Origin of the sequence: Neorhizobium huautlense (assembly GCF_002968575.1) — a bacterium.
Classification (GTDB): Bacteria; Pseudomonadota; Alphaproteobacteria; order Rhizobiales; family Rhizobiaceae; genus Neorhizobium; species Neorhizobium huautlense.
The window spans coordinates 1-57,671 of the sequence record NZ_PVBM01000004.1 but is presented as its reverse complement, the minus strand read 5'-3'; the positions used below and the strand labels follow the sequence as shown (position 1 = coordinate 57,671).

The 57,671-nt window shown below is 59.9% G+C and carries 54 protein-coding genes and 2 pseudogenes (1 of these 56 running past the window's edge); 51 read left to right on the top strand and 5 right to left on the bottom strand.

Translation table 11 applies throughout. The annotated features are described in order from the left end of the window. The 5 genes in view from pcaD to C5L12_RS05915 are tightly spaced (at most 24 nt apart) and all read left to right on the top strand, a layout consistent with a single transcriptional unit that may run on beyond the window. Positions 1-134: the 3' portion of a 3-oxoadipate enol-lactonase gene (gene pcaD, locus C5L12_RS05935; RefSeq protein ID WP_105371106.1), read on the top strand. 664 nt of this gene lie to the left of the window's left edge; the window shows 134 of its 798 coding nt (coding positions 665-798); its start codon lies beyond the left edge, outside the window; the stop codon is at positions 132-134. A gap of 2 nt (positions 135-136) precedes the next feature. Further along, positions 137-553 (top strand): 4-carboxymuconolactone decarboxylase, encoded by a 417-nt coding sequence (gene pcaC / locus C5L12_RS05930; RefSeq protein ID WP_105371105.1) that lies wholly within the window; start codon positions 137-139, stop codon positions 551-553. After that, a complete protein-coding gene (pcaH, locus tag C5L12_RS05925) occupies positions 550-1,290 on the top strand; it encodes a protocatechuate 3,4-dioxygenase subunit beta (protein WP_105371104.1) in 741 nt (246 codons plus the stop codon). The genes pcaC and pcaH overlap by 4 nt, the downstream gene beginning before the upstream one ends. 3 nt (positions 1,291-1,293) lie before the next feature. Beyond that, positions 1,294-1,911: a protocatechuate 3,4-dioxygenase subunit alpha gene (gene pcaG / locus C5L12_RS05920; protein ID WP_105371103.1), complete on the top strand. Its 618-nt coding sequence runs from the start codon at positions 1,294-1,296 to the stop codon at positions 1,909-1,911. Between the two features lie 24 nt (positions 1,912-1,935). Next, complete coding sequence (locus C5L12_RS05915) at positions 1,936-2,988, top strand: 3-carboxy-cis,cis-muconate cycloisomerase (RefSeq protein ID WP_105371102.1); 1,053 nt, start codon at positions 1,936-1,938, stop codon at positions 2,986-2,988. Positions 2,989-3,002: 14 nt separating this feature from the next. Here the strand turns inward: C5L12_RS05915 and C5L12_RS05910 are convergent, their stop codons facing one another. Then, a complete protein-coding gene (locus C5L12_RS05910) occupies positions 3,003-3,494 on the bottom strand; it encodes a MarR family winged helix-turn-helix transcriptional regulator (RefSeq protein ID WP_105371101.1) in 492 nt (163 codons plus the stop codon). A gap of 517 nt (positions 3,495-4,011) precedes the next feature. Between C5L12_RS05910 and modA the strand changes: the two genes are divergently transcribed. The 19 genes and pseudogenes from modA (at position 4,012) to C5L12_RS05820 (ending at position 20,420) form a co-directional block, all read left to right on the top strand. Next, positions 4,012-4,734 (top strand): molybdate ABC transporter substrate-binding protein, encoded by a 723-nt coding sequence (modA, locus tag C5L12_RS05905; RefSeq protein ID WP_245422793.1) that lies wholly within the window; start codon positions 4,012-4,014, stop codon positions 4,732-4,734. Between the two features lie 255 nt (positions 4,735-4,989). Continuing rightward, positions 4,990-5,220 carry a hypothetical protein gene (locus C5L12_RS05900; RefSeq protein ID WP_105371099.1) on the top strand — a complete coding sequence of 77 codons (231 nt, stop codon included), beginning with the start codon at positions 4,990-4,992 and terminating at the stop codon, positions 5,218-5,220. A gap of 101 nt (positions 5,221-5,321) precedes the next feature. Then, a complete protein-coding gene (locus C5L12_RS05895) occupies positions 5,322-5,537 on the top strand; it encodes a hypothetical protein (RefSeq protein ID WP_105371098.1) in 216 nt (71 codons plus the stop codon). 204 nt (positions 5,538-5,741) lie between these two features. Further along, positions 5,742-6,443: a molybdate ABC transporter permease subunit gene (gene modB / locus C5L12_RS05890; RefSeq protein ID WP_105371097.1), complete on the top strand. Its 702-nt coding sequence runs from the start codon at positions 5,742-5,744 to the stop codon at positions 6,441-6,443. After that, positions 6,440-7,510 carry a molybdenum ABC transporter ATP-binding protein gene (modC, locus tag C5L12_RS05885; RefSeq protein ID WP_105371096.1) on the top strand — a complete coding sequence of 357 codons (1,071 nt, stop codon included), beginning with the start codon at positions 6,440-6,442 and terminating at the stop codon, positions 7,508-7,510. Before modB ends, modC begins: the two co-directional genes overlap by 4 nt. 179 nt (positions 7,511-7,689) lie before the next feature. Then, positions 7,690-9,036, top strand: coding sequence for an extracellular solute-binding protein (locus C5L12_RS05880; protein ID WP_105371095.1), 1,347 nt, complete (start codon positions 7,690-7,692; stop codon positions 9,034-9,036). A gap of 64 nt (positions 9,037-9,100) precedes the next feature. Next, the gene (locus tag C5L12_RS05875) at positions 9,101-10,402 is read left to right on the top strand and encodes a carbohydrate ABC transporter permease (RefSeq protein ID WP_105371094.1); all 1,302 of its coding nucleotides are present in this window, start codon (positions 9,101-9,103) and stop codon (positions 10,400-10,402) included. A gap of 2 nt (positions 10,403-10,404) precedes the next feature. Next, positions 10,405-11,247, top strand: coding sequence for a carbohydrate ABC transporter permease (locus C5L12_RS05870; protein ID WP_105371093.1), 843 nt, complete (start codon positions 10,405-10,407; stop codon positions 11,245-11,247). Then, complete coding sequence (locus C5L12_RS05865) at positions 11,247-12,302, top strand: ABC transporter ATP-binding protein (RefSeq protein WP_105371092.1); 1,056 nt, start codon at positions 11,247-11,249, stop codon at positions 12,300-12,302. Before C5L12_RS05870 ends, C5L12_RS05865 begins: the two co-directional genes overlap by 1 nt. Beyond that, positions 12,303-13,034 (top strand): annotated as a pseudogene (locus C5L12_RS28560) (glycerophosphodiester phosphodiesterase); the annotation flags it as partial. It lies immediately after the preceding gene. Then, on the top strand, positions 13,029-14,042 hold the full coding sequence (locus C5L12_RS05860; RefSeq protein ID WP_105371309.1) for a LacI family DNA-binding transcriptional regulator: 1,014 nt from the start codon (positions 13,029-13,031) through the stop codon (positions 14,040-14,042). The pseudogene C5L12_RS28560 and the gene C5L12_RS05860, both read left to right, overlap by 6 nt. Continuing rightward, positions 14,043-14,879, top strand: a complete 837-nt coding sequence (locus C5L12_RS05855) for an inositol monophosphatase family protein (RefSeq protein WP_105371091.1) — start codon at positions 14,043-14,045, stop codon at positions 14,877-14,879. Positions 14,880-14,977: 98 nt separating this feature from the next. Then, positions 14,978-16,012: a LacI family DNA-binding transcriptional regulator gene (locus tag C5L12_RS05850; protein WP_105371308.1), complete on the top strand. Its 1,035-nt coding sequence runs from the start codon at positions 14,978-14,980 to the stop codon at positions 16,010-16,012. 107 nt (positions 16,013-16,119) lie between these two features. Then, positions 16,120-16,788 (top strand): amino acid ABC transporter permease, encoded by a 669-nt coding sequence (locus C5L12_RS05845; RefSeq protein WP_105371090.1) that lies wholly within the window; start codon positions 16,120-16,122, stop codon positions 16,786-16,788. Between the two features lie 13 nt (positions 16,789-16,801). After that, the gene (locus C5L12_RS05840; protein ID WP_105371307.1) at positions 16,802-17,458 is read left to right on the top strand and encodes an amino acid ABC transporter permease; all 657 of its coding nucleotides are present in this window, start codon (positions 16,802-16,804) and stop codon (positions 17,456-17,458) included. Between the two features lie 51 nt (positions 17,459-17,509). Beyond that, the gene (locus C5L12_RS05835; protein WP_105371089.1) at positions 17,510-18,313 is read left to right on the top strand and encodes a transporter substrate-binding domain-containing protein; all 804 of its coding nucleotides are present in this window, start codon (positions 17,510-17,512) and stop codon (positions 18,311-18,313) included. 21 nt (positions 18,314-18,334) lie between these two features. Continuing rightward, positions 18,335-19,114: an amino acid ABC transporter ATP-binding protein gene (locus C5L12_RS05830; RefSeq protein WP_105371088.1), complete on the top strand. Its 780-nt coding sequence runs from the start codon at positions 18,335-18,337 to the stop codon at positions 19,112-19,114. 62 nt (positions 19,115-19,176) lie between these two features. Beyond that, the gene (locus C5L12_RS05825; protein WP_105371306.1) at positions 19,177-20,082 is read left to right on the top strand and encodes a 2-hydroxyacid dehydrogenase; all 906 of its coding nucleotides are present in this window, start codon (positions 19,177-19,179) and stop codon (positions 20,080-20,082) included. 14 nt (positions 20,083-20,096) lie between these two features. Continuing rightward, positions 20,097-20,420, top strand: a complete 324-nt coding sequence (locus C5L12_RS05820) for a hypothetical protein (protein ID WP_105371087.1) — start codon at positions 20,097-20,099, stop codon at positions 20,418-20,420. Here C5L12_RS05820 and C5L12_RS05815 read toward each other — a convergent pair whose 3' ends face one another. Continuing rightward, positions 20,421-21,230: an AraC family transcriptional regulator gene (locus tag C5L12_RS05815; protein WP_105371086.1), complete on the bottom strand. Its 810-nt coding sequence runs from the start codon at positions 21,228-21,230 to the stop codon at positions 20,421-20,423. It lies immediately after the preceding gene. 23 nt (positions 21,231-21,253) lie between these two features. Beyond that, positions 21,254-22,093, bottom strand: coding sequence for a tryptophan 2,3-dioxygenase (gene kynA, locus C5L12_RS05810; RefSeq protein ID WP_105371085.1), 840 nt, complete (start codon positions 22,091-22,093; stop codon positions 21,254-21,256). A gap of 182 nt (positions 22,094-22,275) precedes the next feature. Between kynA and C5L12_RS05805 the strand changes: the two genes are divergently transcribed. From C5L12_RS05805 to C5L12_RS05715, 18 genes and pseudogenes are all read left to right on the top strand, one after another. Continuing rightward, positions 22,276-22,761 (top strand): GNAT family N-acetyltransferase, encoded by a 486-nt coding sequence (locus C5L12_RS05805; protein ID WP_105371084.1) that lies wholly within the window; start codon positions 22,276-22,278, stop codon positions 22,759-22,761. Positions 22,762-22,783: 22 nt separating this feature from the next. Beyond that, positions 22,784-23,806 carry a glycoside hydrolase family 3 N-terminal domain-containing protein gene (locus C5L12_RS05800; RefSeq protein ID WP_105371083.1) on the top strand — a complete coding sequence of 341 codons (1,023 nt, stop codon included), beginning with the start codon at positions 22,784-22,786 and terminating at the stop codon, positions 23,804-23,806. A gap of 38 nt (positions 23,807-23,844) precedes the next feature. Beyond that, complete coding sequence (locus tag C5L12_RS05795; protein ID WP_105371305.1) at positions 23,845-25,494, top strand: ABC transporter substrate-binding protein; 1,650 nt, start codon at positions 23,845-23,847, stop codon at positions 25,492-25,494. A gap of 60 nt (positions 25,495-25,554) precedes the next feature. Then, complete coding sequence (locus C5L12_RS05790; protein WP_105371082.1) at positions 25,555-26,535, top strand: ABC transporter permease; 981 nt, start codon at positions 25,555-25,557, stop codon at positions 26,533-26,535. A gap of 1 nt (position 26,536) precedes the next feature. Beyond that, entirely contained in the window at positions 26,537-27,427 is an 891-nt protein-coding gene (locus C5L12_RS05785; protein ID WP_105371081.1) for an ABC transporter permease, read from the top strand. Continuing rightward, positions 27,424-28,227: an ABC transporter ATP-binding protein gene (locus tag C5L12_RS05780; protein ID WP_105371080.1), complete on the top strand. Its 804-nt coding sequence runs from the start codon at positions 27,424-27,426 to the stop codon at positions 28,225-28,227. Before C5L12_RS05785 ends, C5L12_RS05780 begins: the two co-directional genes overlap by 4 nt. After that, the gene (locus C5L12_RS05775) at positions 28,224-29,138 is read left to right on the top strand and encodes an ABC transporter ATP-binding protein (RefSeq protein ID WP_105371079.1); all 915 of its coding nucleotides are present in this window, start codon (positions 28,224-28,226) and stop codon (positions 29,136-29,138) included. Before C5L12_RS05780 ends, C5L12_RS05775 begins: the two co-directional genes overlap by 4 nt. Before the next feature lie 311 nt (positions 29,139-29,449). Next, a pseudogene (locus tag C5L12_RS05770) lies at positions 29,450-30,772 on the top strand (sensor histidine kinase); the annotation flags it as partial. A 253-nt stretch (positions 30,773-31,025) separates the two neighbouring features. Beyond that, positions 31,026-32,858 (top strand): TRAP transporter large permease, encoded by a 1,833-nt coding sequence (locus C5L12_RS05760; RefSeq protein ID WP_105371076.1) that lies wholly within the window; start codon positions 31,026-31,028, stop codon positions 32,856-32,858. Between the two features lie 102 nt (positions 32,859-32,960). Further along, the gene (locus tag C5L12_RS05755) at positions 32,961-36,308 is read left to right on the top strand and encodes an ExeM/NucH family extracellular endonuclease (RefSeq protein WP_170109055.1); all 3,348 of its coding nucleotides are present in this window, start codon (positions 32,961-32,963) and stop codon (positions 36,306-36,308) included. Between the two features lie 418 nt (positions 36,309-36,726). Further along, positions 36,727-37,665, top strand: coding sequence for a LysR family transcriptional regulator (locus tag C5L12_RS05750; RefSeq protein WP_105371074.1), 939 nt, complete (start codon positions 36,727-36,729; stop codon positions 37,663-37,665). Positions 37,666-37,864: 199 nt separating this feature from the next. Beyond that, positions 37,865-38,665, top strand: coding sequence for a shikimate dehydrogenase family protein (locus C5L12_RS05745; RefSeq protein WP_342588626.1), 801 nt, complete (start codon positions 37,865-37,867; stop codon positions 38,663-38,665). 120 nt (positions 38,666-38,785) lie between these two features. After that, positions 38,786-39,922, top strand: a complete 1,137-nt coding sequence (locus C5L12_RS05740; protein WP_105371073.1) for an ABC transporter substrate-binding protein — start codon at positions 38,786-38,788, stop codon at positions 39,920-39,922. Positions 39,923-39,981: 59 nt separating this feature from the next. Continuing rightward, on the top strand, positions 39,982-40,860 hold the full coding sequence (locus C5L12_RS05735) for a branched-chain amino acid ABC transporter permease (protein ID WP_105371072.1): 879 nt from the start codon (positions 39,982-39,984) through the stop codon (positions 40,858-40,860). Beyond that, positions 40,860-41,840 (top strand): branched-chain amino acid ABC transporter permease, encoded by a 981-nt coding sequence (locus C5L12_RS05730; protein ID WP_105371071.1) that lies wholly within the window; start codon positions 40,860-40,862, stop codon positions 41,838-41,840. The genes C5L12_RS05735 and C5L12_RS05730 overlap by 1 nt, the downstream gene beginning before the upstream one ends. Next, entirely contained in the window at positions 41,837-42,583 is a 747-nt protein-coding gene (locus tag C5L12_RS05725) for an ABC transporter ATP-binding protein (protein ID WP_105371070.1), read from the top strand. The genes C5L12_RS05730 and C5L12_RS05725 overlap by 4 nt, the downstream gene beginning before the upstream one ends. A 2-nt stretch (positions 42,584-42,585) precedes the next feature. After that, a complete protein-coding gene (locus tag C5L12_RS05720; protein WP_105371069.1) occupies positions 42,586-43,314 on the top strand; it encodes an ABC transporter ATP-binding protein in 729 nt (242 codons plus the stop codon). Between the two features lie 52 nt (positions 43,315-43,366). Continuing rightward, the gene (locus tag C5L12_RS05715) at positions 43,367-45,310 is read left to right on the top strand and encodes a bifunctional sugar phosphate isomerase/epimerase/4-hydroxyphenylpyruvate dioxygenase family protein (protein WP_105371068.1); all 1,944 of its coding nucleotides are present in this window, start codon (positions 43,367-43,369) and stop codon (positions 45,308-45,310) included. A gap of 15 nt (positions 45,311-45,325) precedes the next feature. On the opposite strand, the gene C5L12_RS05710 is transcribed toward C5L12_RS05715, so the two are convergent. After that, positions 45,326-46,315 carry a mannonate dehydratase gene (locus C5L12_RS05710; protein WP_105371067.1) on the bottom strand — a complete coding sequence of 330 codons (990 nt, stop codon included), beginning with the start codon at positions 46,313-46,315 and terminating at the stop codon, positions 45,326-45,328. Between the two features lie 349 nt (positions 46,316-46,664). On the opposite strand from C5L12_RS05710, the gene paoA reads away from it, so the two are divergent. From paoA to paoC, 3 genes are read left to right on the top strand one after another with little or no spacing between them, the layout of a single operon-like run. Further along, on the top strand, positions 46,665-47,312 hold the full coding sequence (paoA, locus tag C5L12_RS05705; protein ID WP_105371066.1) for an aldehyde dehydrogenase iron-sulfur subunit PaoA: 648 nt from the start codon (positions 46,665-46,667) through the stop codon (positions 47,310-47,312). Next, on the top strand, positions 47,309-48,259 hold the full coding sequence (locus tag C5L12_RS05700) for an FAD binding domain-containing protein (protein ID WP_105371065.1): 951 nt from the start codon (positions 47,309-47,311) through the stop codon (positions 48,257-48,259). The genes paoA and C5L12_RS05700 overlap by 4 nt, the downstream gene beginning before the upstream one ends. Positions 48,260-48,262: 3 nt before the next feature. Further along, positions 48,263-50,470, top strand: a complete 2,208-nt coding sequence (paoC, locus tag C5L12_RS05695) for an aldehyde oxidoreductase molybdenum-binding subunit PaoC (protein WP_105371064.1) — start codon at positions 48,263-48,265, stop codon at positions 50,468-50,470. A gap of 40 nt (positions 50,471-50,510) precedes the next feature. Here paoC and C5L12_RS05690 read toward each other — a convergent pair whose 3' ends face one another. Further along, positions 50,511-51,401, bottom strand: a complete 891-nt coding sequence (locus tag C5L12_RS05690; RefSeq protein WP_105371063.1) for a helix-turn-helix domain-containing protein — start codon at positions 51,399-51,401, stop codon at positions 50,511-50,513. A gap of 117 nt (positions 51,402-51,518) precedes the next feature. Here C5L12_RS05690 and pobA point away from each other — a divergent pair, with 117 nt between their 5' ends. The 6 genes from pobA (at position 51,519) to C5L12_RS05660 (ending at position 57,394) form a co-directional block, all read left to right on the top strand. Continuing rightward, positions 51,519-52,691, top strand: coding sequence for a 4-hydroxybenzoate 3-monooxygenase (pobA, locus tag C5L12_RS05685; protein ID WP_105371062.1), 1,173 nt, complete (start codon positions 51,519-51,521; stop codon positions 52,689-52,691). A gap of 116 nt (positions 52,692-52,807) precedes the next feature. Beyond that, positions 52,808-53,980 (top strand): ABC transporter substrate-binding protein, encoded by a 1,173-nt coding sequence (locus tag C5L12_RS05680; RefSeq protein ID WP_105371061.1) that lies wholly within the window; start codon positions 52,808-52,810, stop codon positions 53,978-53,980. A gap of 71 nt (positions 53,981-54,051) precedes the next feature. Beyond that, positions 54,052-54,915 carry a branched-chain amino acid ABC transporter permease gene (locus tag C5L12_RS05675; protein WP_105371060.1) on the top strand — a complete coding sequence of 288 codons (864 nt, stop codon included), beginning with the start codon at positions 54,052-54,054 and terminating at the stop codon, positions 54,913-54,915. A 16-nt stretch (positions 54,916-54,931) separates the two neighbouring features. Further along, positions 54,932-55,936 carry a branched-chain amino acid ABC transporter permease gene (locus tag C5L12_RS05670; protein WP_105371059.1) on the top strand — a complete coding sequence of 335 codons (1,005 nt, stop codon included), beginning with the start codon at positions 54,932-54,934 and terminating at the stop codon, positions 55,934-55,936. Continuing rightward, the gene (locus C5L12_RS05665) at positions 55,933-56,697 is read left to right on the top strand and encodes an ABC transporter ATP-binding protein (protein ID WP_105371058.1); all 765 of its coding nucleotides are present in this window, start codon (positions 55,933-55,935) and stop codon (positions 56,695-56,697) included. The genes C5L12_RS05670 and C5L12_RS05665 overlap by 4 nt, the downstream gene beginning before the upstream one ends. Further along, complete coding sequence (locus C5L12_RS05660) at positions 56,678-57,394, top strand: ABC transporter ATP-binding protein (protein ID WP_105371057.1); 717 nt, start codon at positions 56,678-56,680, stop codon at positions 57,392-57,394. Before C5L12_RS05665 ends, C5L12_RS05660 begins: the two co-directional genes overlap by 20 nt. Positions 57,395-57,671: the final 277 nt, after the last annotated feature.

Below are 57,671 nucleotides of genomic sequence, written 5' to 3'. Positions count from 1 at the left end.
AATCTCTTTCCGATCTCATACCCGGCTCGCGTTACGAGGTCATCGAAGGCGCGGCGCATATCCCGTGCGTGGAGGCCCCAGCCGCTTACGCCGCCCTAATCCGTGGCTTCATCGAAGAATTGGAAGAGGAATAGACATGGCCGAAGCTCAAGCGCCATCCGACCGCTATGCCGATGGTCTTAAGGTTCGCCGTTCGGTGCTCGGCGACGCCCATGTGGACCGTGCACAGGCGAACCAGACGCCGTTCGATCAGCCGTTCCAGCAACTCATAACCGAAAGCGCCTGGGGTACGCTCTGGTCCCGCCCGAACTGGACCAGGCGCGAACGTTCCATGGTGACGATCGCGTTGCTTGCCGCGCTTGGCCATTATGAAGAGGTCGCGATGCATATTCGTGCCACCGCCAATACCGGTGCGACGAGAGACGATATCTGCGAGGCCTTGATGCATGTGGCAATCTACGCCGGGGTTCCGGCCGCCAATCATGCGTTCAAGGTGGCCAAGGCGACCTACGCCGAAATGGACGCGGAAAAGGCCGCGGAGGAGGTAAGATGAAAAATATGCCACCCGAAACCACACCCTTCTTTGCTCGCGACAGGGCCTGGCACCCGCCGGCATTCACGCCCGGTTACAAGACTTCGGTGCTCCGCTCGCCGCAGCGCGCGCTGATTTCGCTTGAAGGCACCAAGAGCGAGATCACTGGTCCGGTTTTCGGCCATAATATTCTCGGCGAATTCGACAACGACCTGATCGTCAACTATGCCAAGCCGGGCGAGATGGCGATCGGCGAACGCATCCTCGTCCACGGCCGCGTGCTGGACGAGCGCGGCGTCGGTATCCCGGGAGCGCTGGTGGAGTTCTGGCAGGCCAATGCCGGTGGCCGCTACCGCCATAAGAAGGAAACTTATCTTGCGCCCCTCGACCCGAATTTCGGGGGCTTCGGCCGCGCCATCACCGACGAGAACGGCGGTTATTTCTTCAAGACCATCAAGCCCGGCCCCTATCCGTGGCCGAACGGCGTCAACGATTGGCGCCCGGCGCATATCCACTTCTCGGTCTTCGGTCATGGCTTCGCCCAGCGCCTGATCACCCAGATGTATTTCGAAGGCGATCCCATGGTCTGGATCTGTCCCATCGTCAAAACCATTCCGGACGAGAACGCCATCAAGGGCCTGATTGCCGCTCTCGACATGCAAAACACCATCCCGCACGACATGCGGGCCTATAAATTCGACATCATCTTGCGCGGCCGCCGCTCGACATTTTTCGAGAACCGCAAGGAAGGTAACTGATCCATGGTTCAGCCGCTCACTTACTTCAAGGAATCGGCCTCCCAGACAGCGGGGCCCTATGTCCACATCGGCTGCACGCCGAATTTTTCAGGCATCACCGGCGTTTATCCCGAGGATCTGGGCTCCGGTTCGCTGGTCAACGACAAGACCCGCGGCGAGCGCATCACCATTCGCGGTTTCGTCTATGACGGCGTAGGCACGCCGCTCAAGGACGCGCTGATCGAGATCTGGCAGGCGGACGCGGACGGCTTCTACAACAGCCCCTCGGAAACCCGCGGCAAGGGAGATCCGAACTTCTTCGGCTGGGCTCGCCAGCCCGGTGACATGGCGACCGGCGAATTCGCCTTCGAGACGATCAAGCCGGGAAAGGTGCCCTTCCGGGACGGCCGGCTGATGGCCCCGCATGTCAATTTCTGGATTGTCGCCCGCGGCATCAATCTCGGCCTCAACACCCGCATGTACTTCTCCGACGAGGAAGAGGCCAATGCGGCGGACCCGATCCTGTCGCGCATCGAGCACCGGGTTCGCGTTCCCACCCTGATCGGCAAGCGTGACGGGGCGGTGGTGACGTTCAATATCTATCTTCAAGGCGAAAACGAAACCATCTTCTTCGATATCTGAGAAACGAAGAATTCAGGAGTCGGCATGAGCCTTTCGGCTTTCGAGCACCCCTACCTGTCCGGTCTTGTCGGCGACGAGGAGACCGGACGACTGTTTTCGGCCGAGGCCGAAATCAAGGCTATGCTGGCATTCGAAGATGCCCTGGCCGGCGCGGAAGAAAGCGCGGGTGTCATTCCCGCACACGCGTCGCAAACAATCAGCGCAGCGTGTCAAACATTCGTGCCGGATTTGGGAAGGCTTCGCGCCGGAACCGGGCTTGACGGCGTTGTCGTTCCCGAGCTCGTGCGGCAACTGCGCCAGGCAGTCGGCGGCGAGGCGGCACAATATGTGCATTTCGGTGCCACCAGTCAGGACGTTATCGACACTGCGCTGGTTCTCAGACTGAAGCCACTTTGCGGGCTGTTCAACGATCGACTTTTTTCGATCGAAAAGGCTTTTGAAGAGATGGATCGGGTCTTCGGCGCTCGGTCTCTTATGGGTCACACCCGCATGCAAGCGGCGATCCCCATCTCCGTATCTGATCGTATCCGCGCATGGCGGGAGCCGCTGACGCGCCATCGCGGGCGGCTGGAGAATTTCTCAACCACTGGCCTTGCGGTGCAATTTGGCGGGGCGGCAGGCACGCTGGAAAAACTGGGCGACAAGGCTGAGATCGTGCGCCAGGCCCTTGCCTTCAGGCTTTCGCTTGGCAACGCCGCCCAGTGGCAAAGCCAGCGGGACCGTCTGGTCGAACTGGGCGGCATTTTGGCGATGACTTCCGGATCGCTTGGAAAGTTCGGTCAGGACGTGGCGCTGCTTGCTCAGGTGGGCGGCGATATCGAGCTTGCCGGCGGAGGCGGTTCCTCCGCCATGCCTCACAAGCAGAATCCGGTGGCTGCCGAAGTGTTGGTTGCGCTTGCCCGGTTCAATGCCGTGCAGATTTCCGCCCTGCAGCAATCGATGGTTCACGAGCAGGAGCGGTCGGGTGCTGCATGGACACTGGAATGGCTGGTCCTGCCGCCGCTCGTGATGGCAACAGGGGCCGCCTTGCGTCTTGCGGCGGAGCTTGCGGCCAATATCCGGTCGCTCGGACGGTAGGCGAACGTCGGGCTTCAGCTCAGAACCGCACTGAGCCTGGCAAGCACAGACAGAAAAACCTTCTTGTCTTCACCGGCAATCTCCTCGAGAAGCCTGTCATGCGCATCGGCAATTACCTGGAGCCGTTCCTGCATGCTGCGGCCATCCTCGGTGAGCCTGACACTGTAGCTGCGCTGGTCATCGGGATTTAACTGCCGGTCGATCAAGCCGCGATCGGCAAGGTCCTTCAGGCTCGACGTGAGGGTCGAGCGATCGCGGCCGCAGATACGGCTGAGTTCTGATGGCGTCATGCTGTCGCGCTGAGCCAGCACGGTCAGCAGCGCATACCAGCCGGGCTTCAGATCGGCCCCTCCGGTCGCCTTCGCGAAAGTCTGAAACGACGCCTCTTGCGCCACGCGCAAGTGATAGCCGATGCGGTTTTGGAATATCGAGGATATGAGATCTTGGGTGTCCCTAGACGATGCCCGCGCGTCGTTCGCCCGCTCTACCGATAGCTTCCCTGTCATCGTGCCGTCCTCCCCGCCGCAAAACTAACGTAACGGAACCAGATCGGCAAGATAGTTTGATATCAAACCATATTATCTGAGGCACGAGCAGACAAGGGTCGGTGAAGCGGAACCAACTCTCCGCCACGCCATCTCCAAAGCTTCCCCGCGCAAGGATCATCCGGCGAGGATATTGAAAAAGGAAAAAACGTAGAATCCGATCACGATGAGAGCGGCCAAAGCCAGCAATAAGGCAGGAATGCTGTTCATAATGTCCCTCTCTGTCCCGCCGATTTAACGCACTGGAGGCTTGGACGTATCCATCAAAATTCGTGGGTGACCCGTGGAGGCTAAGAAAGTGTTTCCCATGCCAGTCGCGAAGGGTGCGGCAAGATATCTCAACGGATATAACGCTGGTCAAAAAATTGCGGGACGATATATTCTCTGAGATATCTCGATTAACTCAAGAGGGACATTCATGACCACCGATCGCCGCTCCTGGAAGAATATCTCGTTCGCCTTCGCCCTAGGCGTTTTCATGGCAGTGGTCGGGATGCTCGGCCCGGCACTGGCGCAGGAAAAGGTGACGGTATTTGCAGCTGCCAGCATGAAAAACGCCCTCGACAACGCCAACAAGGCCTTCGGCAAGCCGGTGACCGCTTCCTACGCTGCCAGCTCGGCGCTAGCCAAACAGATCGAGGCCGGCGCTCCCGCCGATATCTTCATTTCGGCCGATATCGACTGGATGAATTATCTTTCCGAACGAAAGCTCGTGAAGCAGGACAGCAGGTTCAACTGGCTCGGCAACCGGATCGTCCTCGTTGCTCCCAGCGACAATGCAAGACCTGTCGATATCAGGCCCGGCTTCGATCTGGCCGGCCTTCTTTCCGGCGGCAGGCTGGCGATGGGGGCGCCGGCGTCCGTGCCGGCCGGAAAATACGGCAAGGCTGCGCTCGAGAAGCTCGGTGTTTGGCCGGCGGTGGAAAAGAGCATTGCAGGTGCTGAAAGTGTACGCGCCGCACTGGCATTCGTCTCGCGTGGGGAAGCCCCCTACGGCATCGTGTATCGGACGGACGCCGCTGCGGATCCGGGGGTAACGGTCGTCGGGACCTTCCCGGAAGATAGTCACCCTCCGATCATCTACCCGATCGCAATCCTTGCAAATGCGAAATCCGCAGAAGCGTTCGCCTATCTTGATTTCCTCAAATCGCCCGAAGCTGCGCCCTTTTTCGAAAAAGAGGGCTTTACCATTTTAAAGTGATTGCCGCCTCGGAAGGACGAACGGAAACGGCTCCTGTTGAGGCCCGTTTCTCGTTCGTCTTCGGCGGTTGCTCGGTGCGTTGACTGCCTGCCCGAGATCGTTTGTTCCCCATTCTCGAACATTGCGTTTGGAAATCACGCCCTACCGGACGAGCGCCGCAACCTCCATTTCCATGACCAGAAGTAGGCGACTGCTTCTTTGAAAGACCAACCCGGAGCCCATTTCTTACGGCTCCGCCCGAAAGAGAATACGACCATGAAAAGCATTATTTCCACCGTCGCTGCAGCCATGATCGCCTCGGCTTCATTTGCTGGCGCTGCTTCTGCTGAAGGCGACTATTACAACGGCACCTCGAAGGCGCAGGTCGCCGCCCGAGCCGACTCCTCGGTCGACGACATCAGGACCAGCAGTGTCGAGCAGTCCCACGGCGACAGCCAAGGCGCTCGTCAGCCGATCTTCGGCCAGACAAGCCGGGACAACCGCTGACGGTACCTGAGACGAGCGCATTTCATTCAAGATACCGAATACCCATCCGCCTGGCAGGTCGCAAACTTAAGCCGCGGATGCACTCTGAAAGGAATAAAGCAATGAAGACGTCATTCTCCGTAATTTCGGCCATGATCGCTGCCACCGCTTTTGCAGGTTCCGCGCTTGCCGAAGGAGATTATTTCGAAGGCACTGCCAAGACCCAGGTTTCTGCAAAGGTCGACAACGTGAGAACCGGCAGCATCGGTGAGATCCGCGTCGACGGTCGCAACCACGGCCAACCGATCTTCGAGAAAACCAACCGCGATAATCGCTAACCGCGTTTGAACTTTCTAAGCCTGCGCGGGCGGCACGACAGGATTGCCCGCGCGCTGATATTTCTGGCGCCGGGAGAGACTTGGCTTGAAGTCAAAAGCTCTTCCGCCGCCGGCATCACAAGAGAAGTTTTCCTGCAGTACCCTAGCCATCCAAGCCGTCCCGATATATCCAAAGTGATATATTGTCCTGGGCAGGATCGACGTTTGGACTGGCTTCAATTGAGCGACGAGGAATGGGCCGCGATCAGGCTGAGCCTGTGGGTTTCCGCCGTCGCGATGACCGTAAGCCTGCCCTTCGGCATCCTGATCGCCTATCTGCTGGCCCGAGGCCGATTTTGGGGAAAATCGATTCTCAATGGCCTGGTGCATCTGCCGCTCATCCTGCCTCCGGTGGTAACCGGTTTCCTCTTGCTTGTCCTTTTCGGTCGACGCGGGGTCATAGGCGCCTTCCTGGACGAATATCTCGGCATTGTCTTTTCGTTTCGATGGACCGGTGCCGCGCTTGCCTGCGGCGTCATGGGGTTCCCGCTGATGGTGCGGTCCATACGCCTGTCGGTCGAAACAGTGGACCGTAAGCTGGAAGAGGCGGCAAGGACGCTCGGCGCCAGCCCGGCCTGGGTATTCATGACTGTCACCCTGCCGCTGATCCTTCCCGGCATTATCGCCGGCATGATCCTTGCTTTCGCCAAGGCCATGGGCGAATTTGGTGCGACGATCACCTTCGTGTCCAACATTCCCGGCGAAACGCAAACCCTATCCGCAGCAATTTACACCTTTACCCAGGTGCCCGGCGGTGACGCTGGCGCCATGCGGCTGACGATCGTGGCGATCGCGATTTCTTCCGCCGCTCTGCTTGCTTCCGAATTCATGGCCTATCTGGTCGGCAAAAGAGTGCAGGTCGAATGACGCTGGTTGTGGATGTGCACCAGACGCTGGGCGGGTTCGTGCTTGACGCCCGCTTCGCATCCAGACGTGGCGTGACGGCGCTGTTTGGGCCGTCGGGATCAGGAAAGACCTCTCTGATCCGGGTGATTGCCGGGCTTTCCAAGCCGCAACGGGGAAGCCTCCGGATCGATGAACAGGTGCTGCTCGATACCGAAAGAGGCATATTCGTGCCGGCGCATCGACGCCATTTCGGCTATGTTTTCCAGGAAGGTCGGCTTTTCCCGCATCTGACCGTCCGCCAGAATCTCAACTATGGATGGTGGTTTGCGCCGAAGTCTGCGCGCGTTCGCGACTTCCGGCACATCATCGATCTTCTCGGTATTGGCGGATTGTTGGATCGCCGGCCTGCAACACTCTCCGGCGGAGAAAAGCAGCGCGTGGCGATTGGGCGGGCTTTGTTTGCCGGACCGCGATTGCTCCTGATGGACGAGCCGCTTGCCTCCCTAGACGACCCACGCAAAGCAGAGATACTTCCCTATCTGGAGAGGTTGCGGGACGAAACGTCGACACCGATTGTCTATGTCAGTCATTCGACCGCGGAAGTGGCGCGCCTGGCCGACCAGGTGGTGATGATGCAAAATGGCCGGGTCGAGGCGGTTGGAACCACTTCGGAGATCTTGGGCGGCTTTTCCTTCCTATCGTCGGACCGTCGGGAAGCCGGAGTGGTACTTTCGGGCGCCGTCGAGACGATCGACGCCGTCCACCACCTGGCGACGATAAGGCTTTCAACTTTTCGGCTGATCGTTCCGACCGCGCAGGTGGAGGTCGCGGCAATGGTCAGGCTGCATATCCCGGAACGGGATGTGATGATTGCGACAAAGCGGCCGGAGGGCCTGAGCGCCCTTAACATCGTCGAGGGTCGCGTCGCTGCGATCGAGGCCGATGGCGAGGGCATGGTGCGCGTGCGTATCCGTTGCGGCGACGATTTTGTACTCGCCCGCATCACCGCGCTTTCGGCCGAACGGCTTTCGTTGAAACTCGAAGAACCAGTCTTTGCGGTGATCAAGACAGTAGCGCTGGAACGCTGATCTGCAGCAGCTGGAGGATCGCCACCAAAATTTTGCACACGCGTGCATTTTGTCATTCGGGTGTTATGGAGGCCCACTAAACCGCTCTCGTTGATCATGAATTCAGCGCTTCCGCCGCACGAGGTCAGTGCCTGCCGGTGTCCGGAAGCAGCCATTTTCGCTCTTCGGGGAGTTAAACCATGACTGTTCTTCCGATATTGAAATCCGCCGCGCTCGCCGCCGTTCTTCTCACCTCGACCGCCGTCTTTGCCTCCGCCAAAGATTTCAGCATTTCCGTCTGGTCGGGTGGTTCCGGCCCGAATGACAACTACCGCGTCGATGCGATCGAAATTGCCGCAGACATTCTCGAGCGCGAAGCCGCAGTCCGCGGCGAACAGCTCAACATCATCGTGCAGAAGACGCCCTATTCCGGCTGGGAAGATTTCAAGCAGGCGCTGACGCTTGCCGCAGAAGCCAAGAAGGCTCCGAACATCGTTGCGACCGGCCATGAGGATATCGGTCCCTGGGCTCAGGCGGGTCTTATCGTTCCGGCCGAGGATTATATCGACCTCGATGCGTGGCCGATCAGCGATATCTACCCAAACCTCATGGAGATCGCCTCCTTCAATGGCACGGTTTACGGCATCCCGCAGGACGCCGAATCCCGCCCCTTCTTCTTCTGGAAGCCTTACATGAAGGCGATCGGCTATACGGATGCTGATCTCGAAGCTCTGCCGGCAAAGGTCGAGAAGGGCGAATATACGCTGAAAAACGTCCTCGAAGATGCCAAGAAGATGCAGGACAAGGGTCTTGTCCAGGCCGGGTACGGCTTCTATCCGCGCACCAATAACGGCCCTGACTATTGGCAGTTCTACACCTCTTTCGGCGGCGTCATGGAAGAAGAAGGCAAGCTTGTCTTCGACAAGGCCGCGATGAAGCGCACCTATCAGTATTTCGCCGACCTCGTTGCAGCAGGCGTCACCAAGAAGAACCATATTGGCATGCCCGGCGACCAGTGGTGGAAGGAAGTCGCCACCGGCAAGGCGGGGATCTGGCACGGCGGCACCTGGCACTATGCACGGCTGGTGAACCAGGAAGGCCTCAAGGACTTCTTCGACAACGTCCAGTTCACACTGATCCCGGCCGGCGAAGGTGGCAAGGCAAATACGCTCACCCATCCGTTGACCTATCTCCTGATGGCGGGTCACGATCAGGAAACGACCCAGATCGCTGCCGATCTCGTCAAGATCGCTTCCGAGCCGCGCATCAATGCGCTGCATGCCATCAAGTCGGCGCATCTCGGCATCTCGCCATCCGAGACCAAGGTCGATCTCTACTCCAGCAACCGCTGGGCCTCGGAGGCAACCGAGCGCCTTCTGCCACATGCCAATGCGATGCCGAACAATGCCGATTTCGGCAAGTATTGGACGATCATGTGGAAGAACATGGAAGCGGCCTGGACCGGCGCTAAAACGGCTGACGCCGCAGTCAACGATGCCGAAGCCGAGCTGAAGTCGACGCTCGGCAGCGCAATCGTCATCCGCTGATCAAGGCCCTCATGACTGCGGGCGGCACCGCTCCGCCGCCTGCCTTTCTTCCTAAGGTTTCCCCATGCGAACGTCGCGAACGCTCGGCATAATCATGATCGCGCCTGCTGCGACCATGATCTTCCTGTTCTACCTGATGCCGGCAATCCTGACGGGCATCTTCGCCATGACCAACATGAGCACGGCGACCGGTATTTCCGGCGGCGTCTATCAGGTCACCCAAAGCGCAGCGAACCGGCTCCAGGATGATATGCCGGAGCTTGCCGCAGGCATAGCAGAGCCGCGTTTTGTCATAGATGACGAAGGATTGGCGGCGCTGGAGGCGTTGAAACTGAAGCCGGGTTACGTCGCGGAACTGCGGGGGCAGCACGTGGGTGCGGTTTTCGCATCTCGGCGGGAAGCAGAACGGGTCATAAAGGCACTCAAGGACCGTCCCTCGACCCGCGAGGTGAAGCAGATCTCCGACCTTTTCAACCGTTCGGTCCTCAACACCCGGTTCGAGACGCGCGACGCGCTGATCGGCAGCCTGGAAAAACTGGGCTTCACGATGACACCAGAGGAGCAGGATAAGGTTGCGCGAGTAACCTATACCGGCTGGGTCTGGACAACAGACAATTTCAGGGTCATCGCCAGCTCGCCGGACATGGCGAAAATTTTTTTCAATACCGCCTTCTATGTCGCGGTAACGCTTATGCTCTTCAACGTGAGCTATGCGCTGTTCCTGGCGGTGACGACCCACTATATGCCGCCTGCGACCGCCTCCGTCTTCCGCGCCGTCTGGCTCCTGCCGCGCATTACGCCGGTGGTGATCTATGTCTTGATGTGGAAGTGGCTCACCTGGGACAATGGTTTTATTTCCATGTTTCTGGGCCAGTTCGGGGTGCCGCCGAAGAACTATCTGCTCGACAATGCCTACAACGCCTGGTTCTTCGTGATCCTGATCAACGGCTTCATCGGTGCGTCGATGGGAATGCTGGTCTTTTCCTCGGCGATCAAGGCGATCCCTCAAACGCATTTTCATGCAAGCGAGGTGGATGGCGCCAGCCGCTGGCAGCAGATCCGCTACATCATCCTGCCGCAACTGCGCTGGCCGATCCTGTTCGTCACCTGCTACCAGACACTTTCGCTGCTTGCCTCCTTCAACGAAATCCTCCTTTCGACCCGCGGCGGGCCGGGGCGGGCGACCGAGGTCTGGTCGCTCGCCGCCTACCATACCGCGCTCAACAACTATACCGGCAATCTGGAATACGGCCTGGGCGCCGCCCTCGCGCTGGTGCTGGTGGTTATCGGGATCGTCCTGTCGCTGATTTACCTGCGCATCTTTCGTTACGACACCCTGATCTCCAAGCCGTTGATCGAGGATTGATGATGGCCGACAAGACTCAGATTTCCGTGAATTTCTCAAGCGTGCCGGTCATCTTCCTGCTGACGCTGGTCAGCCTGCCGCTGGTGTTGATGTATACCTATCTCTTCGTCGATACGATCAGCAATTCGGAGGCGGGTTCGCTCATCCCGAATGAGCTGACGCTCGAACACTGGCGCTTCCTCTGGGAGATCCGGCCGGGCAAAGCCAGCATCTGGCTCGTTACCCTCAACACCTTCATTTTTGCAGCCAGCATCACGGCGGTGATCCTGATCGTCTCCTCTATGGCAGGTTATGTGCTGTCGCGGCTGAATGTGCCTGCGCGCGGCCTATTGCTGGCCGGGGTCATGGTGCTGCATGCCTTTCCCTCGGTGACGCTCATCATCTCGATCTTCATCGTGCTTCAGTATGTCGGCCTCTATAATTCGCTGATCGGGGTCATTCTGGTGAAAGCGGCAATCGACATGCCGCTCGGCATCTGGCTGATGAAGGGCTTCTACGACACCGTGCCATGGGAAATAGAGATGGCAGGTCTTGTCGACGGAGCCTCGCGGTTCACCGTCTGGCGGAGACTCGTCCTGCCGCAGATCAAGCCGGCAATCATGGCGCTCGGCCTCTTCTCATTTCTCACCGGGTGGAGCGAGTTCATTCTGCCGCAGGTGCTTGCGCCCGGGGCACAGGTGCAGGTGCTATCGGTCTACCTGGCGAGCCTGATTGCCGACGACAACAACTTCGATTTCGCCACTTTCAAGGCTGTCGGCGTGTTCTATGTCGTTCCGGTCCTCATTCTCTATGTCTTTTTCCAGAAGCATCTCATGAACATCTACGGCGGAGGCACCAAGGGCTGATGCGTATTCTGCTCGACAAATTCTCGAAAAGTTTCGGAAGCACCAAGGTCATCGAGGCGATGGACCTCGAAGTGGGTTCCGGAGAAATGCTGGCGTTGCTTGGCCCTTCCGGTTGCGGCAAATCCACGACCCTGTTTGCGATTTGCGGCATCCATAGGCCGACTGCGGGCCGCATTCTATTTGGCGACAGGGACGTCACCAACCTGCCGAGCCAGGAGCGCAATGTCGGCGTGGTCTTCCAATCCTATGCGCTTTATCCGCACATGACGGTCGAGGAGAATATCGGATTTCCTCTGACGGTGCGGCGGTTGCCCGCCAGCGACATCAAAAGACGGGTCGCTGAAATTTCCGCACTCGTCCACATCGACAATCTCCTCGGTCGACGGCCCTCCCAGCTTTCCGGCGGTCAACAGCAGCGCGTCGCGCTCGCTCGTGCTCTTATCCGTCGCCCGGACGTGCTGCTGCTCGACGAACCGCTTGCCAATCTGGATGCGAAATTGCGCCTTGAGATGCGTTCGGAAATCCGCCGTCTGCAGAAGGAGACGGGCATTACCGCCATCCTCGTGACGCATGACCAGGTGGAAGCAATGAGCATGTGCGACCGTATCGCCATCATGAAAGAAGGCGAGATCGTCCAGATCGCCACGCCGTCGGAAATGTACAACGATCCACGCTCCGCCTTCGTCGCCGGTTTCCTCGGCAATCCGCCGATCTCTTTCCTGAAGGGCAAGGCACTGGGCGGGGCGTTCGTCTCCGACGATGGTAATTTCAGGCTGCCTCTCGGGTCGCTTCGCGACATTGGTGATGGCAGAGCCCTGACGCTCGGTATCCGGCCCGAGCACTTCGGCCCCGACGGCGACCTCGCCATCGAGGGCAAGGTCGTATTCGCGGAAACACAGGGGCGTGAAAACCTCTATGATGTCGTGCTCGCGGATGGATCCGTATTGCGTTCGATCCAGCCGGTGCGCGATGACGTGAAGCTCGGCGACTGCGTTCGCTGGAACCTTTCCAGCGAGGCGGCCTTCGTCTTCGCGGAAGATGGCCGGAGGCTTTGAATGCATAGCTTCGCTGACTTCTTCAGGAGGTTCGGGTGGCCGGAAAACAGGGGACGGATGCCATTCTGCATCGGCCATCGCGGCGCAAGCGGCCATGAACGGGAAAATACGCTCGCCGCTTTCCGCAGGGCGGCCGAACTCGGCGCCGAGATGTGGGAACTCGACACCCAGATGACCGCCGATGGGGTCGTCGTCATCTCCCACGATGATCACCTGGAACGCGTATTCGCCAAAGACCTATATATTTCCCAGATGAGCTTTGCCGAGCTTCGCGCGATCGTGCCTGACGTGCCGAGCTTCGAGGAAGTGGCTGAGCTTGGCCGCGCCACCGGCTGCGGACTCTATGTGGAACTCAAGCGGCCCGGCACTGGGCCGCTCTGCTGGCAGCATCTGAATGAGATGAACCAGCGCTTTGCCTGCCTCGGCTCGTTCGATGTCCAGCAGGTCCGCGAATTGCGGGAGATGGGCTGCGATTTTCCGTTGTCCGTGCTGATCCGCATTGGTCACGATCCGCATCTGCTGGGAAGAGAATCAGGCGCCGATATCCTGCATCTCTGCTGGGAAAAGGCGAGCGACACCCCGCAGGAATTCGTCACCGAAGAACTCGTCGAAAAGGCCTTTTCCGACGGCAAGGAGATCGTGCTGTGGCACGAGGAGCGGTCGGATGTGTTGAAGGATATCATGACACTGCCGGTTCTCGGCATCTGTACCGATCTGCCTGACCTGATGCGTTCCAGGGAGCCGAACGGGACGACCCGGGAGCAACGTCGCGTCACCTCTTTCGACGTGGCGCGGGCGGCGGGCGTCTCCCGCGCCGCCGTATCCCGTGCCTTTACGCCGGACGCGAGCGTTTCGGAGAAGACCCGCGAGAAAGTTTATCAAGCCGCCAGAGAACTCGGCTATCGGGTCAATTATCTCGCCCGCAGCCTGACGAACAAGCGGTCGGATTTCGTTGGACTCGTCGCGGCAGGTCTCGATAACCCCTTCCGCACCCAGCAGCTCGAACATCTGGCGCGAGCACTGATCGCCCGCAATTATCGGCCGATCCTGCTGCCGACCTCCAAGGAGGCGGATACTTCGACCGTCATCGGGCAGCTGCTGCATTACGCGGTCTCCGGCGTCATCGTCACCTCCGACGCGCCGCCCTCGCATATCTGTGAGGAATGCGCCGCCGAAGGCGTACCGATCGTGCTGATCAACAAGGGTGAAGATTTTCCCTTTGTCGACCGTGTCGTTTCCGATGACCGGATGTCGGGTTATACCGCGGCCGATCATTTGCTGGAGGCCGGCGCAGCAAAGCTGGCAGTCGTGGCCGGGACGGCCGTCTCCTATTCCTCACGCCGTCGTGCGGAAGCTTTTCAGAATCGCTGCACAAGCCTTGGCGTCGAGGCGACGCTGGTTCCTGTTACGATCAACGATTACAGGCACGGTTATGAGGCGGCGGAGAGGCTTCTGAATCTCGGTGTCGACGGCGTCTTTTCGGTCAACGACTACATGGCCTGCGGCGTCCTTGACGGGCTTGCCAGGGCGGGAATGGGCTACGGGTCGGTAAAGGTCATTGGGCATGACGACATTCCCCAGGCAAGCTGGGCAGCCTATGATCTCACCACTTTCGTCCAACCTTGCGAGGTGCAGGCGGAACAGGTGATCGATCTCCTCATCAGCCGCATGGCCGATCCGGATGCGGTCTCGCGGGTGGAGTTCACGCCTGTAACGCTGATCAAGAGAAGAAGCGCATAAATGGCGTTCGCATCCGATATTACTTTCCTGAAAGCCCGCGCCGAAACTGCGATCTCGATCGCCCGCCGTGTCGGAAGGGCGGTCGCGGCCTTTCGCGCCGAAGCTCTGCCGGAGACGCTTAACGTCGAGAACAAGGGCTTGCAAGATTTCGTTACCGTCGCCGACAGGCGAGCCGAACTGGCTATCCGCACGACATTGCTTGAAGAATTCCCGCAGGATTCCTTCATGGGCGAAGAAGGTGGCGGCTATGAAGGGACTGGGGCAGGTGAGGGCGGCATGTGGGTGGTGGATCCGATCGACGGAACGACCAATTTCATTCGCGGCTTTCGTCACTGGGGTGTGTCTATAGCCTTCGTCGCCGGCGGCAGGATCCTGGTCGGCGTGATTTATGACGCAGCGCAAGACATGGTTTTCCATGCGATCCGCGGGCAGGGCGCCTTCAAGGAAGGTGAACCGATCGCTGCCGCCAAAACCAGCGATCCCTCCCATGCTATCGCCATCCTCGGCCATTCCCGACGCACCGACTTTGAGGATTATCTCGCCGTCTCCCGCAAGCTTTATGAGCGCGGTATCGACTACCGCCGCATGGGAGCTGCAGCGATCGGTCTGGTTCGCGTTGCTGAAGGCATATCCGATCTCTATTACGAGCGGCATCTGTCTGCCTGGGACATGCTGGCCGGCATGCTCATCGCCGCTGAAGCGGGCGCCACGGTTTTTATGCCATCATTTGAAAAACTGCTTCGGCATGGCGGACCGGCGGTGGCTTGTTCTCCCGCGCTGGCCGATGAATTCGCATTCCTGTTGGAAATGGAGGACTTGTCCGCCGTCGCGTCTTGACGGCCGGGCGTCGAGATGGATTGACCGGAACCGTTCTCGGGTCGATGTATAAGGAAGGGATCATTGACCTCTTCCCATACCTCTGCCAAGTGACGTTCATGCCCTCACGAGACCAAAAGAAAAGCCGCGTAACGCTCCTTGATGTGGCGCGTCGCGCCAATGTTTCGCGGGCAACCGCTTCGCTGGTCATCCGCAAGAGCCCGCTGGTGGGAAGCGAGACCAGAGCCCGGGTCGAAGAGGTCATGCGCGAGCTCGGTTATGTCTACAACATGGGCGCGGCACGCCTTCGCGCAGAGCGCAGTCACACCGTCGGCGTCATCGTGCCCAATCTTACCAATCCGTTTTTTGCCGAATTGCTCTCCGGAATCGAGGCCATGATCGACGAGGCAGGTCTGGTGGTCATCCTGGCCAATAGCGGCGATCTGCCCGACCGGCAGGACGCGGTGATGCAGCGAATGCGGGAGCACGGCGTCGATGGTGTCATCTTGTGCCCCGCGGCGGGTACCGAACCCACATATTTGCGGCGCGTCGCAGAGTGGAACCTGCCGCTGGTGCAGGCCCTGCGCCAGATTTCCGATGAAGCAGACTATGCCGGCGTGGATTATGCAGGGGGCATGCATCAGGCTGTCGACTATCTGGTGTCGCTTGGTCATCGCCGTATTGCCTTTGCCGTGCATGGCCCGATCCATTCGGCCTACCATGAGCGTATCAGCGGCTTCGGCGAGGCGATGCAGTCTCATGGCCTCGGCGCGGACATGATTATCCGTGTGCCGAACCAGCTTGGTGGGATTGCCAGCTCGGCAAATCTCCTCCTCAATCGCCCTGACCCGCCAACGGCGGTCATCTGCTTCAATGATGTCATAGCGCTCGGTCTTTCCGCCGGGCTCTACGACTGTGGGGTCAAGGTCGGTTCGGATTTTTCATTGATTGGCTTCGACGATGTAACCGACGCGGAGGCGATGCGGCCGCGGTTGACGTCCGTTTCGACGGCACCCGCGACAATCGGAAACAATGCCGCCCGGCTTCTCTTGAACCGGCTGGCTGATCCGCTGCGCCCACCGGAAAGAATCGTGCAGCAAACGCAGCTCCACATTCGTCAATCCTGCGGACCGGCGATGATTGCGGCGGTGTGACACGATTAAATCCGGTTGACGTGCGGCTGAAAAGTTTTTAGATCGATCTAAATGCAGATGTATCGCAGAGGAGCGGTGCACTTTCGGCATCTTTGGGGAGGACCCAAGTGTACAATTTCAACTTCGAGCCCGTGCTCGCAGGGCTGGATCAGCTTTTGATCGGCGCTTGGCTGACGATCCAGCTTTCCTGCGCAGCAATGATCCTGGGGCTGATCGTCTCCGTCCTTTGCGCCGCCGGCAAGACGTCCGGCGTGGTGCCTTTGCGATGGATCATCGACGCCTATATCGAAATCATCCGCAACACGCCTTTCCTGGTGCAGATCTTCTTCATCTTCTTCGGCCTGCCGTCACTCGGCCTGCGCCTCACGCCAAACGGCGCGGCACTCCTGGCGCTGGTTGTCAATTTCGGCGCCTACGGGACCGAAATCATCCGCGCGGGCATCGAGTCGATTCAAAAGGGGCAGGTGGAGGCGGGCACCGCGCTCGGCCTCTCGAAGCTCCAGATTTTCCGCTACATCATCATGAAGCCCGCGCTGCGCACCGTTTATCCGGCGCTGACCAGCCAGTTCATTTACCTGATGCTGACCTCGAGCGTCGTTTCGGCAATCTCGGCCGACGATCTTGCCGCCGCCGGCAACGACCTGCAGTCGGCGACCTTCGCAAGCTTTGAGGTGTATATCGTCATCACGCTCATGTATCTCGCCATGTCGGTCGGCTTCTCGGCGATCTTCTCGATCATAGAGAAGGCCGCCTTCAAGTATCCGTTGAGCCGATAGGAGTGGCGTTATGCTGATCAGACCTTTCGGCTGGAGCGAATTCTGGATCATTGTCATGGCGGCGCAATGGACGATCGCGTTGTCGGCGATCGCGTTTGCCGGCGGCGGCGTAGGTGGCCTCTTCATCGCTCTTGCGCGTGTTTCGGATTCCAGGTGGCCCCGCCTTCTCGCGACCGGTTTCATCCGCATCTTCCAGGGAACGCCGCTGCTGATGCAGCTCTTCCTTGTCTTTTTCGGCATGAACATCCTGGGCTTTGCGATCAATCCCTGGCTCGCAGCCGCGGTCGCTTTGACACTGCATGCCAGCGCCTTCCTCGGCGAAATCTGGCGCGGCTGCATCGAGGCGGTCCCGCCCGGACAACGGGAGGCGGCAACGGCGCTCGGCCTGCGTTATTATAACCGCATGCGCTACATACTTCTGCCGCAGGCGTCCCGCGTCGCCGTGGCACCGACGGTCGGCTTTCTGGTGCAGCTCATCAAGGGTACTTCGCTCGCCGCGATCATCGGCTTCACCGAACTCACCCGCCAGGGTCAGATCATCAACAACGCGACCTTCAGCCCGTTCATGGTCTTCGGAACGGTCGCAGCGGTCTATTTCGTGCTGTGCTGGCCGTTGTCGGTGCTGGCGCGACGCATGGAAACGAGATTTTCCCGGCCAACGGCTCGTTGACGGGACCCGAGCCGGGGGGAGGACCCCGGCACAACAGAAAAGGGTAGGAAAATGAACATTACCAGACGTATGGCAATGGCCGCAATCGGCGCAGGCCTGATGCTCGGGGCGATGGACTCGACGGTCTCGGCGCAGGCGGTCGAAAGCATCAAGTCCGCAGGTGCCGTCAAGATCGGCATGCTGGTCGACTTCCCGCCCTTCGGCATCATGAACACGTCGAACGAACCGGACGGTTATGACGCGGACGTCGCAAAACTGCTCGCCAAGGAATTGGGCGTGAAGGTGCAGATCGTTCCGGTCACCGGCCCGAACCGCATCCCCTATCTCCAGAGCAACCAGGTCGACCTGCTCGTCGCCTCGCTCGGCATTACCGAAGAACGCGCCAAGAGCGTCGACTTCTCGCAGCCCTATGCCGGTATCTCGATCGGCGTCTTCGGGGCGAAGGATACGGCGGTTTCCAAGCCGGAAGACCTCTCCGGCAAGACGATCGGCGTTGCGCGCGCCTCCACCCAGGATACTGGTGTCACCAAGATCGCTCCGAAGGACGCCAAGATCCAGCGCTTCGACGACGATGCCAGCGCGGTTCAGGCTCTCCTCTCCGGTCAGGTCGAATTGATCGGCGTTTCGAACGTCGTCGCCGCGCAGATCGAAAAGGCTGCTCCTGGCCGCTTCGACCAGAAGCTGCAGCTCAGCCAGCAGGTCCAGGGCATTGCGGTCCGCAAGGGTTCGACGGAGCTCCTGGCGGCTGTCAATGCCTTCGTCGAAAAGGTGAAGGCGAATGGCGAGCTCAACAAGATCCACGAGAAGTGGCTTGGAGCGCCGTTGCCGGATTTCGTTGCCGGAGCGAAGAAGTAAGAATAGAAGGGAGTTCCTCGCATGACTGAAGCAAATGCAACCGCATCGGCCACGGCCAGGCGGGGAGCTACCGAACTGGCCGTGCACATGGAAGGCGTCAACAAGTGGTATGGCGAATTCCACGCGCTTAAGAATATCGAACTTTCGGTCAAGCGGGGGGAGCGGATCGTCATCTGCGGTCCCTCAGGCTCCGGAAAATCGACCTTGATCCGCTGTATCAACCAGCTTGAGACGATCAAGACCGGCCGGATCGTGGTTGATGGCCACGATCTCACAGCGGGAGGCAAGAACGTCGATATCGTGCGCCAGGAGACCGGCATGGTCTTCCAGCAGTTCAACCTTTTTCCGCATATGACGGTTTTAGAGAACTGCACACTGGCGCCGATGAAGGTGCGGGGTATTTCCAGGGCCGAGGCAGAAAAGACTGCTCGAAAATTCCTGGAGCGGGTGCGCATCCCCGAGCAGGCGGAAAAATATCCAGCCCAGCTTTCCGGCGGCCAGCAGCAGCGCGTTGCAATCGCCCGCGCGCTTTGCATGAACCCAAAGATCATGCTTTTCGACGAACCCACATCGGCGCTCGATCCGGAAATGGTCAAGGAAGTGCTGGACACGATGATCGACCTTGCGAAGGAAGGCATGACCATGCTCTGCGTCACGCACGAAATGGGCTTCGCCCGCCAGGTTGCCGACCGGGTGATCTTCATGGATCGGGGCGAAATTCTGGAGATGGGGACGCCCGATGAATTTTTCGCTAATCCGAAAAATGAACGGCTGAGGACTTTCCTCGGCCAGATTTCCTGACCGTCATCCACTTAAACCATGGAGTTTCCGACGTGAAACCAGACATCCTTCTCGTGGAACCGATGATGCAGTTTATCGAGGACAAGCTCGACGCTGCCTATACCGTGCACCGGATGTACGACCCGAACCAGAAGACATCGCTCGAAGCTGCCCTGCCGAGAATCAAGGCAGTCGCGACCGGCGGCGGCACCGGCATCACCAACGAATGGATCGAAAGGCTGCCGGCTCTCGGGGTGATTGCCATCAACGGCGTCGGAACCGACAAGGTGGATCTTGGTTTCGCACGCAGCCGCAATATCGACGTCACCACGACGCCCGGCGTGCTGACCGATGACGTGGCGGATACGGGCATTGCCCTGATGCTCGCGGCGCTTCGCCACGTCGCCAGGGGTGACGCCTTTGTGCGCGAAGGCCGCTGGGGCAAAGAGCCGTTTCCGCTTGGCCACAGCCCCAAGGGCAAACGGGTCGGAATCCTGGGCCTCGGCCAGATCGGCAAGGCGTTCGGTCGCCGTGCGGAAGCTTTCGGCATGTCGGTGCGCTACTGGAACCGGTCGCCGGTCAAGGACACCGCCTGGAAGTCCTGCGCTTCGCCTGTGGCGCTTGCGGAAGACAGCGACGTGCTCTGCGTGATCATCGCGGCGACCGCCGAAACCCGTGACATCGTCGATGCCGAAGTGCTGAAGGCGCTCGGGCCGAACGGGCTGCTGATCAATATCGCCCGCGGCACGGTCGTCGACGAGGATGCGTTGCTTGCCGCCCTTAATGGCGGAACGATCGCTGGGGCCGGCCTCGACGTTTTCGTCAATGAACCCAACATCCGGGAAGAGTTCTTCTCTGCGCCAAACACCGTGCTGATGCCCCATCAGGGCAGCGCAACGGTGGAGACGCGCGTAGCTATGGGTGAATTGGTGCTCGCCAATATCGCCGCCCATTTCGCCGGCGAAAAGCCGCCGACCACGGTCAACTGAGTGGGACAAAATCGATGATCGTTCGACAGGCCTTTTTCGAAGGCGCCGTCCATGCCGGCAAGGAAGATTGTTTCAAAGCCTATGTCGCGGAAAAACTGATGCCGATGTGGCTGGCTTTCCCAGGCGTCAAGGAAGTGCGCGTGCTCTACAATATCGAGCGCGATGAGGGCGCGCCACGCTATCCGATGGTGCTTTCCACCATGTATGAAAGCCGCGAAGCGCTCGCAGCGGCACTTCAGTCGCCGGTTCGATACGAAAGCCGCGAGATGACCAAAGGTCTGATGGAGATGTTCGATGGGCATATCCACCACCACGTCTTCGATCTCGCGCCGAGTTGATCAGCGAAGCGCGCGCGCAAACTGGTGAGGAGAGAGGCCGTAGCTTCTCGTGAAGATTCGGGTCATATGGCTCTGATCCGCGAAGCCGCTGGCGAGTGCGGCTTCGGCAAGGCCGGTGCCGGTGGCAATCATCTTGCGGGCGAGCTGAATTCGGCGCTGGATGAGATAGGCATGCGGCGTAAGCCCAGTAGCCCGTCGAAAAGCTCTCAACAACTGGAACTGGCTCATCTCTGCCAGACCCGCAAGCTCGGAGAGTGAGACGGAAGCCGCCGGACAATCATCGATCCGCTCCCGCGCCACCTCGATTTCCTTTGCAACCGACATCGGCTTAATCGGCACATCGACCAAATCAGCCAATAAGGTCAGCAGCAATTCCTGGCTATTCACATCAGCGCCGGTTTCGCGGCTTGTCATTGCCGAAAAGAGCCGCCGCACATTTCCTGCGAGCAGCGGCTTGGAAATGACCGGATCGGAGAATTCGAAACCTCCCTCGCTGCTTTGCCGGATGTCCGCAACAGCGCTCGCGACGACAGCCGGATCGAAATAGAGCATCTGCCAGAAACGGCCGGCATCGCCAATCGGCGCGCCGTCGTGCACTTCACCCGGGTTGACGGTGATGACGTCACCCGGTCCAGCTTCGACAGGGCCGCGGCCACTTGCCGATTTCTGAGCGCCATCCCTGATGATGCCGATTCCGAATTGATCATGGGTGTGGCGGGCAAACTGCCGGTCCGATCGCGCCGCGACCGCCTGCACGCCGACAGTGCGACATTTCAATATCTCGAATTGGTGTCGCCGCTTCGCCTGCATACTCTTCATCCCGGTCCTCTCGATCAAAGAACCGTCCGCACCCGCCAAAGCTCCGGAAAAAGCTCGATCTCGAGCATCTTCTTTAGATATTGCGTGCCGGAGGTACCGCCGGTGCCGCGCTTGAAACCGATGACCCGCTCCACCGTCGTGACGTGATTGAAGCGCCAACGGCGAAAATAGTCTTCGAAGTCGACCAGTTTCTCCGCCAATTCGTAAAGTTCCCAATATCGTTCTGGCGCAAGATATATCTGCTCCCAGGCATCAAGGACCTTCTCGCTCGGCTTGCGGGCCGACCGCCAGTCGCCGCGATTGGCGTCCTCCCCGACATCGAAACCGCGTCGTGCGAGCAGCATCAGAGCCTCGTCATAGAGGCTCGGCTTCGCCAAAATCTCTTCCAGCATGGTCATGATGTCGGCACGATGGGTATGCGGGCCAAGCATCGTTTGATTGCGGTTGCCGGCCAGGAACTCGATGGCGCGATATTGATAGGATTGGAAACCGGAAGATTTGCCGAGTGAGGCACGAAATTCGGTATATTCGCTTGGCGTCATCGTGCGCAGCACATCCCAGGCATTGTTGAGCTGTTCAAAGATGCGAGCCACCCGCGACAGCATCTTGAACGCCGGCTGTGGATTGTCGGCTCGAATAGCAGTCATAGCGGATGCTATTTCATGGATAGCGAGCTTCATCCAAAGCTCCGAAGTCTGATGCTGTATGATGAAAAGGAGCTCATCATGCGCGTCGGAGAGGGGTTTCTGGGCGTTAAGAATCCCTTCGAGATGAAGGTAGTCGGAATAGGACATGCGATCGCCGAAGGACATTTCCGCACCGTCCTCGGCAGGGTTGTATGGTTTCAAGTTCATTGTTCTCTCCACCCATTGCCTCGCCCCGTCATGCTGCCCTCTTCGCGTTAACTTGGGAAGCCCGTCCCTCCGCAGCTGATGCGGTCCTTTAAAATTGACCGTTGACAAGAACCGCAAGATTGCTCCTACTATAACACTAGAGCAATACATATTACATTATAATGTAATATCAGGAGCAACGGGTGCCGGATCTGCTTGTCAGCCTATATTCCAGTAAATTCGATGAGCTTCTATCCCAAGCCGTGGCGCCGCCCGGCGTGACCATTCGCCCACCTCTTGCGCCCGAATTGCATATTGTCCGGGACTGGGTCCTTACGCGGTTCAGCGAGAATTGGGCAAGCGAGGTGGTGGTCGCATTTTCACGCCAGCCCGTCGGCTGCCTGATCGCCGTCGATGACGCCGGTCTCCAGGGGTTTGCCTGTTACGACGTGACGGCCCGTGGCTTTTTCGGTCCGACAGGGGTTGCCCCGGAGGCCCGAGGCAAAGGGATCGGTATTGCGCTTCTCGCCGCCTGCCTGCAGGCCCTGAAGACGCTTGGGCATGCCTATGCGTTTGTCGGCGACGCAGGACCTGTGGACTTCTACGTCCGCAGCGCGGGCGCGATCGTGATCCCTGCATCCGACAAAGGGATCTACGAGGGAATGCTTAGAACCACAACCAAGACATAGAAACCCATCGGGAGGCTCCCACGTGTCCAAAACCCCGCTCGCTCTATTCGTCGGCTTGCCGAACCCGATACTGTCGGACGAGGAATTCGCCCTCTTTCGGGATACCAATCCCCTTGGGCTTTTTGTCGGGCGCCGCAACTTGAAGAGCCCGGATCAGGCCAAGCGTTTGATCGGGCGTTTCCGCGAGGCGGTCGGTCGTGAGGATGCGCCGGTTTTTACCGACCAGGAAGGCGGCCGAGTGCAGCATCTCGATGCGGGGCCATGGCCGCGATTCAGAAGTTTTGCGCAATTTGCGGAGCTTGCCCGCAGGGATCTTGATCGCGGAAAGCGCGCCCTTCGTTTGTCATCCCGTGCCATGGGGGCAATGATGACCGAGCTTGGCCTTTCAAGCGGATGCTCACCTGTTCTCGACCTTGTCTTTCCAACGACGAGCGATGTCATCGGTGAGCGTTCGTTCGGCGCAGATCCCGATCTCGTTGCGGCCCTCGGCCGCGAGGTCGTGGACGGTTTGATGGAAACGGGCTGTCTCCCCGTAATGAAGCATATTCCGGGTCACGGCCGGGCCACGCTGGATTCGCACAAGGAACGGCCCGTGGTGGATGCCTCGGCCGAGACGCTGCAGGCCACCGATTTCAGGCCGTTCGTCGCCTTGAAGGATACGCCCTGGGCCATGGTCGCCCATGTCGTCTTCTCCGCTTACGACAAGGAACTGCCTGCTTCTGTCTCGCCGGTGATGCATGACGTCATCCGCCGGGACATGGGGTACGAGGGCGTATTGATTTCCGACTGCATTTTCATGGAATCGCTGCGCGGCAGCTTGCCCGAGCGGGTCAGGCAGGTGCTCGATGCCGGTTTCGATATCGCCTTGCACAGCCACGGCGACATTCCCGAAAGCGAGGCAGCAGCCAGGGCGGCCCGACCGCTGACGGATGCCGCTCAGACGCGGATCGCCGCCGGCAGAGCCCGTCTCGGCAATCTCAAGATCGATTATCGTGCCGCTCACGCGGAGGTGGAAGAGCTTTTCCAAGGTACATTTGTCGCGTGAACGGCACGTCGAGCCAAAAATCAACAAAGGGGAACGAGATGAATAAAGTTGTTCTTGCCGCCGCAACAGCCCTGGCGCTGGTTTCGGCGCCGGTGATGGCGCAAACCGTGCTGACGGCGAATATCGAACCGGCCACAACCTGGGTGCGCAACTTCAATCCGTTTAATCAGACCTCCGCGCGTCAAAGCACGCTGGATTTCGTCTACGAGCCTCTGGTGGTCTTCAATCGCTTCGACAGCAACAAGCCGATCTTCCGGCTGGCTGAAAGCTTCAAGCTGGCCGACGACCTCAAGAGCATCGATTTCAATCTAAGGCCGAACCTCAAATGGTCGGACGGAAAGCCGCTTACCTCGGCCGACGTCAAATTCACCTATGACTATCTGAAGAAGTTCCCAGCCCTCGATTTCGTCAGCATCTGGACTTTCATTACCGGCGTGGAGATCGTCGATCCGCAAACGGTCCGGTTCACGCTTGCCAATCCCAGTTCCCTTGCAGCCGAGCAGCTTTCTCAGCTTCCCATTGTGCCGGAACATGTGTGGAAGGACATTGCTGATCCCGTAACGTTTGCCAACGAGACCCCTGTCGGCAGCGGCCCGATGACCGAGATCCCTCGATTTACGGGCCAGACCTATGATCAATGCCGCAATCCTCATTATTGGGAGGCGGAGCGCCTCAAGGTAGATTGCCTGCGCTTCCCCCAGCTTGCGGACAACAACCAGATCCTGACGGCGACGGCGGACGGGACGCTTGATTGGGGCGTGTCCTTCATTCCTGATGTCGAAAACGTCTATGTGGCCAAGGATCCTGAACATTACCACTACTGGTATTCCCCAAGCAGCATGGTTGCTTTCCTGTTCAATCTGGAAACCGCCAACGAGAACAACAAGAAGGCCTTCAATGACGTCAAATTCCGCCGCGCGGCCTCCATGGCGCTCGACCGCTCGACGATGATCGACATAGCAGGCTACGGCTATCCGACGCTGAACGAAGACCCTGGTCTGATGGGTGAGCTCTACAAGAGCTGGGCAGACCCGTCCGTCCAGGCCGATTTCGGCAAATATGCCAAATATGACGCCGAAGCCGCCAAGGCTCTGCTCGATGAGGCCGGATACAAGGACAAGGATGGCGACGGTTTCCGGGACAATCCGGACGGTTCGAAGATCTCTTTTTCCATCATCGTTCCCAATTCCTGGACCGACTGGGTTGACACGGTCAACATCGCCATCGAGGGCATGCAGGCGGTCGGCATCGGTGCGAAGATCGAAACACCGGAAGAGGCTGTCTGGACCTCCAGCCTTATCGGCGGCAAGTTCGATGCGGCGATCAACAGCCTCCCGGCCTCCGCCTCGCCCTACTATCCGTACAAGCGCGCATTCAGCGCATCGGACAAGGGCAAGACCCGCTTCACCGCGCAGCGCTGGTTCAATCCCGAGGTAGAGAAGCTCGTCACGGAATTTACCCACACCGCCGATCTTTCAAAACAAAAGGAAGCGATGAACAAGGCGCAGCGGATCGTTGCCGAAAACATGCCAATGATCCCGGTGTTCAACAACCCCAACTGGTATCAGTACAACACCAAGCGCTTCACAGGTTGGTCGACGAAGGAAAAACCGTTCGTCAATCCCTCTATCTCACGCACCAATCCGGCGCGTCTGCTGCATCTGCTGGCGCTGAGGCCGGCCCAATAAAGGTGGGATGATTTTGGCAGGCGGCGTGTTCCGCGCCGCCTCGTCTTAGAGGGAGTTCACATGGCTTTCCTGTTCCGCCGGCTGGGATTTTATCTCGCCGCTTTCGTCGCGGCGGCGACCATAAACTTCTTCCTGCCGCGCCTGATGCCCGGCGACCCCGTGCAGATCATGTTCTCCAGCGCAGGCGCCGAACTGCCGCCGGAGAGCCTGCAGTCGTTGAAATTGACCTTCGGCTTTGTCGATGGACCTCTTTGGCAGCAATATATCACCTATCTCGGCAGCATCTTCACCGGCGACCTTGGCCGCTCGATCAAATATTTCCCCGCACCGGTTACGGCGGTTCTCGGGCAGGCGCTCGTCTGGACCGTGGGCCTGATGGGCATCGCAACGGTCATAAGTTTCACGATCGGCAGCTTGCTTGGCGTTCTCGCCGCCTGGCGGCGCGGCAGCGCCTTCGATGTCATCGTTTCTGTCGGAGCGATCTTCGCAACCTCGGTGCCTGCCGTGGTGACCTCGCTGATCGTAGTCTTCGTCTTCGGGTTCACCCTTGGCTGGTTTCCCAGCGGTTATGCCGCCGATCCTCGTCTCGATCCCGCTTTCAGCCTCCAATATATCGGCAGTGTCCTCTACCACGGCTTTCTCCCCATGGTGACCCTTTGCGCCGTGCTAACCGGCGGGTTTGCCGTAACGATGCGCAACAACATGATCAATCTCCTCGGCGAGGATTATGTGGTGATGGGACGCGCCAAGGGCTTGTCGGATCATCACGTGATGATCTGGTACGCGGCGCGCAACGCGCTTTTGCCGACCGTTTCCTCGTTGGCGATCGCGATCGGCACGATCCTGGGAGGTTCGCTCGTCACGGAGGTCGTCTTCAATTATCCGGGTCTCGGCAACATTCTCTATCAGGCAATCCTGGCGCGCGACTATCCGGTGATCCAGGGACAGCTTCTGATCATGACGGCAACCATGCTGATCGCGAATTTTATCGTCGACGTCAGCTATGTCCTGCTTGATCCGCGGCTCAAGGGAGCTTTGTGACATGCGGGTTCTGCTTGACGGCCTGTTGCGCAACCGCAAGGCGCTTGTTGGCGCGATCATTCTTGTACTCGTCCTGTTGGCGGCGATCGCCGCGCCACTTTTGACCCAATATGACCCCTCCGCTCGCGTGGGGCGGCCGCATCAGCCGCCATCGTGGAACCACCTTATGGGAACCACCCGCATTGGCCAGGATGTTTTTGCGCGGCTGCTTTATGGAGCCCGCACATCGCTTGCCGTGGGCTTCGGTGCGGGTTTGCTGATCACCGCTGTTGGAACGGCGCTCGGCATCATCGCCGGCTATCGTGGCGGCAAAACCGACGAGGTCATCAGTTTTCTGACCAATATGGTCCTGGTGGTGCCAAATCTGCCGCTTTTGCTCGTGCTCGCCGCTTTCATCGGTCAGGCAAGTCCCTTTGTGATTGCTCTCATCCTCGGGCTCACCTCCTGGGCGTGGGGAGCGCGCGTCACGCGGGCGGAAACGCTGTCGCTCAAGCAGAAGGATTTCGTCAAGGCGGCGGAGATGATCGGCGAGCCGCAGTGGCGGATCATGACATTCGAGATTTTCCCGAACCTGATTTCCATCGTCGGGATCAATTTCATCGGCAGCGTCATATTCGCAATCATCACCGAAGCGACGCTGGAGTTTCTGGGTCTGGGCGATCCGAGGGCAATCTCCTGGGGAACGATGCTCTATAACGCCCAGAAGGCATCGGCTCTTTCGGTCGGCGCCTGGTGGGAAATCCTGATCCCTTGCTTTGCGTTGGCTCTTTTAGGTCTCGGCATGTCGCTCCTCAACTTTGCAATCGACGAGGTCGCAAATCCGCGGCTTCGCACGGGAAATTGGCGTGATCGCTGGATCTTGCTTGCCCGGTCCGGGGAGGGACGCCTTTGAACCATCCCCTGCTTTCGGTGAAGAACCTCACCATCGACTATATCGGCGACAGGAAAGACTTCCGCGCAGTCGACGACGTGAGCTTTGATATCGCACCCGGCGAAGTCTTCGGCCTTGCAGGAGAATCCGGATGTGGCAAGAGCACCATAGCCTTTGCCATCAGCCGTCTGCACAAACCCCCGGCCCTGATCCGCCGGCAGAGCAAGATCCTTTTGAACGGACGCGACGTGCTCGATCTGACCCCGCAGGCACTGGCAGCTTTCCGCTGGCGTGAAGTGGCGATGGTCTTTCAGAGCGCCATGAACTCGCTCAATCCCGTATCGCGGATCGGGGACCAGTTCCACGATGTTTTGATGAGCCATACGACGATGACGAAAGCACAGGCGCGTGAGCGAGCCGCCGAAATGCTGCGGCTCGTCGATATTTCCCCTGATCGCCTGCGCGATTATCCACACCAGTTCTCCGGCGGCATGCGCCAGCGCATCGTCATCGCCATCTGCATGGCGCTCGATCCCAAGCTGGTGATCATGGATGAGCCGACCACCGCCCTCGATGTTGTCGTGCAGCGGGAGATTCTTCAAAGGATCAACGATCTTCGGCGCACATTCGGCTTCTCGGTCCTGTTCATCACGCATGACCTCGGCCTGATGGTGCAATTCTGCGACAGGATCGGCATCATGCTGGCGGGCAGGCTGGTGGAGGAAAATGCGGCCGAGGCAATCTTCCAGACACCCGGCCACGACTACACGAAAAAGCTCTGGTCGTCTTTCCCCTCGTTGCATGGAGGTGCGCTGTTGTGAGCCAAGCCATTCTGACCCTCGACGGCGTGACGAAGACCTTTGGACATGGGCCGTCGACCGTTCATGCCACACGCTCGGTTTCCTTCTCTCTGCATGCGGGCCGTGCGCTGGCGCTGGTGGGGGAATCGGGCAGCGGCAAGACGACCTGCGCGCGCATGGCGATGAGGGAATATCAGCCGACCGCCGGACAGATATTGTACAAGGGCAAGTCCATTGCCGAGGCGGGCTCGTCCGACATCACGGACTATCGACGGGCCGTGCAGATGATCTTCCAGGATCCCTTCGCTTCCCTCAATCCTGCACATACCATCGCCTATCATCTGACGCGTCCGCTGAAGCTTCATCGGCCGGAGATCAAGGGCGGAGCGATCCGTGCGGCCGTCGGTGACCTGCTGCGACAGGTGCAGCTGGACCCCGATATCGTTCTTGGCAAATACCCTCACGAGCTTTCGGGAGGGCAGCGCCAACGGGTCAACATAGCGCGGGCGCTGGCGACAAGACCCGAAGTGATCGTCGCGGACGAGCCGACATCCATGCTGGATGTCTCGGTTCGGCTTGGAATTCTCAACCTCCTGAACAAGATGAAACAGGAGATGAAGCTCGCGCTGCTCTACATTACGCACGACATTGCCACGGCTCGCTATATCGCCGAAGACATTGCCGTCATGTATGCCGGGCAGATCGTCGAATGGGGCCCAACCGGGCGGGTGATCGAAAACCCGATCCATCCCTATACGCGGCTGCTGCTGTCCGCCGTACCAGACCCGCAGATACGCTTTGACGACCCGCGTGCGCGCCTGCGATCTCGGGAGGTAGAAAATGTTCGCCGCGGATCGGGCGTGCCTGAGAGCGAAGCGCTGGAATATGAGGCCGGACATTTCGCGCGAAAACTTGCGATGGAACCTGGCTGACCACATTGCGAGCCAATGGCGACATCGCCGGATCCGGAGGGCGGGGTCTCGAAGCGTCCTTTTTGCCGCGATTCTGACGGCAGGTGTCCTGATATTACCGAAGCATTATGAATTTTGTCGGATGCTGCAGGCGATCGGCAATGTGTTGTTGTCCGGTTGGCAGTAAAGCGGCGGCGTGAACTTCGGCCCGTCTCTATGATGCCTATCCAGCCGGCAAGATTTATGGACGGAAACTTTGGCTCATGGAGGTCTGAACTGAACATCATGCAGCAAACTGATGATCGTTGTCAGTTTCGTCGTGCAGATCCGGAGCTTCTCGGCGGGAGGGGCCGTCCGCGATGACCTTTCATGATCTTTCGCCACTGGCGCGGCTTGAAAGCGAACTGGCAGATCAAACGGCGCGGCTCGATGAGGCGATCAACAACATGCCGCACGGATTGTGCATGTTCGACTCCGAGAAGAATCTGATCGTCTGCAACGCCGCTTATGCGGCCATGTACCACTTGCCCCAGGGGTTGACACGGCCTGGCACCCCGCTTGACGCAATACTTGAGCATCGCGAGTTGAGGGGAATTGGTCCTCTCGACAAAGCGGCCTATTTCGACGTGGTGACGGCGGCCAATGTGATTGGCTCGGTCGCCAGCCAGAATATCGTCCTCTCCGATGGCCGGGTGATCAAGATCACCCATAATCCCATGAAAACCGGCGGCTATGTCGCGACGCATGAGGATGTGACCGCTGCGGTTGCGGTTTCTGAGGAATTGATCCGCCAACGCGACATGCTGGAAGCAGCGGTTCAAGCACGAACGGCGGAGATCGAACGGCAGGCTCGGGAGCTGGAACGAATGCTTGCCCAGGAGAGGCAGATCAACGAACTGCAGCGCCAGTTCGTCGCCATGGCCTCGCACGAATTTCGCACTCCGCTGACGATCATCGATGGAGCCGCGCAGCGCTTGTTCCGCCGCCGCGGTCAGCTGGACAGCGAATTCGTGACGGACAAGATTGACCGGATTCGAGGCGCCGTTTCCCGGATCGTCGAGTTGATGGAAAGCATTCTCGCGGTTGGGCGGCTGGACCACGGGTCAGTGGAGATGTCTCATGAGCCTCTTTCCCTGAGGGATTTGATACAGACCTGCTGCGATCGGCAGCAATCGATCGCGGCGGACCACAGGATCCATACGGATCTCGGCCGTCTTCCAGACCAGATCGAAGGGGACCGGAGGGCTCTTGAGCAGGTGTTTACGAACCTCCTTTCCAACGCGGTCAAATACGCGCCTTCCGCTCCGGATGTTCACGTGGCGGGATGGAAGGACGCGGCCGGTATTAAGATCGCAGTGCAGGATGGTGGCCTGGGTATCGATGCAGAGGACCTGCCGCGCATGTTCCAGAAATACTTCCGAGCCCGCACATCGAGCGGTATCGCGGGGACCGGCATCGGGCTCAATCTCATCAAGCAAATCATCGAGCTGCATGGGGGAACCGTCGAGGTGGCCAGCAAGAAGGGCCAGGGCTCGACCTTCACGATTACCTTGCCCTTGGAGATGGAACGAGCTGCCGCCGATACGGCTATCTGGACGGAGCGGAATAGTATCGCTGTCGGCGATCTCCGAGGTGCCGCTGAACTTTGCCGTTGATCATTCCGAAAGAACTGCAGATGGGGTGGGGGACATTTGCGGCGCACCGGGCGCGTCGGTCTTCACCAGGTCCATCAACTTGGTTCTTTCGAGCATTCCGGCACTTGAGGAAGCCATTCGTTTCGGCGAAAAGGTCTTCCGCGTCTCGACGTTTTCCGAAAAAACTCGCAGACACGTCATTTTACGCCGCCGCCGCTGTTCGACCGCGCCCTTCGACGGCCACGAGTGCGTTCGGTTGCAGAGGTAGGAGAGAATGGCGATCAGCCGGTTCTTGTTCATCGACAAGGGGGTCGGACGGGCTCGTGGTCTTTCCGAGCGGCTGTTGAGGTCGATCGAGCAGGTGCTAGGCGCTCTGGCAGGATTCATTCTCGCGGTCCTGTTGGCCATCGTGCTGGTCAGCGTCTGCCTGCGCTACTTCTTCAGTACCGGCTTTATCGGTGCGGAAGATTTCGGCATCTGGCTTCATGTGGCGCTGATCTCGCTCGGCGCCCCTCTCAGTCTCAGCAGCGCGCTTTCCATGCGGCTCGATGTCTTCGTGCGATTGCTGCCCGACCGCCTCTCCCCGGTCGCCGAGGTCCTGAGCGACGTAGTCACGGTGCTGGCTGCCTTGATCCTTCTCTTCGGCGGCAGCCAGATCATGAGCATGCTCGGCGGGATCTCGCCAGTGCTCGGCGTTCCCGAATGGATCCGCTTCGGATTTCTAGGGGTTGGCGGAGGCCTGATCCTGGTCATTCTGCTTTTGCGGCGGATCGGTGAGAGCAGGGGAGGCGGGGCGTGCGCGTCGCTCGTCCTGGGGCTGTCGCTTTACTTCGGCGTCCCCCAAATCGGTATCGATACCTTGTTGCCGCCGAGCCTGTTTCTCGCCCTCGTCGCGGGGCTTGGCTTGGTGCTATCCGCTCCGTTGGCCCATGCCTTTCTTGCGGCGGCCTATGTGGCGATTGCCTTTGGCGGCAGTCTTCCCGAACCGGCGATCGTTTCGACCACGGTCACCGGCATGTCGAAATTCCTGCTTCTGGCCATCCCTTTCTTCCTGTTGGTCGGCGGTCTTCTGACGGCCTCCGGCGTCGCCGACCAACTCGTTCGCTTTGCTCAGTCAATGGTAGGGCATCGCCGGGCGGGGCTGGCTCAGACGACGCTGCTGACCAGCGTGCTGTTCTCCGGTGCTTCCGGCTCCTCTGTCGCGAATGCGGCCTTTGGAGCTTCGACCTTCCAGCCCGAACTCGTCCGGCACGGCTATCCGCCCGCCCAGGCTGGCGCGATCATCGCCGCGACTTCGGTCCTGGACAATGTCATTCCTCCGTCAATCGCATTCCTGATCCTGGCTGCTGCAACCAACCTCTCCGTCGGATCCCTGCTGGTCGGCGGTTTTTTTTCGGGCGGGCTCATGGCGGCATCCCTTGCCGTCGCCATTCATCTGACGGTCCGCGAACAGTCGACGCCGGTGCGTGCAACGGCCGCGCAACGCCGACAGGCGGCGATTTCCGCAATCCCTGCTTTCGGGCTGGGCATTATCGTGGTGATTGGCATCCGCGTCGGGATCGTCACGACGACCGAAGCTTCGGCGCTTGCCGCGCTCTACACGCTCATCCTTGCCGTCCGGTCGAAACTCGGCTTCGGCCCGCTTTTCCTGGCATTCCGTCAGGCTGCAATAGAGGCTGCTGCGATCGGGCTGCTGATCGGCACGGCGGCGCCCTTCGCCTTTCTGCTCGCGGTCGACAACGTGTCCGGGCTCATTTCGAATGTCGTGACATCGCTCGGCGCCGGCGCGCTCGCGGTCATCGTCCTGTCGAACCTGATCCTTCTGGTCGTGGGCCTCGTCCTCGACATCGGCGCCGCAATCCTGCTTTTCGGCCCGATTCTTTTGCCAACGGCCGTGGCCGCCGGCATAGATCCCATCCACTTCGGCGTCATCCTGGTGGTCAACCTGATGATCCACGGTCTGACGCCGCCGCTCGGCATGCTGGTCTTTGTCGTCAGCGGCGTCACCGGCGTTCCCGCGTCGGCACTCTTCCGCGCCGTCGTGCCTTATCTTCTCGCTCTTCTCGTTTCCTTGGCGCTCCTGTGCGCCTGGGCAATCATCTCCTGATACCGGGATCTGGTCTTTTGCCAGGGCGGCGTTATGTCAAGCGACTGTCGCAGTCGGCTGCTATGTCAAACCGCCCGTTCTCCTAAACAAGGGATTGCAAAGATGTCTTTCCTTTTCTCCCTCCCACGGTTTTATTTCGGTACCCGGCTTGCTGACCACATTGAGGGAGGGCCCGATGACGACTTCATCTTTGGCCTCGATGGTCATGATCGCGTCGATGCGGGTGCAGGCGACGACAGGATCGTGGCAGGGGCAGGAAATGACGAAATCGACGGCGGCGAAGGCAGCGATCTGATCCTGGGTGGCGGAGGCTTCGATACCGCGATCTATTCCGGACGCGTGTTCGAATATCGTTTGCCGCGGCTAACCGGCTTGTCCAATACGATCTTTACGGTGACCGATGCCAACGGTGATCGGGATATTTTGAACCATGTCGAGGCCATCCGTTTCGAGGCGAGCGACTATACGCTCTACCTGGACGGGCGCAACAATGCCGTGCTCGCGGCCAGCGATGGGGATTCGACCGACGAAGACAGCGCGCTTGCGATCAATGTGGCCGATCTTACGTCGAACGACCGAGACTTCGACGGCGACCGGACCGAGGTCGTCGCTGTTTCACAAACAAGCGCGGCAGGTGCGTCCGTCTCGCTGGCGGAAGGTGTCGTGTCCTATGATTCAGGCACCATTTTTCAGTATCTGAACGAAGGCGAAACCGCCGTCGACAGCTTCATTTATACGGTGGACGACGGGAAGGGCGGCACAGATACCGCGACGGTAGCGGTGACCATCACCGGCGCGAACGATGCCGCCGTCATCACGGGCGACACGAGCGGGCTGGTCGTGGAGGCGTCCGGTGCCGGTTCGGACACATCGACCGCAACCGGTGTTCTCATGGCCGAGGATGTCGACAATAGTGACGGCTTCCGGTCTGCGAGGGATCAGGCCAGTGCCATGGGCTATGGCATCTACAGCATCGACGAGAATGGCAACTGGATCTACACTCTCGACAACGAAAATGCCACCGTCGATGCGCTCGACAGCGGGGAAAGTCTTACCGATCGTTTCACCGTTCTGAGCACCGATGGGACCGCGCAGGAAGTTACGATCACCATCAATGGAGCGGATGATACCGCTCCTGCCGCGCCGCGCATCAACGAAATCCACTATGACAACGTCGGCACCGATACGGGCGAGTTCATCGAGGTCCGCGTCGCGGCGGGCGCGGATGTCTCGGGTCTCTTGGTCGAACTCTATAACGGCAATGGCGGCTCCACCTATGGTTCGACCGCCGTATCCGGCCTTCCGATGACCTCGGACGGGGAATACAACTATTACCTGTGGAACCTTCCGGCCAACGGTATCCAGAACGGCGCCCCGGACGGCCTAGCGCTTTCCGAGAATGGAACGCTGATCGAATTCCTCTCCTACGAGGGGAGCTTTACGGCGGCGAACGGGGCTGCAGCCGGCACCACCTCGACCGACATGGGAGTGGCGGAGGCGGGCAATGATACCGCCGGCCTGTCGCTCCAGCGGATCGGCGATGGCCCGACGGGCTGGGTCGGTCCGCAAGAACAGACGCCCGGATCTGCCAACGAAAGCGACGGTGGTGGTGGCGAGCCGACGTCCTATCTCATCTCGGAAATCCAAGGAAGCGGCACTGCCAGCTTGCTTACCGGTGAATATGTGCTCGTCTCCGCGGTCGTGACCTACACGGTTGCGGACGGGTTCTATCTTCAGGAGGAAGATCACGACGCGGACGGCAATAGCGCCACCTCTGAGGGCATTTTCGTCTTCACCGGCGGGGCGCCGAGCGTTACGGTCGGCGACAAGGTCGAGGTCGCTGGAACGGTGACGGAATACTTCGACTTTACCGAAATAACCGACGTTACCGACATAATCTCCATCTCGAGCGGCAATGTTCAGCCGACGTCAGCGGCGATCACGCTTTCGCCGGACTTCGCGGCCAATCTCGAACATTACGAGGGAATGGCGATCATCTTGATGAGCGGCACGGACGATCCGCTCACGGTCATCGAGAATTTCGATCTCGACCGCTATGGCGAGATCACGGTTTCGGCCGGTTCCCAAATTCAGCCGACCCAGATTTATGATCCCACCACACAGCAGTCGGAAATCCAGGCGCTGCAGGCGGCCAATGCCAATAACCGGCTGACGATAGACGACGGGTTCTCCGCGCAGAATCCGGACGAATTTCGCTACATTCCGGCCTCTGCTGGGGACAATGGCAACGGCTATCTCGACGCGGGCGATACGTTTACCGAAAATGGCCCCACGCTCAGGCTTGGGGCCGAGCTCACCGGATCGGTCGAAGGCGTCCTCAGCTATGGTTTCGGCGCATACAAGATGCTCGTTGACGGCGTTCTGCCTGTCGACCAGGCCACCAATGGCGCCGCCCGTTCCGATGCACCGGAGGATGTCGGCGGCAGACTGACGGTCTCCAGCTTCAATCTCCTCAATTTTTTCACCACCTTGGACGACGGCTCCGGCGCCGGGTCAGGCCCAAACAATTTGGAGCCGCGCGGTGCAACCACCGCCGAAGATCTGGCGCGTCAGACCGATAAGATCGTGGAGGCCATGCTGCAGATCGACGCGAGCGTCTTCGGCCTGCAGGAATTGGAAAACAACGGTTTTGACAGCGCTTCGGCTATCGCAACCCTGGTTGATGCCTTGAATGCCGCCGCCGGGCCTGGCGTCACCTATGCCTTTATTGATCCGACGGACCCGGGATCGGACGGTTTCATCGGAACCGATGCCATTACCACCGGTCTGATTTACAAGACCAATGAGGTCAGTCTCGTAGCGTCTGACTTTCTTGTCTTCGATGATGGCAGCCAGCAGCAAAGCCGGCCGGCCGTCACGGCGACATTTGAGGAGATCGGCACCGGCGAGCAATTTACCGTCTCGGTCAACCACCTGAAATCGAAGAGCGGAACCGGCACAGGTGCCGATGCGGATCAGGGTGACGGACAGGGCGCGTTTAACGCGACCCGGACGGCCGCCGCCCAGCAACTCGCCGAGTGGCTATCATCCGACAACCCTGATGGATATCTCACGCAGAACGGCGTCGGCGATACGGATGTCCTGATTATCGGGGATCTCAATTCCTATGCTCAGGAGGACCCGATCGATGCGATCCGCGAGGCGGGATATGTCGACCTGATCGACGGCTTCATCGGGCAACAGGATGCGTTCAGCTACATCTTCGACGGACAACAGGGAACGCTCGATCAGGGCCTTGCATCGCAGTCTCTGGCCGGCCAGGTCAGCGGCGTTGCCGAATGGCACATCAACGCGCAGGAGCCGGACCTGTTCAGCTATTCGACCGAGTTCAAAGATCCCGCCTTCTACAATGCCGATGTCTACGCGACGTCGGACCACGACCCGCTGCTGATCGGCCTCAATCTCGGAGGCGGTATATTCGTCGCTTGATTTCTCAGGTCGCGACGTGGATGACCTAATCGGCCGCTGAATTCGCAGTCGGGCATGTAACCGTTTCTGCCGAGGCAGCGTCACCCCGCCGAAGCTGGATATCGGGCTCGACGTCATTCAGGAATGCGAAACCGGACAGGTCGACGAGTGCCAAGCCGGCACTATCCTGTTCTGCGCCGCATCCGCCCCTCATCTTCTGACATGCCGCGGCACAAGCCTTGATGTTGGAGGCGCCACACCCCGCTATCGTCCGCTGTGAAAGCTGGGGCTTTCGCAATTTCACATGATAGGTTTACGGTCGATCTTGTGGGAATAATAGCCGCCATGCATCATCAGGCGTTCGGCTTCCGAGCGACGGAACATACGCATGCGTTTCGCTTAGCTGCGTGAGAGGAAAGGGGCATCCTTTGAGGTTTTCATGCTGACGCTGCGGCAGATCGAAGTCATCCGGGCAATCATGGTCACGGGCAGCATTGCCGGAGCGGCAAGATTGCTCAATGTATCGGCGCCCGGCATCAGCCGCCTGATGAAATACTCAGAGGACTCCCTCGGCGTTCGGCTTTTCGACAGGCGCGCAGGGCGTTATGTGCCGACGCCGCAGGCTCGTAACATTTTCGACCTTCTCGATACGGTGCATCGCAAGATCGACGATCTCCAGTCCGCCCTCGGCGATCTCGGCCGCGGCAAAAGCCAGGAGCTCTGTATCGCTTCGGTGCCGAGTATCGCAAACGTCATGGTGCCGCGCGCCATTGCTCAGGTACGGGATAGATATCCTGACCTCGGCCTCGACGTGAACATCGTCAAGATCGAGGAAGCGATCGACTATCTCCTGCTCGGTCGCGGCGAACTGGTCGCCATCTCCTCGCGTTTCGACCATCCGCTGATCGAGTTCGAATTGCTGGCAAGCGGAAAGCTGCTGTGCATCGTCCCGGAAACCAGCCCGCTGGCCATGCGGGAAAAAATCACGCCGCAGGAGATGTCCCAATATCCGCTGATCGGCATCAATCCAAAAGATCCCTACGGCGCAATCATGGCGGCAATGTTCACCAGGTCGGGCATCGACTACAAAATGAATGTGAAGGCCCGTTTCGGAACGACCGTCTGCAGCCTTGTGGCAGCGGGTCTTGGTATTGCAATCATAGACGAGTTTACCGTTGCCCATGGCGTGGTGCGGGGGTTGAAAAGGCTGGAGATCGACGCCGACAGCATCTTTCATACCTATATAGCCTACCGAAAGGACCTGCCGCTCTCCGTCTATGCCGAGCATTTCCTCGATGCCTTGCGCCGGGAAATGACCAGCGTCAGTTCCATAAAGCTCCCCACCAGGAAGTTGCGGCGCGGATCATCGGGACGTTAACATGATGTTACGCATCACGCCGAAATTGGTAGGCGATCTAACTGCGCAAATCCGCTATAAGTAAGCATGGGAGATGAACGGTAGCGTGGTGGAGGAACATGCGCAGCCTGGCCAATCTTGACTTTGCGATCTTGTCGCCGACCTCTGCTTCCGCAGCGCAGTTGCCCGGCTTCGGCCCGGCAGAAAAGGGATCCGGCAGATGACGGGCATGTTTCCCTCGGGCAGCACGCGGCTTTTCCCGATTCTCGGAGATCCGATCGCCCAGGTCCGGTCACCTGCGAAAATCACCGAGATATTTTTGAGGCGCGGAGAGGACGCGATCGTTGTACCGTTTCATACGCCTTCGGCCCACCTGCCGAAAGTCCTCGAAACGCTCGGCGCGGTGTACAATGTCTCGGGAATGCTGGTAACGATCCCGCACAAGCGGATGGCCTTTTCCCTTTGCGCCACGAAGACGGATCGGGCGCATTTCGTGGAAGCGGTCAATGTCGCACGCCGAACGAACCAGGGCTGGCACGGAGACAATACCGATGGCCTTGGCTATCTCGACGGCATCGAGCGGAAGGGCTTTGCCGTGGCAGGCAAGCGGGTTTTGCTGCTGGGCTGCGGCGGAGCAGGTGCCGCCATTGCATTTGAAATCATGAACCGCGGCGCATCTCTGCTTGCCATCCATGATATCGACGCTGACCGGCGCGACACGGTAATCGGCAGGCTTGCGCAAAGGTTTCCGGGAAAAGTCGTGGCGGGGAGTGCCGATCCGACCGGTTACGACCTCATTGCAAATGCGACACCTTTGGGCATGAAACCGGACGATCCGCTGCCTGTCGATGTATCGAAACTGCAACCGTCACAATTCGTGGCCTGCGTGATCACCAAACCGGAAGTCTCGCCGTTGATCGCGGCGGCAATGCAGCGCGGCTGCGCCACGATGACGGGCGGAGGAATGTTCGACGCACAGGCCGAGACGCTGGCGGATTTTCTTCTTGGTCATCAAACCTGAGGAGGACAATGAGGAGGATTTCGACTTTCGCCTTCAAAGACTTATTCACATGCCCAGGCGACCCATGTAGGAAACGGAGCCGCAGTTTTGGGCGCGACTTACCAAAGGGGAGGACTTTCGATGTACCACAAGCACTTGCTCGCAATTTCCACTGCTCTGCTTGCCACGGCCGGCATGGCGCAGGCGCAGGAGACCGTGAAGATCGGCACCGTCGCCGAGCTTTCCGGCCCGGGCGCCCCGGCAGGAACCAACTGGCGTGACGGCATCAAGATCGCTGTCGAAGAAATCAATGCCGAAGGCGGCATTCTCGGCAAAAAGATCGAGCTGAGCGAATACGACACCCAAACCGATCCTCAGGTCTCGCGCGCACTCGTCCAGAAGGCGATCGACGCCGGAGCATATGCCATCCTCGGAACCATCTATTCCGGTTCGACCATGGTCAACATGCTCGTCGCCCAGCAGAACAGCATCCCGCAATTCGTCGGTTCGGAAGCGCCCGGCATCGTCGAGAAGGGCAATCCCTTTGTCTTCCGCACCTCGTCCGGGGCCCAGAAAGGCGTCCCAGCGCTGACGACCTATTTCAAGGACACGCTGAAAGCCAAGAAGGTCGCCGTTGCCTGGGTCAACAATGAATTTGGCAAGGGTGGCCGCAACGTCTTCGTGGAAGAAATGAAGAAGGCCGGCATCGAAGTGGTTGCCGACGTTCCTTCCGAACAGGCCCAGACGGACTACGCAGCCGATATCGCGAAGCTGAAGCAGGCCAATCCCGATGCCGTCTTCGTCTACATGAACCAGGAAGAGTCGGCCCGCTTCCTGATCGAAGCGAAGAAGCAATCGCTGGCCATGCCGCTCGTTGGAGAAGTCACCCTTACGGAAGCCAAGGTCATCGAACTGGCCGGTGGCGCTGCGGAAGGTGCGATTGCCCATGTGGGCGTGACCGCGACGGCCACGGATGTGCCGGGCATCGGCGCCTTTGCCAAGAAATTCGAAACAACCTTCAAACGTCGCCCGACCCACGACGCCATCAAGGGTTATGTCGGTGCCTGGACGACGAAATATGTGACCGAAATGGTCGGGGAACTCGACGGCGAAGCCTTTGCAGAAAAGATGCACGGCCTCTGCCTGAAGGCTGCGGACCATCCGAAGATCCTGCTCGACACCTGCTGGGACGATCGCGGCGAGATGTCCCGCCCGAGCTTCATGGTGCAGGTCAAGAACGGCGCGCCCGTGGTGATCGGTACCGTTCCCGCCAACTGACAATTCCGGTCTCGCCGCGGCGGCCTGGCTGCCGCGGCCATTGTCGAAAGAGACGTCCAATGTCCCAGTTCTTGCAGGTCTTGCTGTCCGGTCTTGCGACCGGCTCGATCTACGCGCTTGTCGCAATCGGTTTCACGCTGGTCTGGCAGGCTGCCCAAACGGTGAATTTCGCTCAGGGCGAATTCGTAATGCTTCCGGCTTTCTTCGTCCTCATCGGCATGAGTGTCTTCGGCATGCCGTTATGGATTGCCCTAATTTTCGGCCTGGCGATTTCCATCGTTGTGCTCGGTGTCCTGTTCAAGAAGATGATCGTCGAACCGATCCTGCCGCATGGAGGCATCACCCTCATCATTGCGACCATGGCGCTCGGCATCTTGCTCAAGGAAAGCGTGAAGGAATTCTATTCGGCCGAGGCTCAACCCTTCCCGTCCCTGTTTCCCGGCGATCCCATCAACGTGTTCGGCGCAGTCCTTTCGCTCCAGGACGTCTTCAACCTCGTGATCTCGCTCGGGATCGTCGTGCTGCTGACATTGTTCCTCAACCGCACCCGCACCGGACGATGCATGCAGGCGACGGCGCAGAACCCGGCGGTTGCCGAGATCCTCGGCGTTAACGTCAAGCGAATGATCCTCTACACTTTCCTGATCAACGCCGCGCTTGCCGCACTCGCCTCGTTCCTCATCACGCCGGTCTATCTTGCCAAGTTCTCGAATGGCGAAACGCTCGGCCTGATCGCCTTCATCGCCGCAATCGTCGGCGGCTTCAACCAGATCCGCGGTGCGATCGCCGGCGGCCTGCTCATCGGCGTTCTGGACAATCTCACCGCGGCCTATGTTACCGCGCAATACCGCGCCGCGCTGCCTCTGGTTCTCCTGATTGTCATCATCCTCGTCAGGCCGCAGGGCATCCTGGGAACCTCGGAGGGGAGGACAGTCTAATGAACGCTCACATCCGAAAGATCTCTATCCTCGCGCTCCTGGCTCTCGCCGTTCTCGCGCCGCTGGGGCAGGGCAACTACATCGTCTACGTGCTGACATCCTGGCTGATCTTTGCGATTGCTGCGATGGGGCTCAATCTGACGCTCGGCTATGCGGGCCAGATCTCCCTGGCGCAGGCGTCGTTCATGGCAATCGGCGCGTACACGACAGCGCTGCTGACGCTTTCGGGCTGGCACTGGATGCTCGCCATGCCGCTCGGACTGACAGCCTGCTTCGTGGTCGGGCTTCTCCTGGGTTACCCCGCACTTCGCGTAAAGGGGCATTTCCTCGCCTTCGTAACCCTGGCATTCAATACGCTCGTCTTCCTGGTGTTGCGCAACGAAGACTGGCTGACGGGGGGCAGCTACGGCCTCGTCGGAATGCCAAGGCCGGACTTCGGCCTCTTCAAGACCATGAAGCAGTTGCACTTCTACTACTTCACCCTGGGAATAACCGTGCTTGCGGCTCTTGCCATGTGGGGCATTGTCCGCTCTCCCTGGGGTCGTGCTTTCAAGGCGTTGCGTGAAAATCCGATCCGGGCGGAAAGTCTCGGCGTCGACACCCGCCGCATCACGCTCCTCGCCTTCGCCATCGGCTCGGTCTATGGCGGGCTGGCCGGCGCGCTGATCACGCCGCTCGTGCAGTTCATCGAGCCGGGATCCTTCGGGCTTGCCCATTCGCTGCGCATCCTGCTGATGGTCGTGGTTGGCGGCGCCGGCTATTTCTTCGGTCCCTTCCTCGGCGCCGGGGTCGTCATCCTGCTGCCCGAGATCCTGCGGTTCACCGAGGGTTACTACCTGATCATCTATTCCGCCCTGGTGATCGTGATGCTGGTCTTCGTACCGACGGGCCTGATCGGCGTATGGGGGCGTATCCGCGAGAGGTTCTGGCCGCGACAGCAGGTCCGTGCCGATATGAGCGAAGGAGCGCGCCTGAAATGAGCGTACCTGTTCTTTCCGTCCGCAATATCGAGAAAAGCTTCGGCGGCATCCGCGCTGTCCGCGGCGTCACGTTCGAAGTCCGCAAAGGCGAAATTCTGGGGCTGATCGGCCCTAACGGCTCCGGCAAGTCGACCCTCTTCAACTGCATTCTCGGCCAGCTGCGGCCGGAGGCGGGAGAAGTCGAGGTCAACGGCCAGAATGTCTCGGGCATGCGTGCCTCGGACCTCAACAGGCTCGGGGTCGGCCGCACCTTCCAGCAGCTCTCCGTCTTCCCGAAGATGACGGTGCTGGACAACATCATCCTGGCAGGCCAGGAGCATCACGGCACCATGCTGTCGCGGCTCTTCGGTCCGGGCGACGCCGGACTGACGAACGAGGCGGAACGGCTGATATCCTTCTTCCGCCTGACGCATCTGCGCGACACCCTGGCCGGCTCACTTTCCTACGGTCAGCAGAAACTGGTGGATGCGGCCATGGCCTTCATGGCCGGACCGAGCCTCGTGCTGCTTGATGAACCCGCAGGCGGCGTCAACCTGACGATGCTCGCCAATCTGAAGGAGCGTCTTACCGCCTACAATGCCGAGCACGGTACGACCTTTGTCGTTATCGAGCACAATATGGAGTTCGTCATGAGCCTGTGCACCCGCATCATCGTATTGGCGGAAGGCGGCATCATCGCGGAAGGCAAGCCCGAGGAAATCAGGGCGAACCAGTCCGTCATCGACGCCTATCTCGGAGGTTGAAGATGCTCGAGCTCAAAAATGTCTATGGTGGCTACGGCAAGATAACCATCCTCAACGGCGTGTCTTTCTCCATACCGAAGGCCTCCATCACCACGGTGATCGGACCGAACGGAGCCGGAAAGTCGACGGTTTTCAAGGCGATCTTCGGTTTGCTCAACATTCATTCTGGCCAGATCCTTCTGGACGGCAAGGATGTGACGCGCCAGACGCCGAGGCAGATGATCTCGCAGGGCGTCACCTATGTCCCGCAAGGCCGCAACGTCGTGCCGCAACTGTCCGTCTACCACAATCTGGAACTTGGCGGCATTACCGCCCCGGATCAGGCGAAGGTGCGCGAGCGCATCGAGACCGTGATGGACCAGTTCCCGATGTTGCGCCAGTTCAGGAACCGCAAGGCGATCGAGCTGTCTGGCGGGCAGCAGAAGCAGCTTGAGGTGGCGCGTGCGCTGCTTCTCGATCCGAAGCTGATCCTGATCGACGAACCCTCGATCGGGCTGTCGCCAAATCTTGTCCAGGAAGTGTTCCAGACGCTGATCCGGCTGCGCGACCAGGGGGTCACCATCCTGATGGTGGAGCAAAACGCCAAGGCCGCTCTTGCCATGTCGGACGACGGGCTTGTCCTCGAACTCGGCCAGACGCGAATGCATGACAAGGCTTCGAACCTGCTTGCCGATCCGCGTGTCGGTCAACTTTTCCTCGGCGGCCATGTCGAGGCGGAGCACGCGGTTTGACCTTAGACGTCGCTATCGTCGGCCTGAACGCATGCAAAGGGAGGTGCATCGAATGAAGACCTCGATAGCGACGGTATCGATCAGCGGCGAGTTGCCTGAGAAGCTTGAGGCGATTGCGAGAGCCGGGTTTGACGGGGTTGAGATCTTCGAGAACGACTTTCTGGCGTTTGACGGGTCGCCGGCGGATGTCGGCCGAATGGTGCGCGATTATGGGCTGACGATCACCCTGTTCCAGCCGTTCCGCGATTTCGAGGGCATGCCGGAACCGCTGCGGGGACGCACCTTCGACCGGGCCGAGCGCAAGTTCGACGTCATGCAGGAGCTCGGCACCGATCTTCTCTTGGTCTGCTCGAATGTCTCGCCGGTGTCGCTTGGCGGCATCGAGCGGGCGGCAGCCGATTTCCATGAGTTGGGCGAGCGGGCGGCCGCCCGCGGCCTGAAGGTCGGCTACGAGGCGCTCGCCTGGGGCCGGCATATCAGCGACCACCGCGACGCCTGGGAGATCGTCCGGCGCGCCGATCATCCAAATATCGGCCTCATCCTCGACAGTTTCCACACCCTGTCGAAGAAGATCGATATCAATTCGATCCGCTCGATCCCGAAGGACAAGATCTTCATCGTGCAGCTTGCCGATGCGCCGCTGATCGACATGGACCTGCTCTACTGGTCGAGGCATTTCCGCAACATGCCGGGCGAGGGCGATCTTCCGGTGAGGGAGTTTACCGCCGCCGTCGCCGAAACCGGTTATGACGGCTATTTCTCGCTGGAGATCTTCAACGACCAGTTCCGAGGCGGGCAACCCCGGGCGATTGCCGCCGACGGCTGCCGCTCGCTGATCTATCTCGGCGACCAGGTGCGCCGCAGCAGCCCCGGCGCGGCAAGCCTTTCGGTGCCGGCGATGCCGGACCGGGCAAGGGTCGAGGGCGTCGGTTTCGTGGAATTTTCCGCCGACGAGAAGGATGCCGCCGATCTCGTGGCGATCCTGAAGACGCTCGGCTTTCGAAGGACCGGCATCCACAGGACGAAGAAGGTCGCGCTGTTTCAGCAGGGCGGCATCCGGCTTCTCGTCAATACCGAGGACAGGGGTTTTGCCAATGCCTCGTTTGCGGTGCACGGCACCTCGGCCTATGCGACGGCGCTTGTCGTCGACGATGCGCAGGCAGCACTTGCACGCGCCATGGCGCTCGGCGCCGAACCGTTCATCCAGGCGGTCGGCCCCGGCGAGGTGGAGATCCCGGCGATCCGCGGCGTCGGCGGCGGGCTGATCTACCTGCTCGACGACAGAAGCGAACTCGGCCGCTTTTCCGAGATCGATTTTATCCCCGTCGGCGACAAGGCAGGGGCAGGGGCCGGGACAAGAACAGGGGCAGGGACAGAGCCAGAGGCTGAGGCCGTGGTGCCGGCACATCTCGACCATGTCGACCACATCGCCCAGACGGTCGCCTACGAGGAAATGCCGACCTGGCTTCTGTTCTACACGGCGATCTTCGAGATGCAGAAGACGCCGATGGTCGACATCATCGATCCGGCCGGCGTGGTGCGCAGCCAGGTGGTGGAAAACGCCTCGGGCACGCTGAGGATCACCCTGAACGGGGCGGAGAACCGCCGCACGCTCGCCGGCCACTTCATCGCCGAGACATTCGGCTCCGGCATCCAGCATCTGGCCTTTGCGACCGGCGACATCTTCAAAACCGCAAAGGCGCTCAAGCAGAACGGCTTTCGGCCGCTTTCCATCTCGCCCAACTATTACGGCGACGTGGAGGCCCGCTTCGGGCTCGACCCGGCGCTCACCGAAAGGCTGAAGGCTGACAACATCCTCTACGACCGCGACGACAACGGCGAATATTTCCAGCTCTACAGCACGACCTATGGCGAGGGCTTCTTCTTCGAGATCGTCGAACGGCGCGGCTACAAAGGCTACGGCGCCCCAAACGCAATCTTCCGCATCGCAGCGCTCAAAAAACAGATGCGACCCGAGGGCATGCCGAGGAAATAGTCGGAGGGGCGCCGGTCAGGCGATCTTCGTCGTGTCCGCCCCAACCGCTTCGAGCAATGCGGCGATGTAGCCGTAACAAAAGGCGAAGGCTACCCCGGTAGGATCGCGGCCGTCGATGCGGGGCACATGGTCGGGCATAACCATATACCGGTATCCCACCTCCTGATACACCTTCAAGGAGCGGACCATGTCCATGTCGCCTTCTTCCGGGAAGGTTTCCATGAACGACAGCTTGCCGCCGCGGATGTTGCGGAAATGCAGGTTGAAGATTTTGCCGCGGCTTCCGAACCAGCGGATGATCTCGTCTATCTCCTCGCGCGGATTGTCGAGCATCTCACCGATCGAGCCCTGGCAGAAATTCAGGCCATGATAGGGGTTTTCGCGCATCAGGACGAACTTCTTGAGGCCTTCCACGGTGCCGAGCACTCGCGTAACACCTCTATAGCCCGGTGGCGTATAGGGATCGTGCGGATGGCAGGCTAGCCGGACGCGATTGCTCTCCGCCACGGGCACGACGCGCTCCAGGAAATAGTCGATGCGCTCCCAGTTTTCGTCTTCCGGCAGCAGGCCGGCGAGGCCGGGCGCCGCTTGCTGGTCGGTTTTGTCCCAGCGGAACGCTTCGTTCAACGAACCACCGCGGCCCCGCTCCAGTTCGGTACGCGGAATACCGATCAGATTGAGGTTGTATTTGACGGCAGGAATTCCAGCCTTAGCGCAGTTCTCAATCATGCGGCAAACCGCATCGATCTGGCGGTCGCGCTGAGGGCCGGCAAGCAGAATATCGGGATAGGAGGCCTTCTCGATCGGCTGCGAGGGCAGGGGAAGCTGGATCATGTCGAGGACAAGCCCGAAGCTTTCCACATGGTCCCGATGGCGTTCCAGATCTTCGAGAGTCCAGCTCGAAGGCGACCCCGGCGGATCGGCGGAAATATGATTCACACCAAGCTGCGCCCATACCCTGTAGTCGTCATCATCCCGCGCTGCGACTTGTGTTCCGAGATACACGTTGAGGCTCTCCCTGACGGATCAACATTATAAGACATAATATGAGTTACGGGCGTGTGTCGAGGTCAGGTTGTATTTTCCTGCCTACGGTCAGGCCTCTGCTATCCGCGGCCTGAACCGATAGTCATATGACGACATAGGGCCTATAGCCGTCGTCCATGAATCAGGCCTGAAGCGAAGAGAATTGATCCGGCGAGTGCTCGCTCGCCCCTACATTTATGGGTCAGATCGATAACCGCAAGCGATAACGCGCCCCTAATCCCTCCATTCCCGTCCTCTACTTCCCCAACGGCGTCGATGCTCAAGCAATTCTGCGGGCCTTGGAGCCCTCATCATCCTCCCCATCGAAATGGAGCTGGACATGCAAAGCCTCATCCAACTTGAAATCTCCCGCCGAGATTTACTTATCTCGTCGGCCGCCACCGTCGCGGTCAGCGGAGTCGCCGCGGAGGCGGCGGCACAGTCACCAGGAAACGCGATGACCTACACGACCAAAATATCCTTCACGATCAACGGCGAGATACGTGATCTTGACGTCGACAACAGAGTCACGCTGCTCGACGTGCTGCGCGAGCACTTGCATCTCACGGGAACCAAAAAGGGCTGTGACCATGGCCAGTGCGGCGCCTGCACCGTCTTGGTAGCCGGCCGCCGCATCAATTCGTGCCTGACGTTGGCGGTGATGCACGAGGGCGAGCAGATCACGACGATAGAGGGCCTCGGAGAGCCTGGAAATCTTCATCCCATGCAGGCGGCCTTCGTGAAGCACGACGGTTTCCAGTGCGGCTATTGCACGCCGGGGCAAATCTGTTCCTCGGTGGCGGTGCTCGAGGAGATCAAGGCGGACATCCCGAGTCACGTTACCGGCGACCTTACGACACAGGTACAGCTCACGCCTGGGGAAATCCGCGAGCGGATGAGCGGCAACATCTGTCGTTGCGGCGCCTATTCCAACATCGTTGACGCCATCACGGAAGTCGCGGGGACAAAAACATGAGAGCCTTCACCTACGAACGCGCCCCCTCCGTCGAGGCAGCGGCCAAGGCGGCCGCCTCTAACCCCGAAGCAAAGTTCATTGCCGGCGGCACAAACCTGCTCGACCTCATGAAGCTCGAGATCGAGACCCCCACGCATCTGATCGACGTGAACGGCCTGGGCCTGGACCAGATCGAACCCACGCAGGAAGGCGGGCTGCGCATCGGAGCTCTTGTCCGCAATACGGATCTAGCCGGCCATGGCATCGTCCGGCGCGACTACGGGCTTCTGTCCCGCGCGCTCCTGGCCGGTGCCTCCGGGCAGCTCCGCAACAAGGCCAGCACGGCCGGCAATCTCCTGCAGCGCACGCGCTGTCCCTACTTTTATGACACCAATCAGCCGTGCAACAAGCGTCAGCCCGGCAGTGGCTGCTCCGCAATCGGCGGCTTCACCCGTCAGCATGCGGTCATCGGCACGAGCGAGGCCTGCATCGCGACCAATCCGAGCGACATGGCCATTGCGATGCGGGCGCTGGATGCCGTCGTGGAAACCGTAAAAGGAGACGGCAGCCACCGCGCCATCCCGATCGCCGACTTCCACCGCCTGCCGGGCGATACCCCGCACATCGAGACGGTTCTCGAACACGGAGAGATTATTACCGCCGTCGTGCTGCCGCCGCCAATCGGGGGGCGACAACTCTATCGCAAGGTCCGCGACCGGGCCTCCTACGCCTTCGCTCTCGTTTCCATAGGCGCTGTTATCCAACCTGACGGAACCGGACGTATCGCGGTCGGAGGTGTTGCCCACAAACCCTGGCGGGTCGAGGCGGCCGAAGCCGAGCTGCCGAAAGGTGCCCGTGCTGCCGCTGGCATCCTTCTCTCGGACGCCCGACCTACGGACCACAACCGTTTCAAGCTGGACCTGGTTGAGCGCACGCTCGGCGCGGTCATTGCCGAAGCCAGAGGATGAGCCATGCAGTTCGATACACCAGCAGCCACCAATCCGATCGACCAGCTCAAGGTTGTCGGCCGGCCGATCCACCGCATCGACGGCCAGCTCAAGACCACCGGCCGGGCCATGTACGCCTATGAATGGCATGATCCGAACACGCCGTATGCTTACGGCTATCCCGTCGGCGCTGCCATCGCCAAGGGGCGGATCAAGTCTATTGACGTGTCCGCCGCAAAGAAGGCGCCTGGCGTGCTTGCCGTTGTGACGACGCTCGACGTCGGCGAATTGAAGAAAGGCCAGTTCAACACCGCCAAACTCTTTGGCGGCGACAGGGTCCAGCATTATCATCAAGCGATTGCGGTCGTCGTTGCGCAGACCTTCGAGCAGGCGCGCGCCGCCGCCGCATTGGTAAGGGTCGACTATGTCGTGGAGAAGGGCGCCTTCGACCTGGAAAAGGCGAAGGATTCGGCGATTGAGCCGGCGGCCAAACCAGGCGAGGCCCCACCGGATACGGCAGTCGGAGACTTCGATGCGGCGTTCGCCTCCGCCCCTGTGACCTTGGATGAAACCTACACGACACCTGATCAGTCGCATTGCATGATGGAGCCGCATGCGTCCATCGCAGCCTGGAACGGGGACAAGCTGACCGTCTGGACATCGAGCCAGATGATCGACTGGTGGCGCTCCGACCTGGCGACGACACTTGGGATCGACAAGGAAAAGCTCCATCTCATGTCGCCGTTCATCGGCGGCGGTTTTGGCGGAAAGCTGTTTCTGAGGGCGGATGCAGTGCTCGCTGCGTTCGGGGCAAAGGCTGCGGGGCGGCCGGTCAAGGTCGCTCTCCCGCGACCGCTGATGGCAAACAACACGACCCATCGCCCGGCCACGATCCAGCGCATTCGCATCGGTGCCGGCCGGGACGGCAGGATTGCCGCGATCGCGCACGAGAGCTGGTCGGGCGATCTTCCCGGCGGTGGCCTGGAGACCGCCGTCAACCAGACCCGTCTGCTCTATGCCGGAGCGCACCGCATGACGGCGATGCGGCTGGCCACGCTCGATCTTGCGGAGGGCAACGCCATGCGGGCTCCGGGCGAGGCTCCCGGTCTGATGGCGCTTGAAATTGCCATCGACGAGATCGCTGAAAAGCTCGACATGGATCCCGTGCAGTTTCGTATCCTCAACGACACGCAGGTCGACCCGGAAAATCCGAAGCGTCCATTTTCCCATCGCAACCTGATCGGCTGTCTTGAGGTCGGTGCGGAACGTTTCGGCTGGAGCCAGCGTGGGCGCCCTGGGGCGAGGCGGGATGGCAACTGGCTGATCGGATTGGGAGTTGCGGCAGCCTTTCGCAACAACCTGCTCATTCCATCCGGCGCCCGGGTACGGCTCGATCGCGAAGGCATCGTGACCGTCGAAACCGATATGACCGATATCGGAACCGGCAGCTATACGATCATTGCCCAGACTGCGGCCGAGATGCTGGGGCTTCCCATCGAAAAGGTTGCGGTCCATCTCGGCGATTCCCACTTTCCTGTGTCTGCGGGCTCTGGCGGACAGTTTGGCGGTAATTGCTCCACTGCCGGTGTCTACGCCGCGTGCGTCAAGCTCCGCGAGGCCATCGCGCAGAAACTCGGCTTCAACTCCGACGATGTCGTCTTCGAAAACGGCGAGGTCCGATCGGGCAACCGCTCGGTGCGGCTCGCCGAGGCGGCGGGATCGGACGGTCTTGTGGGCGAAGACACAATTCAGTGGGGAGACCTTTCCGAGACGCATCAACAATCGACCTTCGGAGCGCATTTCGTGGAAGTGGGCGTCGACGTCGCAACGGGCGAGAGCCGCATCCGCCGCATGCTGGCGGTGTGTGCTGCGGGGCGCATCCTCAACCCGATCACGGCACGCAGCCAGGTCATTGGTGCCATGACCATGGGCGTCGGCGGGGCCTTGTCCGAGGAGCTTGCGGTGGATACGCGATCCGGTTTCTTCGTTAACCACGACCTTGCCGGATACGAGGTCCCCGTTCACGCAGATATCCCTCACCAGGAGGTGATCTTCATGGACGAGACCGACCCGATGTCATCACCGATGAAAGCAAAGGGTGTCGGCGAACTCGGACTTTGTGGGGTCTCCGCCGCGATCGCCAACGCCATCTACAACGCCACAGGCATCAGAGTTAGACATTATCCAATCACGCTCGACAAACTGATCGGTGGCCTGCCGGACGTCGCCTGAGCAATCGGACGGCGGCATCAACCCAGGCCGCCGTCTCCTGTTACCGTCCATCGAGCAGCGTCTTCTCCTTCATGCGCCAGGCGCGCGGTGTCTCGCCGGTTTGCCTGAAGAAGAACCGCGAAAAGTAAGCCGGGTCGTTAAAACCCAGGCGGAGGGCGATTTCCTGGACAGAAGCGAGAGAAAAGACGAGTTCGCGCTTTGATTCCTCGAGCAGTTTCGCGCTGATCAAATCATGGACCGTGGATCCCGTTGCCGAACGCACGACACGATTGAGATGCGTGAGAGATATGCCGAGTTCGCCGGCATAAAAAAACGCCGGCTTGTGCGAGCGGAAATGCTGATGGATGAGACTGCTCAACAGCTCCATGCGCTTTTCGCCTTCTTCTGCAGGAAGTTGGTTTGCATTGTCCTTATGGGAAATCCGGGCGGTCAGCCTGAGGGAAAGCGTTATGTAGGACGACATGAGCTCATTGCGGCCGCTAGCGCGGTGTTCGAATTCCGCACCGATCCGTTTTAGCGTCTGCATCAGGTAAGCTGCATCCAGATCCCGTGGATCGAGCGTCGTCAGATGCGGCGATGCCAGCCATTCGCCATAGCGGCCGCGCTCGCCGGGAGGATGGCTCAGGTGAGAGGCAAGGATGGTGATCACCAGCCCCTCGATGTCGCGGGAGAACCGGAAACCGTGGTTCAGACCTGGCGGGACTGTAATGATCGCCGGCGGATGAATGGGAAAGCTTTTGCGGCCGAAGATGGCATCGCCCGATCCCGCCTCGATGTACAATATCTGAAAGAAAGACTCGTGCCGATGCAACCGGATTTCCCATTGATGCCGGCTGCTTCTGGATCTGATCGTTTCGCAATGCACCCAAAAGTCCGGATCCTTACCGCTTTCTTCGCCGTAAAGCTGGTAGGTCGGGATTTGCCTGTTCATTCGTACCTCCGCCGGCAATGTTCATTTTGTGCAAGTTTTCGGCTTGAAAGTCCATTGCTGCCGACGCGGAAGCCGAGCAGAATTTGTCAAAAGGCAAAAACGCATGGGAGGACGCGCTTGAGGACGCAGGTGGCCATTATCGGTTCGGGACCATCAGGTCTCTTGCTTGGCGAGCTTCTGACCGGAGCGGGCATCGACAACATCATTTTCGACCGGGTCAGCAAGGACTACATCCTTGGGCGCGTACGTGCCGGTGTGCTCGAGGAAAGCACAGTCGCGCTTCTCGATCAGGCGAATTCGAGTAGCCGCATGCATGCCGAAGGCCTGCCGCATGACGGGTTCTCGCTTGCCTTCGATGGGCGCGACCACCGCATAGATCTCTACGGCCTGACCGGCGGCAAGCGCGTCATGGTTTACGGCCAGACCGAGTTGACGCGCGACCTGATGGACGGACGCGAGAGGAGCGGCGCCGTGACCGTTTATGAGGCGGGCAACGTGCAGCCGCACGACTTTGGTGGCGCCGCGCCTTATGTCACCTACGAAAAAAACGGCAGGACCCACCGCATCGACTGCGATTTCATCGCCGGTTGCGACGGTTTTCATGGCGCGAGCCGCAAGGCGGTGCCGGACAATGCGATCCGCATCTTCGAAAAGGTCTATCCGTTCGGCTGGCTCGGCATCCTGGCTGAAGTTGCGCCCGTCAGTCACGAGCTGATCTATGCCAACCATCCGCGCGGTTTCGCCCTATGTTCGATGCGGTCGATGACGCGCAGCCGCTACTACATTCAATGTGCGCTTGACGAGAAGATCGAGGACTGGAGCGACCAGCGCTTCTGGGACGAACTCCGCCGCCGCTTGCCTGCGCACCACGCCGAGGCGCTGATCACTGCACCGTCCTTCGAGAAATCGATAGCGCCGCTGCGCTCCTTCGTGGCCGAACCAATGCGCTTCGGCCGCATGTTTCTTGTCGGAGACGCAGCGCATATCGTGCCGCCGACAGGGGCCAAGGGGCTGAACCTCGCCGCGAGTGACGTGCATTACCTGTTCAGTGGGCTGCGGGAGTACTATCACGACCGCTCCGAAACCGGTCTTGATGTCTATTCGGAAAGGGCGCTTGCCCGTGTGTGGAAGGCCGTTCGCTTCTCCTGGTGGATGACGACGATGATGCATCGCTTTCCCGACACGGGCGACTTCGATCAGAAGATTCAGGAGGCCGAGCTTGATTATCTCACTCATTCGCAGGCCGCTTCCACGGCGCTTGCGGAGAACTACGTGGGGTTGCCGTTCTGAGTTGCCGTTTGATTGGCTTCACGGGAATAAATGCATCTGGGGATGCACGCCACTTTGAACTTGAAACCGGTGGACAGGCTAAACACTCGCACCGTTTGAAAAAGGGAGGACTGAACATGAACAAGACCATTCTCTGCGCATTTGCCGTTTTGGCCTTGAGCAGCACGGCTTATGCCGACGTCATCAAGGTCGGCGTCGTCGGCCCGTTCTCAGGTCCGTTCGCGCTGCAGGGCAAGAACTTCAAGGCCGGCATCGACGCCTATATGGCGCTCAACGGCAACAAGGTAGGCAGCGACACCATCGAGATCATCTACCGAGACATCCCGGCCGCCGATCCTGCGCAATCCAAGGCGCTCGGCCAGGAATTGATCGTAAAGGAAAAGGTCAAATATCTCGCCGGCTTCTACTTCACCCCGGACGCGATGGCTGTTACGCCGATCCTGAAACAGGGCAACGTGCCGATGGTCATCATGAATGCGGCCACCTCGGCGATCATGAAAACCAGCCCGTTCGTCGTGCGTACCTCGTTCACCACCTGGCAGACGTCCACGCCGATCGCGAAGGTGGCGTTCGATGCCGGCGTGAAGAAGGTAATCTCGGTGGTGAGCGACTATGGTCCGGGCATCGATGCGGAAAATGCCTTCAAGACAGGCTTCACGAAGGCTGGTGGCGAAGTGGTGGAGTCGATCCGCCTACCACTCGCCACTAACGACTTCAGCCCGATCATGCAGCGCATCAAGGATTCCGGGGCCCAGGGCGTCTTCGCCTTCCTCCCGTCCGGTCCGACAACACTCGGCTTCGTCAAGGCCTATAACGACAACGGTCTGAAGACGGCCGGTATCAAGTTTTTCGCGCCTGGCGACCTGACGCAGGAATCGGATCTGCCCGCACTCGGTGATGCGGCGCTCGGCATTCAGACGACGTTCCACTACGCCGTCTCGCACGATTCCCCGGAAAACAAGATCTTCGTCGATGCAGCGGCCAAGGCGATCGGCAACAAGGCGGAACTCTCCTTCCCGGCAGTCGGCGCCTATGACGGCATGCATGTCATCTACAAGATGATCGAGGCAACCGGCGGCAAACAGGATGCGGAGAAGGCGGTGGACGCGGTGAAGGGCCTCTCCTGGACGAGCCCGCGCGGCCCGGTTTCCATCGATCCGGAAAGTCGTCACATCACGCAGAACATTTATCTGCGCGAAGTCGCCAAAGGTGCCGACGGGACCTACATCAACAAGGAAATCCAGACCTTCGAGAAGCAGGGCGATCCGGGCCTGGCTGCGGCCAAGTAAGCCTTCCGAGAGAAAGCTCCGAACCCTCGGCGGGCTTACCGTGGCCCGCCGTTTCCGGACAGGACATTTTGATGCAGACAGTCTTCAGCATAGCCATCGACGCGCTTGCCTATGGCATGGTGCTGTTCGTCATATCGATCGGTCTTTCGGTCACCATGGGCCTGATGCGCGTCGTCAATCTGGCGCACGGCGCCTTTGCGATGATCGGCGGCTATATCGCCTCCTATGTGGCGCGCGACCTCGGACTTGGTTATGCCCTCGCCGTGATCGCTGCGGTCGTCATCACCATCTTCATCGCCATCCCGATCGAGCGGCTTCTCTATCGCCGCATCTACGGTCAGCCGGAACTGACGCAGGTGTTGATGACCATCGGCATCACCTTCTGCATCATCGGAATTGCAAATTATGCGATGGGGCCGACGCTGAAGACGATTCCCCTTGCGGCGCCGTTAAGGGGATCGGTCGATCTCGGCTTCCGCACGATTTCCATCCACCGGCTCTTTGCCATCATCTGTGGTCTGGCAGTCGCGCTCGGCCTTTGGTTCGCGATCGAAAAGACCAGTTTCGGCGTAAAGCTGCGCGCTTCGGTGGACAACGCGGCCATGGCAGCGGCACTCGGCGTGCGGACCGAGATCGTTTATGCGATCAGCTTTGCGGTTGCCGTCGGGCTTGCCGCCTTCGGTGGGGTGGTGGGCGCCGAACTGCTGCCGGTCGAGCCCTATTACGCGCTTCGCTACATGGTCACCTTCCTGGTCGTCGTCTCCGTCGGCGGGGCGGGGTCTATCCCCGGCGCGCTGATTGCCTGCCTCCTGCTCGGGGCGATCGATACGACGGGGCGCTACCTGATGCCGGAATTCGGCGAGTTCTTTTTTTATCTCGCGGTGATCGCAATCATCTGCGTTTTTCCCCGCGGCCTTGCCGGACGTATAAAGTGAGGCGAACTAGGTAAACATGACACTGGCTGTGAACACTCAGACCATACTTAGCCGGCCGCGGGGCCGCTCCTTCAGGCGCGATCTGATGGGCGTCGCGGTGATCGCCGTCTTTGCCGCGGCGGGATACATCCTTTTCCCCGACAATCTCGCGCTGCTGACCCGCATTCTGTCAGTCGCCTTGCTTGTTCTCGCGCTCGATCTGGTGACAGGTTACTGCGGCGTCGCGACGCTCGGCCATGCCGCGCTCTTCGGTTCCGGAGCCTATGCCGCCGGCATTCTCTCAGCTCACTATGGCATCAACGACCCGCTGTTGATGACGCTCGGGGGCATCGTAGCCGGCGCCGTCGCGGGCCTCCTCTGTGCTGTCATCATGTTGCGCGCCCACGGTTTGCCACAGCTCGTCTTGTCGATCGCGCTGATCTACCTGTTTCACGAACTTGCCAACAAGACTTCCTCCTGGACGGGGGGCAGCGACGGTCTTTCGGGCATCATGCCGGATCCTGTCTTTGGCTTGTATGAGTTCGACCTCTTTGGTCATACGGCATATTTCTTTGGCGTTGCGCTGCTGCTGATCGCCTTCGTCCTTCTGCGCCTCGTGGTCCGCTCTCCGTTCGGCATGTTGTGTCGCGGCATCAAGGAAGACCCCTTGCGCATTCGCGCCTTGGGCGCTTCGCCGAATGCGGCACTTGCCAAGATGTATGTTATTTCCGGTGCAGTTGCCGGCACGGGAGGTGCGCTCAGCGCGATCTCGACGCAGGTGGTCGCGCTCGATGCACTGTCCTTTACCCAATCTGCCGAAGCGCTGGTCATGCTGGTGCTGGGCGGCACCGGCTCTCTGTTCGGCGCGCTTGCCGGCACCCTGATCTTCATGCTGTTCGAAGACTATGTATCGGCCGCCAATCCCTTCCATTGGCTCACCATGGTCGGCGCGCTCTTGATCGCGGTCGTGCTGTTTGCCCCGAAGGGCATCTACGGAACCGCGGCTGCGTATTTCACGCGCCCCGGGAAGGCGAACCGATGAGCGCCGTTTTCGAAGTCGCCAATCTCAAGCGGTCGTTCGGTGGTCTCGTCGTCACCAACGACGTCTCGCTTTCCATGGCGCCGGGCGACCGGATTGCGCTGATCGGGCCGAACGGCGCCGGCAAAACAACTTTCGTCAATCTCGTGACCGGCAACCTGCCGCCGAGTTCCGGGGAGGTTCGCCTCGGCGGCGAGACTGTTACCAGGATCGACGCGATTGGCCGGGTGCGGAGGGGCCTCGTCCGTTCGTTTCAGGTGACGCGGCTCTTCCAGGACATGACGCCTGCCGAGCACGTGGGGCTTGCGGTCCTGCAGAGAGATGGCCGCGCCGGTCGCCTCTTCGGCAGCTTTCTCAGCATGCCAGAGGTGATGGTGGAAGTCTCCGAACTGCTGGAAAAACTCGGCTTGGCGGAGCTGGCGCATCGCAAGGTGCGCGAAATCGCCTACGGCCAGCAGCGGCTTCTGGAAATCGCGGTTGCTTTGGCGCTGAAGCCGAAGGTGTTGCTGCTTGACGAGCCTGCGGCCGGCGTGCCGCAGAGCGATACGGGTCGGATTGAGCAGGCGCTGGCGGATCTGCCGCCGGACTTGGCCGTGCTGATGATCGAGCACGACATGGATCTCGTCTTCCGGTTCGCCAAGCGGGTGATCGTGCTGGCCGCCGGCACCATCATCTTCGACGGCCTGCCGGCCGATGTCACCAAGGATGCCCGCGTTCGCGAGGCCTATCTCGGAAACTATGCCAATGCCAGCCACGTCGCTTGAAGTTGAGAACCTTTCCGCGGGATACGGGCCGACCAGGGTTCTGGAGGGCATATCCTTCTTGGTGACTGCAGGCGAGCGGCTCGCTGTGCTTGGTCGAAACGGCATGGGAAAGACGACGCTGCTTGCCTCACTCGCCGGCCAGACAAAACGTTATGAGGGTAGCGTCCGCCTCGGCGACGCCGACATTACCACCGCGCCAAGCGCTTCACGCGCTCTCAAGGGGCTGGGCTACGTGCCGCAGGCGCGCTGCATCTTCCCGACCCTGACGGTGGAGGAAAACCTCTTCGTCGGCCTCAAGGATCGGCCCAAGGCAGCGCTTGAGGAAGCCTACCAGATGTTTCCGCGCCTGAAGGAACGCCGGCGCAACCTCGGCAATCAGCTTTCCGGTGGTGAACAGCAGATGCTGACGACCGCGCGAAGCATCCTTGGTCGCCCGTCGGTCCTCCTTCTCGACGAGCCTCTGGAAGGGCTGGCGCCGGTCATCTGTGAAGAGCTGATGGCGGCCTTTGCCGAGCTCGCAAAGACGGGCGACATGACCATTTTGCTGGTCGAGCAGCGTATCCAGAGCGCGATCGACTTCGCTGACAGGGTCATTATTCTCGAACGGGGCAGACTGGCTTGGGCTGGTACCCCGCAAGAGCTTTCCGCGCATCATGATACTGTCGACCGGCTCCTTGGGGTGGGCGGTCTGCACTAACCATAATGAGGGGAGAGTGACATTCTAACTTTGCAGGATCAGGACACTTTAACTTTGCGGCTACAGTCTATGTCAAAGCTGAATAGGGCTGCGACGCTGTTATCCAGTTAGAAACGCGACACTGGCTCTGATGATCAGCCCCCGATCCGACCGGCTGGGCCGGGTTGAAAGGGCGGAGCGGGGGCGGGTGAGGGGCACCCCCTTCGGCTTTAGCTTTCTCGATAGCAATTATTCCGTCGCCGGTTGATACTTGGCTCACCTGCATGGGGCGGGGTAG

Coding starts and splice junctions, on each gene's coding strand:
- C5L12_RS05830 (WP_105371088.1), top strand. CDS start 18,335: ATGACTGAAGCAAATGCAACCGCATCGGCCACGGCCAGGCGGGGAGCT.
- C5L12_RS05750 (WP_105371074.1), top strand. CDS start 36,727: ATGCTGACGCTGCGGCAGATCGAAGTCATCCGGGCAATCATGGTCACG.
- C5L12_RS05735 (WP_105371072.1), top strand. CDS start 39,982: ATGTCCCAGTTCTTGCAGGTCTTGCTGTCCGGTCTTGCGACCGGCTCG.
- C5L12_RS05675 (WP_105371060.1), top strand. CDS start 54,052: ATGCAGACAGTCTTCAGCATAGCCATCGACGCGCTTGCCTATGGCATG.
- paoA (WP_105371066.1), top strand. CDS start 46,665: ATGGAGCTGGACATGCAAAGCCTCATCCAACTTGAAATCTCCCGCCGA.
- C5L12_RS05725 (WP_105371070.1), top strand. CDS start 41,837: ATGAGCGTACCTGTTCTTTCCGTCCGCAATATCGAGAAAAGCTTCGGC.
- C5L12_RS05915 (WP_105371102.1), top strand. CDS start 1,936: ATGAGCCTTTCGGCTTTCGAGCACCCCTACCTGTCCGGTCTTGTCGGC.
- C5L12_RS05825 (WP_105371306.1), top strand. CDS start 19,177: ATGATGCAGTTTATCGAGGACAAGCTCGACGCTGCCTATACCGTGCAC.
- pcaH (WP_105371104.1), top strand. CDS start 550: ATGAAAAATATGCCACCCGAAACCACACCCTTCTTTGCTCGCGACAGG.
- pcaC (WP_105371105.1), top strand. CDS start 137: ATGGCCGAAGCTCAAGCGCCATCCGACCGCTATGCCGATGGTCTTAAG.
- C5L12_RS05700 (WP_105371065.1), top strand. CDS start 47,309: ATGAGAGCCTTCACCTACGAACGCGCCCCCTCCGTCGAGGCAGCGGCC.
- C5L12_RS05785 (WP_105371081.1), top strand. CDS start 26,537: ATGCGGGTTCTGCTTGACGGCCTGTTGCGCAACCGCAAGGCGCTTGTT.
- C5L12_RS05820 (WP_105371087.1), top strand. CDS start 20,097: ATGATCGTTCGACAGGCCTTTTTCGAAGGCGCCGTCCATGCCGGCAAG.
- pcaG (WP_105371103.1), top strand. CDS start 1,294: ATGGTTCAGCCGCTCACTTACTTCAAGGAATCGGCCTCCCAGACAGCG.
- C5L12_RS05795 (WP_105371305.1), top strand. CDS start 23,845: ATGAATAAAGTTGTTCTTGCCGCCGCAACAGCCCTGGCGCTGGTTTCG.
- paoC (WP_105371064.1), top strand. CDS start 48,263: ATGCAGTTCGATACACCAGCAGCCACCAATCCGATCGACCAGCTCAAG.
- C5L12_RS05870 (WP_105371093.1), top strand. CDS start 10,405: ATGGCCGACAAGACTCAGATTTCCGTGAATTTCTCAAGCGTGCCGGTC.
- C5L12_RS05850 (WP_105371308.1), top strand. CDS start 14,978: ATGCCCTCACGAGACCAAAAGAAAAGCCGCGTAACGCTCCTTGATGTG.
- C5L12_RS05730 (WP_105371071.1), top strand. CDS start 40,860: ATGAACGCTCACATCCGAAAGATCTCTATCCTCGCGCTCCTGGCTCTC.
- modC (WP_105371096.1), top strand. CDS start 6,440: ATGACGCTGGTTGTGGATGTGCACCAGACGCTGGGCGGGTTCGTGCTT.
- C5L12_RS05740 (WP_105371073.1), top strand. CDS start 38,786: ATGTACCACAAGCACTTGCTCGCAATTTCCACTGCTCTGCTTGCCACG.
- C5L12_RS05755 (WP_170109055.1), top strand. CDS start 32,961: ATGTCTTTCCTTTTCTCCCTCCCACGGTTTTATTTCGGTACCCGGCTT.
- C5L12_RS05720 (WP_105371069.1), top strand. CDS start 42,586: ATGCTCGAGCTCAAAAATGTCTATGGTGGCTACGGCAAGATAACCATC.
- C5L12_RS05835 (WP_105371089.1), top strand. CDS start 17,510: ATGAACATTACCAGACGTATGGCAATGGCCGCAATCGGCGCAGGCCTG.
- C5L12_RS05670 (WP_105371059.1), top strand. CDS start 54,932: ATGACACTGGCTGTGAACACTCAGACCATACTTAGCCGGCCGCGGGGC.
- C5L12_RS05680 (WP_105371061.1), top strand. CDS start 52,808: ATGAACAAGACCATTCTCTGCGCATTTGCCGTTTTGGCCTTGAGCAGC.
- C5L12_RS05665 (WP_105371058.1), top strand. CDS start 55,933: ATGAGCGCCGTTTTCGAAGTCGCCAATCTCAAGCGGTCGTTCGGTGGT.
- C5L12_RS05900 (WP_105371099.1), top strand. CDS start 4,990: ATGAAAAGCATTATTTCCACCGTCGCTGCAGCCATGATCGCCTCGGCT.
- C5L12_RS05860 (WP_105371309.1), top strand. CDS start 13,029: ATGCGTTCCAGGGAGCCGAACGGGACGACCCGGGAGCAACGTCGCGTC.
- C5L12_RS05690 (WP_105371063.1), bottom strand. CDS start 51,401: ATGAACAGGCAAATCCCGACCTACCAGCTTTACGGCGAAGAAAGCGGT.
- C5L12_RS05910 (WP_105371101.1), bottom strand. CDS start 3,494: ATGACAGGGAAGCTATCGGTAGAGCGGGCGAACGACGCGCGGGCATCG.
- C5L12_RS05760 (WP_105371076.1), top strand. CDS start 31,026: ATGGCGATCAGCCGGTTCTTGTTCATCGACAAGGGGGTCGGACGGGCT.
- C5L12_RS05880 (WP_105371095.1), top strand. CDS start 7,690: ATGACTGTTCTTCCGATATTGAAATCCGCCGCGCTCGCCGCCGTTCTT.
- C5L12_RS05865 (WP_105371092.1), top strand. CDS start 11,247: ATGCGTATTCTGCTCGACAAATTCTCGAAAAGTTTCGGAAGCACCAAG.
- C5L12_RS05715 (WP_105371068.1), top strand. CDS start 43,367: ATGAAGACCTCGATAGCGACGGTATCGATCAGCGGCGAGTTGCCTGAG.
- C5L12_RS05875 (WP_105371094.1), top strand. CDS start 9,101: ATGCGAACGTCGCGAACGCTCGGCATAATCATGATCGCGCCTGCTGCG.
- C5L12_RS05815 (WP_105371086.1), bottom strand. CDS start 21,230: ATGCAGGCGAAGCGGCGACACCAATTCGAGATATTGAAATGTCGCACT.
- C5L12_RS05790 (WP_105371082.1), top strand. CDS start 25,555: ATGGCTTTCCTGTTCCGCCGGCTGGGATTTTATCTCGCCGCTTTCGTC.
- C5L12_RS05745 (WP_342588626.1), top strand. CDS start 37,865: ATGACGGGCATGTTTCCCTCGGGCAGCACGCGGCTTTTCCCGATTCTC.
- C5L12_RS05855 (WP_105371091.1), top strand. CDS start 14,043: ATGGCGTTCGCATCCGATATTACTTTCCTGAAAGCCCGCGCCGAAACT.
- modA (WP_245422793.1), top strand. CDS start 4,012: ATGGCAGTGGTCGGGATGCTCGGCCCGGCACTGGCGCAGGAAAAGGTG.
- C5L12_RS05660 (WP_105371057.1), top strand. CDS start 56,678: ATGCCAGCCACGTCGCTTGAAGTTGAGAACCTTTCCGCGGGATACGGG.
- kynA (WP_105371085.1), bottom strand. CDS start 22,093: ATGAACTTGAAACCATACAACCCTGCCGAGGACGGTGCGGAAATGTCC.
- C5L12_RS05895 (WP_105371098.1), top strand. CDS start 5,322: ATGAAGACGTCATTCTCCGTAATTTCGGCCATGATCGCTGCCACCGCT.